Origin of the sequence: Ensifer sp. ENS03 (assembly GCF_014852035.1) — a bacterium.
Taxonomy (GTDB): Bacteria; Pseudomonadota; Alphaproteobacteria; order Rhizobiales; family Rhizobiaceae; genus Ensifer; species Ensifer adhaerens.
The window spans coordinates 113,978-170,325 of sequence record NZ_JACVAV010000006.1 but is presented as its reverse complement, the minus strand read 5'-3'; the positions used below and the strand labels follow the sequence as shown (position 1 = coordinate 170,325).

57 protein-coding genes (2 of these 57 running past the window's edge) are annotated in these 56,348 nt (G+C 60.2%); 27 read left to right on the top strand and 30 right to left on the bottom strand.

The features are described from left to right. Both IB263_RS21195 and IB263_RS21190 read left to right on the top strand, forming a co-directional pair. Positions 1–390, top strand: partial view of an NAD(P)-dependent oxidoreductase gene (locus tag IB263_RS21195; RefSeq protein WP_192438971.1) — the final stretch only. 507 nt of this gene lie to the left of the window's left edge; 390 of the gene's 897 nt are visible here — the last part of the coding sequence; the start codon falls outside the window, past its left edge; its stop codon occupies positions 388–390. Positions 391–432: 42 nt separating this feature from the next. Then, on the top strand, positions 433–1,215 hold the full coding sequence (locus tag IB263_RS21190) for a FadR/GntR family transcriptional regulator (protein WP_060584407.1): 783 nt from the start codon (positions 433–435) through the stop codon (positions 1,213–1,215). 120 nt (positions 1,216–1,335) lie between these two features. Here IB263_RS21190 and IB263_RS21185 read toward each other — a convergent pair whose 3' ends face one another. Continuing rightward, positions 1,336–2,250, bottom strand: a complete 915-nt coding sequence (locus IB263_RS21185; protein ID WP_034798776.1) for a LysR family transcriptional regulator — start codon at positions 2,248–2,250, stop codon at positions 1,336–1,338. A gap of 128 nt (positions 2,251–2,378) precedes the next feature. On the opposite strand from IB263_RS21185, the gene IB263_RS21180 reads away from it, so the two are divergent. Genes IB263_RS21180 through IB263_RS21170 form a run of 3 tightly spaced genes read left to right on the top strand, consistent with a single transcriptional unit; the run spans position 2,379 to position 6,052 of the window. Then, complete coding sequence (locus IB263_RS21180) at positions 2,379–3,677, top strand: MFS transporter (protein ID WP_192438970.1); 1,299 nt, start codon at positions 2,379–2,381, stop codon at positions 3,675–3,677. Between the two features lie 21 nt (positions 3,678–3,698). Then, the gene (locus IB263_RS21175) at positions 3,699–4,787 is read left to right on the top strand and encodes a tartrate dehydrogenase (protein ID WP_110819355.1); all 1,089 of its coding nucleotides are present in this window, start codon (positions 3,699–3,701) and stop codon (positions 4,785–4,787) included. Then, positions 4,784–6,052, top strand: a complete 1,269-nt coding sequence (locus tag IB263_RS21170) for a glycerate kinase (RefSeq protein ID WP_113135586.1) — start codon at positions 4,784–4,786, stop codon at positions 6,050–6,052. Before IB263_RS21175 ends, IB263_RS21170 begins: the two co-directional genes overlap by 4 nt. Positions 6,053–6,362: 310 nt before the next feature. Here the strand turns inward: IB263_RS21170 and IB263_RS21165 are convergent, their stop codons facing one another. The 6 genes from IB263_RS21165 to IB263_RS21140 form a co-directional block, all read right to left on the bottom strand. Next, positions 6,363–7,436, bottom strand: coding sequence for an ABC transporter ATP-binding protein (locus IB263_RS21165; RefSeq protein WP_034798682.1), 1,074 nt, complete (start codon positions 7,434–7,436; stop codon positions 6,363–6,365). Next, positions 7,433–8,260, bottom strand: a complete 828-nt coding sequence (locus IB263_RS21160; protein WP_192438969.1) for a carbohydrate ABC transporter permease — start codon at positions 8,258–8,260, stop codon at positions 7,433–7,435. The genes IB263_RS21165 and IB263_RS21160 overlap by 4 nt, the downstream gene beginning before the upstream one ends. Continuing rightward, complete coding sequence (locus IB263_RS21155; RefSeq protein WP_060584395.1) at positions 8,257–9,159, bottom strand: carbohydrate ABC transporter permease; 903 nt, start codon at positions 9,157–9,159, stop codon at positions 8,257–8,259. Before IB263_RS21155 ends, IB263_RS21160 begins: the two co-directional genes overlap by 4 nt. 202 nt (positions 9,160–9,361) lie before the next feature. Beyond that, positions 9,362–10,594 (bottom strand): sugar ABC transporter substrate-binding protein, encoded by a 1,233-nt coding sequence (locus tag IB263_RS21150; protein ID WP_192438968.1) that lies wholly within the window; start codon positions 10,592–10,594, stop codon positions 9,362–9,364. A 59-nt stretch (positions 10,595–10,653) separates the two neighbouring features. Next, on the bottom strand, positions 10,654–11,556 hold the full coding sequence (locus tag IB263_RS21145; protein ID WP_034798673.1) for a sugar phosphate isomerase/epimerase: 903 nt from the start codon (positions 11,554–11,556) through the stop codon (positions 10,654–10,656). A gap of 10 nt (positions 11,557–11,566) precedes the next feature. Further along, positions 11,567–12,601, bottom strand: a complete 1,035-nt coding sequence (locus IB263_RS21140; RefSeq protein WP_082566432.1) for a Gfo/Idh/MocA family protein — start codon at positions 12,599–12,601, stop codon at positions 11,567–11,569. Between the two features lie 137 nt (positions 12,602–12,738). Between IB263_RS21140 and IB263_RS21135 the strand changes: the two genes are divergently transcribed. Further along, positions 12,739–13,755 carry a LacI family DNA-binding transcriptional regulator gene (locus IB263_RS21135; RefSeq protein ID WP_060516773.1) on the top strand — a complete coding sequence of 339 codons (1,017 nt, stop codon included), beginning with the start codon at positions 12,739–12,741 and terminating at the stop codon, positions 13,753–13,755. Here the strand turns inward: IB263_RS21135 and IB263_RS21130 are convergent. The 6 genes from IB263_RS21130 to IB263_RS21105 all read right to left on the bottom strand — a co-directional run bounded on the left by IB263_RS21130 (position 13,692) and on the right by IB263_RS21105 (position 20,662). Next, on the bottom strand, positions 13,692–14,852 hold the full coding sequence (locus IB263_RS21130) for a glycoside hydrolase family 105 protein (protein WP_051659455.1): 1,161 nt from the start codon (positions 14,850–14,852) through the stop codon (positions 13,692–13,694). The genes IB263_RS21135 and IB263_RS21130 overlap by 64 nt on opposite strands. Before the next feature lie 8 nt (positions 14,853–14,860). After that, positions 14,861–16,414, bottom strand: coding sequence for a glycoside hydrolase family 28 protein (locus tag IB263_RS21125; RefSeq protein WP_034798666.1), 1,554 nt, complete (start codon positions 16,412–16,414; stop codon positions 14,861–14,863). 75 nt (positions 16,415–16,489) lie between these two features. Continuing rightward, entirely contained in the window at positions 16,490–17,755 is a 1,266-nt protein-coding gene (locus tag IB263_RS21120) for an ABC transporter substrate-binding protein (protein WP_060644521.1), read from the bottom strand. A gap of 39 nt (positions 17,756–17,794) precedes the next feature. Further along, on the bottom strand, positions 17,795–18,889 hold the full coding sequence (locus IB263_RS21115; protein WP_192438967.1) for an ABC transporter ATP-binding protein: 1,095 nt from the start codon (positions 18,887–18,889) through the stop codon (positions 17,795–17,797). A gap of 2 nt (positions 18,890–18,891) precedes the next feature. Then, the gene (locus tag IB263_RS21110; RefSeq protein ID WP_060516781.1) at positions 18,892–19,776 is read right to left on the bottom strand and encodes a carbohydrate ABC transporter permease; all 885 of its coding nucleotides are present in this window, start codon (positions 19,774–19,776) and stop codon (positions 18,892–18,894) included. A gap of 4 nt (positions 19,777–19,780) precedes the next feature. Continuing rightward, a complete protein-coding gene (locus IB263_RS21105; protein WP_192438966.1) occupies positions 19,781–20,662 on the bottom strand; it encodes a carbohydrate ABC transporter permease in 882 nt (293 codons plus the stop codon). Positions 20,663–20,875: 213 nt separating this feature from the next. Between IB263_RS21105 and IB263_RS21100 the strand changes: the two genes are divergently transcribed. Further along, positions 20,876–21,796 (top strand): AraC family transcriptional regulator, encoded by a 921-nt coding sequence (locus IB263_RS21100; protein WP_034798654.1) that lies wholly within the window; start codon positions 20,876–20,878, stop codon positions 21,794–21,796. A 123-nt stretch (positions 21,797–21,919) separates the two neighbouring features. Here the strand turns inward: IB263_RS21100 and IB263_RS21095 are convergent, their stop codons facing one another. The 4 genes from IB263_RS21095 to kduI form a co-directional block, all read right to left on the bottom strand. Then, positions 21,920–23,056 (bottom strand): mandelate racemase/muconate lactonizing enzyme family protein, encoded by a 1,137-nt coding sequence (locus IB263_RS21095; protein WP_192438965.1) that lies wholly within the window; start codon positions 23,054–23,056, stop codon positions 21,920–21,922. A 20-nt stretch (positions 23,057–23,076) separates the two neighbouring features. Continuing rightward, entirely contained in the window at positions 23,077–23,988 is a 912-nt protein-coding gene (gene kdgD, locus IB263_RS21090) for a 5-dehydro-4-deoxyglucarate dehydratase (protein WP_034804438.1), read from the bottom strand. A gap of 92 nt (positions 23,989–24,080) precedes the next feature. Continuing rightward, positions 24,081–24,824: a 2-dehydro-3-deoxy-D-gluconate 5-dehydrogenase KduD gene (gene kduD, locus IB263_RS21085; protein WP_192439014.1), complete on the bottom strand. Its 744-nt coding sequence runs from the start codon at positions 24,822–24,824 to the stop codon at positions 24,081–24,083. Continuing rightward, complete coding sequence (gene kduI / locus IB263_RS21080; RefSeq protein WP_192438964.1) at positions 24,821–25,645, bottom strand: 5-dehydro-4-deoxy-D-glucuronate isomerase; 825 nt, start codon at positions 25,643–25,645, stop codon at positions 24,821–24,823. Before kduI ends, kduD begins: the two co-directional genes overlap by 4 nt. 85 nt (positions 25,646–25,730) lie before the next feature. On the opposite strand from kduI, the gene IB263_RS21075 reads away from it, so the two are divergent. From IB263_RS21075 to IB263_RS21035, 9 genes are all read left to right on the top strand, one after another. Then, positions 25,731–26,525, top strand: coding sequence for an NAD(P)-dependent oxidoreductase (locus tag IB263_RS21075; RefSeq protein WP_192439013.1), 795 nt, complete (start codon positions 25,731–25,733; stop codon positions 26,523–26,525). A 2-nt stretch (positions 26,526–26,527) separates the two neighbouring features. Next, positions 26,528–28,045 (top strand): aldehyde dehydrogenase (NADP(+)), encoded by a 1,518-nt coding sequence (locus tag IB263_RS21070; RefSeq protein ID WP_113187860.1) that lies wholly within the window; start codon positions 26,528–26,530, stop codon positions 28,043–28,045. 83 nt (positions 28,046–28,128) lie between these two features. Further along, entirely contained in the window at positions 28,129–28,866 is a 738-nt protein-coding gene (locus tag IB263_RS21065) for a FadR/GntR family transcriptional regulator (RefSeq protein WP_060516792.1), read from the top strand. 80 nt (positions 28,867–28,946) lie between these two features. Continuing rightward, the gene (locus IB263_RS21060; protein WP_034801882.1) at positions 28,947–29,687 is read left to right on the top strand and encodes a FadR/GntR family transcriptional regulator; all 741 of its coding nucleotides are present in this window, start codon (positions 28,947–28,949) and stop codon (positions 29,685–29,687) included. A gap of 74 nt (positions 29,688–29,761) precedes the next feature. Next, positions 29,762–30,091 (top strand): cupin domain-containing protein, encoded by a 330-nt coding sequence (locus tag IB263_RS21055; protein WP_192438963.1) that lies wholly within the window; start codon positions 29,762–29,764, stop codon positions 30,089–30,091. Between the two features lie 95 nt (positions 30,092–30,186). After that, complete coding sequence (locus tag IB263_RS21050) at positions 30,187–31,209, top strand: ABC transporter permease (RefSeq protein WP_043619645.1); 1,023 nt, start codon at positions 30,187–30,189, stop codon at positions 31,207–31,209. Further along, positions 31,209–32,096: an ABC transporter permease gene (locus tag IB263_RS21045; protein WP_034801886.1), complete on the top strand. Its 888-nt coding sequence runs from the start codon at positions 31,209–31,211 to the stop codon at positions 32,094–32,096. Before IB263_RS21050 ends, IB263_RS21045 begins: the two co-directional genes overlap by 1 nt. Before the next feature lie 4 nt (positions 32,097–32,100). Beyond that, complete coding sequence (locus IB263_RS21040) at positions 32,101–32,937, top strand: ABC transporter ATP-binding protein (RefSeq protein ID WP_034801888.1); 837 nt, start codon at positions 32,101–32,103, stop codon at positions 32,935–32,937. Next, positions 32,937–33,698 carry an ABC transporter ATP-binding protein gene (locus tag IB263_RS21035; protein ID WP_034801890.1) on the top strand — a complete coding sequence of 254 codons (762 nt, stop codon included), beginning with the start codon at positions 32,937–32,939 and terminating at the stop codon, positions 33,696–33,698. Before IB263_RS21040 ends, IB263_RS21035 begins: the two co-directional genes overlap by 1 nt. 454 nt (positions 33,699–34,152) lie before the next feature. On the opposite strand, the gene IB263_RS21030 is transcribed toward IB263_RS21035, so the two are convergent. The 3 genes from IB263_RS21030 to IB263_RS21020 form a co-directional block, all read right to left on the bottom strand. Next, positions 34,153–35,751, bottom strand: a complete 1,599-nt coding sequence (locus IB263_RS21030) for an ABC transporter substrate-binding protein (protein WP_060610049.1) — start codon at positions 35,749–35,751, stop codon at positions 34,153–34,155. Between the two features lie 90 nt (positions 35,752–35,841). Next, positions 35,842–36,471: an SGNH/GDSL hydrolase family protein gene (locus tag IB263_RS21025; protein ID WP_034801894.1), complete on the bottom strand. Its 630-nt coding sequence runs from the start codon at positions 36,469–36,471 to the stop codon at positions 35,842–35,844. A gap of 17 nt (positions 36,472–36,488) precedes the next feature. After that, positions 36,489–37,637, bottom strand: coding sequence for a mandelate racemase family protein (locus IB263_RS21020; protein WP_060516797.1), 1,149 nt, complete (start codon positions 37,635–37,637; stop codon positions 36,489–36,491). Between the two features lie 653 nt (positions 37,638–38,290). On the opposite strand from IB263_RS21020, the gene IB263_RS21015 reads away from it, so the two are divergent. Beyond that, positions 38,291–38,515 (top strand): hypothetical protein, encoded by a 225-nt coding sequence (locus IB263_RS21015; RefSeq protein ID WP_192438962.1) that lies wholly within the window; start codon positions 38,291–38,293, stop codon positions 38,513–38,515. A gap of 100 nt (positions 38,516–38,615) precedes the next feature. On the opposite strand, the gene IB263_RS21010 is transcribed toward IB263_RS21015, so the two are convergent. After that, on the bottom strand, positions 38,616–39,119 hold the full coding sequence (locus tag IB263_RS21010) for an SRPBCC family protein (RefSeq protein WP_192438961.1): 504 nt from the start codon (positions 39,117–39,119) through the stop codon (positions 38,616–38,618). Then, the gene (locus tag IB263_RS21005; RefSeq protein ID WP_113136423.1) at positions 39,112–39,459 is read right to left on the bottom strand and encodes a helix-turn-helix transcriptional regulator; all 348 of its coding nucleotides are present in this window, start codon (positions 39,457–39,459) and stop codon (positions 39,112–39,114) included. Before IB263_RS21005 ends, IB263_RS21010 begins: the two co-directional genes overlap by 8 nt. A gap of 138 nt (positions 39,460–39,597) precedes the next feature. Between IB263_RS21005 and IB263_RS21000 the strand changes: the two genes are divergently transcribed. Then, the gene (locus tag IB263_RS21000; protein ID WP_060516805.1) at positions 39,598–40,383 is read left to right on the top strand and encodes a L,D-transpeptidase; all 786 of its coding nucleotides are present in this window, start codon (positions 39,598–39,600) and stop codon (positions 40,381–40,383) included. A gap of 37 nt (positions 40,384–40,420) precedes the next feature. Continuing rightward, positions 40,421–40,609 (top strand): hypothetical protein, encoded by a 189-nt coding sequence (locus tag IB263_RS33965; protein ID WP_210338294.1) that lies wholly within the window; start codon positions 40,421–40,423, stop codon positions 40,607–40,609. 72 nt (positions 40,610–40,681) lie between these two features. Here the strand turns inward: IB263_RS33965 and IB263_RS20995 are convergent, their stop codons facing one another. Together IB263_RS20995 and IB263_RS20990 are read right to left on the bottom strand one after the other, a co-directional pair. After that, a complete protein-coding gene (locus tag IB263_RS20995) occupies positions 40,682–41,167 on the bottom strand; it encodes a BA14K family protein (RefSeq protein WP_060585980.1) in 486 nt (161 codons plus the stop codon). A gap of 360 nt (positions 41,168–41,527) precedes the next feature. Beyond that, on the bottom strand, positions 41,528–42,439 hold the full coding sequence (locus IB263_RS20990) for a LysR substrate-binding domain-containing protein (RefSeq protein WP_060585982.1): 912 nt from the start codon (positions 42,437–42,439) through the stop codon (positions 41,528–41,530). A 122-nt stretch (positions 42,440–42,561) separates the two neighbouring features. On the opposite strand from IB263_RS20990, the gene IB263_RS20985 reads away from it, so the two are divergent. Both IB263_RS20985 and IB263_RS20980 read left to right on the top strand, forming a co-directional pair. Beyond that, positions 42,562–43,815, top strand: coding sequence for an SRPBCC family protein (locus IB263_RS20985; protein ID WP_060516815.1), 1,254 nt, complete (start codon positions 42,562–42,564; stop codon positions 43,813–43,815). Next, on the top strand, positions 43,805–44,890 hold the full coding sequence (locus IB263_RS20980; protein WP_090428935.1) for a hybrid-cluster NAD(P)-dependent oxidoreductase: 1,086 nt from the start codon (positions 43,805–43,807) through the stop codon (positions 44,888–44,890). Before IB263_RS20985 ends, IB263_RS20980 begins: the two co-directional genes overlap by 11 nt. Positions 44,891–44,935: 45 nt before the next feature. On the opposite strand, the gene gfa is transcribed toward IB263_RS20980, so the two are convergent. From gfa to IB263_RS20950, 6 genes are all read right to left on the bottom strand, one after another. Next, positions 44,936–45,508, bottom strand: coding sequence for an S-(hydroxymethyl)glutathione synthase (gene gfa / locus IB263_RS20975; RefSeq protein WP_060609992.1), 573 nt, complete (start codon positions 45,506–45,508; stop codon positions 44,936–44,938). A 118-nt stretch (positions 45,509–45,626) separates the two neighbouring features. Beyond that, positions 45,627–46,754 (bottom strand): S-(hydroxymethyl)glutathione dehydrogenase/class III alcohol dehydrogenase, encoded by a 1,128-nt coding sequence (locus IB263_RS20970; protein ID WP_192438960.1) that lies wholly within the window; start codon positions 46,752–46,754, stop codon positions 45,627–45,629. A gap of 92 nt (positions 46,755–46,846) precedes the next feature. Beyond that, positions 46,847–47,788: an electron transfer flavoprotein subunit alpha/FixB family protein gene (locus IB263_RS20965; RefSeq protein ID WP_192438959.1), complete on the bottom strand. Its 942-nt coding sequence runs from the start codon at positions 47,786–47,788 to the stop codon at positions 46,847–46,849. A gap of 22 nt (positions 47,789–47,810) precedes the next feature. Then, on the bottom strand, positions 47,811–48,560 hold the full coding sequence (locus IB263_RS20960) for an electron transfer flavoprotein subunit beta/FixA family protein (RefSeq protein ID WP_192340531.1): 750 nt from the start codon (positions 48,558–48,560) through the stop codon (positions 47,811–47,813). Between the two features lie 45 nt (positions 48,561–48,605). Continuing rightward, entirely contained in the window at positions 48,606–49,211 is a 606-nt protein-coding gene (locus IB263_RS20955; RefSeq protein ID WP_060607854.1) for a dimethylsulfonioproprionate lyase family protein, read from the bottom strand. Between the two features lie 2 nt (positions 49,212–49,213). Continuing rightward, entirely contained in the window at positions 49,214–51,250 is a 2,037-nt protein-coding gene (locus IB263_RS20950; RefSeq protein ID WP_113136337.1) for an NADH:flavin oxidoreductase, read from the bottom strand. 147 nt (positions 51,251–51,397) lie between these two features. On the opposite strand from IB263_RS20950, the gene IB263_RS20945 reads away from it, so the two are divergent. The 6 genes from IB263_RS20945 to IB263_RS20920 all read left to right on the top strand — a co-directional run. Next, positions 51,398–52,027: a TetR/AcrR family transcriptional regulator gene (locus tag IB263_RS20945; RefSeq protein ID WP_034799984.1), complete on the top strand. Its 630-nt coding sequence runs from the start codon at positions 51,398–51,400 to the stop codon at positions 52,025–52,027. Positions 52,028–52,034: 7 nt separating this feature from the next. Next, entirely contained in the window at positions 52,035–52,835 is an 801-nt protein-coding gene (locus tag IB263_RS20940; RefSeq protein WP_060519182.1) for a pyrroline-5-carboxylate reductase, read from the top strand. A 65-nt stretch (positions 52,836–52,900) separates the two neighbouring features. Continuing rightward, positions 52,901–53,902 carry an ABC transporter substrate-binding protein gene (locus tag IB263_RS20935; RefSeq protein ID WP_060519180.1) on the top strand — a complete coding sequence of 334 codons (1,002 nt, stop codon included), beginning with the start codon at positions 52,901–52,903 and terminating at the stop codon, positions 53,900–53,902. A gap of 103 nt (positions 53,903–54,005) precedes the next feature. After that, positions 54,006–54,893, top strand: coding sequence for a proline/glycine betaine ABC transporter permease (locus IB263_RS20930; RefSeq protein WP_060519178.1), 888 nt, complete (start codon positions 54,006–54,008; stop codon positions 54,891–54,893). Then, positions 54,886–55,965, top strand: a complete 1,080-nt coding sequence (locus IB263_RS20925; protein ID WP_192340539.1) for a glycine betaine/L-proline ABC transporter ATP-binding protein — start codon at positions 54,886–54,888, stop codon at positions 55,963–55,965. Before IB263_RS20930 ends, IB263_RS20925 begins: the two co-directional genes overlap by 8 nt. Positions 55,966–56,088: 123 nt before the next feature. Further along, positions 56,089–56,348: the start of an FAD-dependent oxidoreductase gene (locus IB263_RS20920; RefSeq protein ID WP_192438958.1), read on the top strand. 1,726 nt of this gene lie beyond the right edge of the window; only the first 260 of its 1,986 coding nucleotides appear in the window; the start codon lies at positions 56,089–56,091; its stop codon lies beyond the right edge, outside the window.

Below are 56,348 nucleotides of genomic sequence, written 5' to 3'. Positions count from 1 at the left end.
GCCTTTGCGCTCAGAAGCGGAGCCGACATCTATGCATTGCGCATTGGAAATGTGATCGAGCCCAACGAATACCACCTTTTCCCAGGCTGGTTTACCGATCCTGGATTTCGAAAGCGCATCGCCTGGAGCTACATCGACGCGCGGGACCTCGGCCAGATCACCCTCAGGGCCATCGACACGGATGGTCTCGGGTTCCAGATCTTCAATGCAGCGAACGACGAGACGTCTTCAGACCTTCCGACGCAAGAGCTGATCGACCGGTTCTATCGGGGCGTACCGGTCAAAGGACAGCTTGGCGAATACGAGACACTTCTGTCGAACCGGAAGGCGCGCGCGATACTCGGTTTTCAGCCGCAACACAGCTGGCGGACCTATGTTGGCGGCAGGTGACGCAATGCGTGGCTAGAGGGTTCGAGATACGAGAAAAGATGAATGGCTGAACAGCGACCAGAAAAACTCTCCGCAGGCTCGGGTACCGCGGAGGCGGCGCGTGCGACCCGGCGGCTCGACGCGCCGCGCATGTCAGGGCCGAGCGTTCATATGTCGCTCGCCGAAGATATCGGGCTCAGGATCGTGCGTGGCGACTATCCTCCGGGAACGATCCTGCCGAACGAGGCCCAGTGGACGGAAATCTTCAATGTAAGCCGAACCGCTGTCAGGGAGGCGATCAAGATATTGATGGCCAAGGGGCTACTCGCATCGCGTCCAAAAATCGGCAGTTGGGTGGAGCCGAAGGAGCGTTGGAACCTGCTCGACCGCGACGTCCTGAGTTGGTACGCACACTCGCCGGATCGGATCCAGTTCCTCAAGACCGTACAGGAATTTCGTCACATCATCGAACCGGAAGCCACCGCCCTTGCAGCGATCCGCCGCAGCGAAGAACAGATGGCCGAAATCACCGAGGCACTGAGAGACATGGGGCAAGCGACAACGCTGCAGGCTCGCACCCAAGCTGACACGCGCTTCCACCTCGCGATCCTGCGCGCTTCCGGAAATGACCTCCTCATTCCGCTCGGGACGTTGATCGAATCCGCACTCAACCACCTTTTCCTGCTGGTAACCCGGAACGACAGCACCCTCGTCCATGCCCTTAGGCTCCATGAGAACATCGAGAAAAGCATTCGGCTTCAACGCCCGAACGCGGCCCGTAACGCCGTAAGGCGACTTTTAGCGAACACCGATGCACTCATTGCGCATTCAGAGCGCAACATGTGAGCTCAGGGCGCGCCGCACGTCGTCGTGAACAAGCTACCCATGCGGTGGACCGGCTAAGGCCCCCCGCGCAGCGTCAGGCCGAGGATCGCGATCGTGACAGCCTTTTACGGCTCGTGGCGTTCACGCAAATTCCGCGTATCGCGCGACATTGTGCTGCAACAACGCGAGCATCGTGTCGCGCAACGGATCTCGCACCGCTTTCATCCAGGCGGCTGAGAGGGGTAGTCGATGCATCGGCGATCCCGATGGATGAGCGAGCGGGATGTAGCTGACACCTGACACAGCAAGTTTCGAGGTCCAGCGTGGAACGATGGCGGACCCGATTCCGGCGGCAACCAGATTGATTATCGTCTGCTTTTCATCGGCTATTTGTGCGACGCGGGGACGCATGTCAAAGTCCGCGAACAATCCCATTGTGAGGTCATGACTGTGCGGTCGCGAGCGGCGTTCTGGCACGATCAATGGCTCTTCCGCCAGATCCTGGACGGTAATTTCAGACCGTCCAGCAAGAGCACTCCCCATTGGTACCGCAACAACTGCCGTTTCATGAAACAGCAACTGCACATTCAGAGTGCGGCTGATCCCATCGCGAGGACGGATCAAAACAAGGTCGAGGCGCCCGGCCAGCAGTTTCGGAATAAGCCGGACAGACTTGTCTTCAATGATCTGGGTGATGACATCAGGCGCCGCCTCCCGAAAATCCTGCAAGAGCAACGGTAAGAGACCGGCGGCAGCACTATCGATCGCGCCGATGCGCAGTATGGCGGACGGCCTGTGTCGGGCTGCACGAAATTTTTCGGCGACTTCGTCAAGCCGCCCCAGGAGCGGCCGCACTTCTTGCAAAAGCGACACGCCGTCATCGGTCAGGCTCACGCTTCGGGTTGTTCTACTCAACAACTGCGTTCGCAATGATTCTTCCAGTAACCGGATGTGCCGGCCGAGCGAAGCAGGCAGCATGCCCGTCTTCTGGGCAGCTCTTCCAAAGTGCAGTTCTTCGGCGACCGCGACAAAACACCTGAGCTGTTCGAGTTCCATCCCCACGCCCTCCATTATATCAATAAATTATATAATTGCATGAACCTTCATGCGCAGGAAGGGAGAAACTAACCTTCTCGACAAGCGCGAGAGGACGCGCCGGGTTCGAACATAGGGAGGAGCTTGTTTTGACGAGCGACCGGGAGACGCGCGTATTGCGCAAAATCACATGGCGCATCGTGCCATTCATCATGGTTCTCTACCTGATCGCGTTCATCGATCGCGTGAACATCGGCTTCGCGTCTTTGACGATGAACCAGGACCTTGGATTTTCATCGACCGTCTTCGGCGTGGGCGCGGGCATCTTTTTTCTCGGCTACTTTCTTTTCGAGGTGCCGTCGAACCTCATTCTCCACAAAGTCGGCGCCCGCATCTGGATTGCCCGGGTGATGATTACTTGGGGCCTGGTATCGGGTGCGATGGCGCTGGTCCAAGGCACGACGAGCTTCTACACCCTGCGCTTCTTGCTGGGCGTGGCCGAAGCTGGGTTCTTCCCAGGCATCATTCTTTATCTGAGCTATTGGTTTCCTGCGCGTCGCCGAGCGGCGGTCACCGCGATGTTTATGGCAGCTGCTCCGCTTGCAACAGCCATCGGGTCGCCGATTTCTGGCGCCCTTCTCGAGATGCACGGCATCTGGGGCCTGGCCGGCTGGCAGTGGATGTTCATCATCGAAGCTGTTCCGGCGGTAATCTTCGGTGTGGTCGTATTGTTTTTCCTGACGGACCGACCGGAAAAGGCAAAGTGGCTTACCGACGACGAGCGTGCTTGGCTTGTGAAGACCATGGAGCAGGAACAGGCCGGCAAGGTGAAGGCAAGCCACGGCATCTGGGCAGGGCTCGCTGATGTAAGGGTCCTTGCACTTTCGCTCATCTACTTTGGCACGTCAGCAGGTCTCTACACGCTCGGAATCTGGGCACCACAGATCATCAAGAGCTTTGGCCTTTCGTCTTTCCACGTTGGTTTGATCAATTCCATTCCAGCTGTCTTTGCTGTGATCGGCATGATTGGCTGGGCACGCCATTCCGACAGGACCGGCGAACGCACTTGGCACGTTGTCGGTGCCTGTCTGCTGGCTGCCGCGGGCCTTGTCTTTGCAACCGGTGCGACGACTGTGTTTGCCGTGATGATCGCCCTGACGCTTGTGAACATCGGGATCAGCGCCTCCAAGCCGCCGCTGTGGAGCATGCCGACGATGTTCCTCTCAGGCCCGGCCGCAGCCGCTGGTATCGCCACCATCAATTCATTGGGCAACCTCGGCGGCTTCGTCGGCCCCTCGATGATCGGCTGGATCAAGGACACGACAGGGAGTTTTGCCGGTGGTCTCTACTTCGTCGCGGCACTGCTCGTGATTTCGGCAGTGGTCACTCTGATCCTTGCTCGCGGGGCCTCCCGCGAGGCCACTCGGACGGCTTCCATTCAACATTGAAATCCAGATTGGAGAACAACAATGCGCGAATACAAAATTGCAGCGATACCGGCCGACGGAATTGGCCCGGAAGTGATCGCAGCGGGTCTTCAGGTCCTTGAGGCGCTGGAGAAGCGTAGCGGCGACTTCAAGATCCACTCCGAAACCTTTGACTGGGGCTCGGATTACTACAAAAAACATGGCGTCATGATGCCGGCCGATGGTTTGGAGACACTCAAGAAGTTCGACGCAATCTATTTTGGTGCGGTTGGTGCGCCGGATGTCCCCGATCACATCACGCTCTGGGGCCTGCGTCTTCCAATCTGCCAGGGCTTTGACCAGTACGCCAACGTCCGACCGACCAAGATACTCCCAGGAATTACTCCGCCGCTGCGCAACTGCGGGCCAGGCGACCTGGACTGGGTCATCGTTCGAGAAAACTCCGAAGGCGAATACTCGGGCCACGGCGGTCGCGCCCACAAGGGGCTGCCGGAGGAAGTTGGCACCGAGGTTGCCATCTTCACTCGCGTCGGCGTTACCCGCATTATGCGCTACGCCTTCAAACTCGCCCAGTCGCGGCCGCGCAAGCTCTTGACCGTCGTCACCAAGTCGAACGCGCAGCGGCATGGCATGGTCATGTGGGACGAGATCGCAGCCGAAGTTTCGAAGGAATTCCCGGATGTGACCTGGGACAAGATGCTAGTCGACGCGATGACGGTGCGCATGACGCTGAGGCCGGAAAGTCTCGACACCATTGTAGCGACCAACCTGCATGCCGACATCCTGTCGGATCTCGCCGGCGCCCTTGCTGGTTCCCTCGGCGTCGCACCGACTGCCAATATCGACCCGGAGCGTCGCTTCCCATCAATGTTCGAGCCGATTCACGGCTCAGCTTTCGACATCACCGGCAAGGGCGTCGCCAACCCCATCGCCACCTTCTGGACGGCCGCCCAGATGCTCGAACATCTCGGAGAAAAAGACGCTGCGACAAGACTGATGACGGCTGTCGAACGGGTCACCGAGGCAGGCATCCTCACCCCTGATGTCGGCGGCACCGCCACCACACAGCAGGTGACCGATGCCGTTTGCGAGGCGATCGCCGGCTCAAACATCCTCGTTGCTGCCGAATGACCTTTAGCGATACATCCGCCCGCGATGCGCTGCGTCAAATGTTCGACGCAGCGGTCACCAGCGCGGATCCGGTTAGAGTGGTGTCAAACCACCTGCCCGATCCGCCCAAGGGCCGCTGCATCGTGATCGGAGCCGGAAAGGCTTCGGCTGCGATGGCGGCGGCACTCGACGCCGCATGGAGCGACGTTGAACTTTCCGGACTAGTCGTGACGAGGTATGGCCATGCAGTTCCTGCCGGGCGCATCGAAATCGTCGAAGCGGCCCATCCGGTCCCCGACGCGATGAGCGTTGAGGCGGCGACACGTATCCTTGAGAAGGTCCGCGACCTTGGGCCGGACGATCTGGTCATTGCCCTGATTTCAGGCGGCGGTTCCGCTTTGCTGGTTGCTCCAGCCGGCAACATGACGTTGGCCGACAAGAAGGAGGTCAACCGGATGCTGCTTGCCAGCGGTGCGACGATCTCGGAGATGAACACCGTTCGAAAGCAGCTTTCAAACATAAAAGGCGGACGGCTCGCGCAGGCAGCATATCCTGCAAGGGTCGTCACGCTCGTGATCTCCGACGTGCCGGGCGACAACTCTTCCGAAATTGCCTCGGGACCCACTGTCTCCAACGAGACGGGCGTTGTCGAGGCTCGCGAAATCGTCGCGCGCTACAAACTCGCTCTTCCACCGGAAGCGATCGCCGTTCTCGACGGTGGCGGCTCCGCGGCGGTGAGCGCCCCGATTAACGCAGAAACGCGGCTGATAGCCTCACCGTCCACAGCCCTGCATGCGGCGGCACAAGTTGCGCAATCTCACGGGATCCGCCCCTTGATCCTTGGCGATGCGCTTGAGGGAGAAGCAAGAGAAGTCGGTACAGTCTTTGCCGGCATCGCGCTCTCCGCGCGCGACAAGGGCTTACCGGTTGCGGGACCAGCCGTGCTCCTGTCGGGCGGAGAAACGTCCGTGTCCTTGCCGAAAGGCTCTACCGGACGTGGCGGCCGCAACACCGAATTCCTGCTGAGCCTTGCGATTGGCTTGAGTGGTGCAAGTTCGATCTGGGCAATTGCCGGAGACACAGACGGTATCGACGGTGTCGAGGACGCTGCGGGTGCTTTCGTCACTCCTGACACCCTTACCCGTCTGCAGCAAGTCGGCATTGCTCCGCGCACCGCGCTTTCACAACATGACAGCTACACCGCATTCAAGGCGATTGGCGACCTTGTCGTCACCGGGCCAACACTCACAAACGTCAATGACATACGCGCAATCCTGATCGGATAGAAATCATGCTCCCACGCAGCAACCGCAAGGCCAAGATCGTTGCGACGGTCGGGCCGGCTTCAAATTCGCCCGAAACGCTCAAATCGTTGTTCCTCACCGGCGTCGGACGGACCTTCAAACTGTCATCGTCAGCGGATTCCCGTTCGCGACTGAAGGCAGCACGAATAATCTCCGTGTCGCTCAGATCGGGAAAGCATGATCCTCGAAGCGGGTCGAGCCACCGCTGAGAACCGACGAGTTGGCCGGGAACGCGCAGCCGAGGCGTCGGCAGGCTCCTTTTTTGGCGGTGCGCGCCTGGATAGTTTGGGCTTCAATCGGCAAGGCGGCGCTGGGTATCGGCATCGAAAAGATGCATGCTGCCGGGAGCAAAGCTCAGTCCGACCCGGTCGCCTGCTCTTGCGACCGATCGGCCATTGAAGACCACCGACAGCTCGGGCGTGGTCGCCATTGTCAGAAAGCACGTCGCACCGGTCGATTCGATCATTGCCACTGGTGCTGAGAGAATGCCCTCATCGGCTGCCGCAAGTTCGATATGCTCCGGACGCAAGCCGACGCTCAAGGCCTGTCCTGGCTGCACCGTCCGGTTAAGGGCGATCGTTTGTTTGGTACCGACATCGAGGATGATCGAGCGTCCGTCCGGACCGCCGACCGCGGGCAGGAAATTCATGGCAGGAGATCCAATGAAGCCGGCCACGAACTTGTTAGCCGGCCGGTCATAAAGCTCAAGCGGACTGCCCTGTTGTTCGATGACGCCGTCACGCATGATGACGACATGGTCCGCCATTGTCATCGCTTCCACCTGATCGTGCGTGACATAGACCGACGTGGCGCCCAGCCGATCGTGCAGCGCGCGGATTTCTTTGCGCATATGAACGCGAAGTGCGGCATCAAGATTGGAGAGCGGCTCGTCGAACAGGAACGCCTTTGGGTGCCGGATAATCGCCCGGCTCATCGCTACGCGTTGCCGCTGACCCCCGGAAAGCTCGCGCGGGTAGCGCGCCAGGAGATGCGTGAGCCCGGTGACGGCGGCAACTTCATGTGCCGCCTTCTTGCGTTCGGCCTTGGCAACGCCCCTGATGCGTAGGCTATAAGTCAGGTTTTCCTCAACCGTCATGTGCGGATAGAGCGCGTAGGACTGGAACACCATCGCCACATCGCGCTTGCGCGGCGGCACTGCATTCATCACCTCGCCAGCGATCTTGAGCGTACCGGACGATATGCTCTCCAGGCCCGCCAGAGACCGCAACAACGTCGACTTCCCGCAACCTGACGGACCGACGAGAGCTGTAAAGCTGCCTTTGCGGATCGAAAGCTCGATGTCCTTCAGCGCATGGTAGGCACCATAATACTTGTTGACGTTCCTTAGTTCGATCTGGGCATTCATTTGAGCGCTCCCGAGGTAAGACCAGAGACGATGCGGCGTTGCAGGAGGACGAAAATGGCGAGGATCGGCGTCACGTAGATCGCCGCGTAGGCCATGATATTGTTCCATTCATTGGTGTTTGGCCCCATGAAGGAGTTCAACCCCACGCTTGCCGGTTGCAGCTCGACGGCCTGGATCATCGATTTCGAATAGACGAACTCGCCAAAGGCCTGCATGAAAATCAGGATCGCACTGACGAGGATGCCGTTGCGTGCGAGCGGCAGGACGATATTGAAGAATGCGCCGACCCTGGAGTTGCCGTCGACAAGGGCTGCTTCCTCCAGTTCCTGTGGCACGCTCATGAAGGTCGCGCGCACCAGGACGACGAAGAACGGCATGCTCTTGGCCGCAATCGCCAGGATGACGGCAAGCCGCGGATAGTTGAGCAACCCAACTTGCGAAAAGCCCACGAAAATCGGCGTCACCATCAGCGACGCCGGAAGGACCTGCAACATGAGGATGAGGAAGAGCCCGATATCGATCCAGATGTTGCGATAGCGCGCCAGCACGTAGGCGCAGCCAACACCAAACACGGTGATGACGCTGACCGCTCCGCAGGCGATGACCAAGGAGTTCCAGATGTACCGGCCCATGTTCCGGCTCTGCCACACGTTGCCGAAGATTTGCCACTGGGGATCGCTCGGCCAGAAGGTCGGCGGAGTGGCAAACATCTCCGACCCCGATTTGATCGTGGTGATGTACATCCAGTAGAGTGGGAACAGATAAAGGCCGGCGAGAATGATCGCGATTGCGAGAAGCAGGCGATCCCGGGATACGTTGCTCATCCGCGCACCTCATGCCGTGTCGAACGCACGTAGACGACAGAAGCGATCATCACAAAGACGATCATGATCACCGAGATCGTCGCGCCCTTGGCGAAATCGTACTGCCGGAAAGACAGATCCCAGGCCCAGTATTGCGTGACGTTGGAGGCATTGTTCGGCCCTCCGGAGGTGATCGAGGCGAAAAGATCGAACTGCTGCAGCGTGAAAATGAGCCCGAGCGCGATGATGGCCCCTATGGACGAGCGCATCATCGGCAGCGTGATCGTCCAGAAGCGTTGCCAGACATTGGCACCATCCAATTCGGACGCCTCATAAAGGTCCCGCGGAATGGCCGACAGACCGACGGACATCAGGATCATGTTGAAGGAGGTACCGAGCCAGATATTCGCGATGATGACGGCCCAGAGCGAGTAACCAGGATCCGAGCGCCAGAAGATATTGCTGTCGATGAGGCCCGTTTCCCTCAGTATGAAGTTGAGCACGCCAAAATCACCCGACAGGATCCAATTCCAGATCGCGCCAACCACGAGGCCAGGCATCACCCAGGAAACCAGAAACAGACCCCGCACCCACGAGGCGCCTGGAAAATTTGTCCAAAAGAACAGCGCCAGTCCAAAGCCGACGAGGAACTGACCGGCGATCGAGGCGACGACGAAAGTCGCGGTATTGGCCAGGATCGGCCAGGTTTCCGGCTGGGCGAAGAGATCGCGGTAGTTCTTGAGACCGACGAACGGGCGCCAGAAGCTGCCGAGGCTGAACATGTCCACCTCCTGGAAGCTCATGGCGATGTTGTAGAGCAGTGGCAGGCCGGACAGGGTTAGCAGGAAGGCGAGCGGCAGGCTCACGAGGCCGATATCGAAGCCGCGGCCGTCGATGATGCTGGATAGAAGGCGTTTCATGAGCTCCTCCGCCGCCAAGGCCTCAGCGCATTTGGGCTGACGCAGCTTGGCCTGCAAACTAGACAACCAGAACCACGCCGGCACAGCCGGCATGGTTTTTGCGGGTTTCCGTCCCAGCGCCTCAATGCAATCGAGCGCTTGCGGAAGGCGGCCCGGCTCTCCGGTTCAGGCGGGATGCCTCTAGGCCGCCTTGGCCAAGACTTTAGCCCAGGACTGCCTTTATCTTTTCAGCAGCCTCGTCGAGTGCTTCCTTCGAGCTCATCTGTCCCGTCAACGCTGCCTGGATTGCATCCTGGATTGCCTTTGAGATCTTCGGCCATTCCGGGTGCGGGCCGCGCGGCTTTGCGTATTTCAACTGCTCATTGAAGACCTTAAGTGCCGCGTCCTTGAGCGGCACGCCAGTCTCCGGAATAGCGATGTCGGAACGGGCGGGAAGCTGGCCGAAGTCCTTGAACATGCGATCGTCCTGCGAGACGAAGTACTCGAGCACCTTGAACGCTTCGGCAGGGTGTTGCGTGTTTGAGAATATCGCCCAGTTGAAATCGCCCATGGCCGATGAACGCTCCGCACCGAGCTCAGGCACGGGCAACAGAGCGACACCCCAATCGAACTTCGCCTCCTTGACCATCCGGTCGAGCTCCCACGGACCGGAGATGACCATGGCGGCGTTGCCGGAGTTGAAGGTACCGGTCGAATCCCACTGTCCGCGGGTGAGCGTGTCCGGCGACGCCAGCTTCTCCGTAATGATGGTCTTCCAGATGTCGAGCGCCTTGACGGCGCCATCCGAATTGATGTGCTCGTAGCCACCACCGGCCATTTGGGCCCAGGGGAGAAACTGGAAGGTCCCCTCCTCGTTCGCCTTAGCTGAAAACGCGATCCCATAAACGTTGGCCGCAGGGTCCGTCAGCTTGCGAGCCGCATCGACGAGTTCGTCCCAGGTTTGCGGCGGCTTGGAAGGATCGAGGCCCTTCGTCTTGAACATGTCCTTGTTGTAGTAGAGCGCAATCGTGTTCGTGGCCTTGGGAAGACCGTAATTCTTGCCATCCCACATGGTGGAGGCGAGCGGGCCAGGGAAATAGGTTGACGTCTTGACCACCGTCGACTTGGCGATCATATCGGTGAGATCGAGGAACGCGCCGCGCGACGAAAAAAGCGCATGCTCAGGATTGTCGATAGCGATGATGTCGGGTGCCTGCCCGGTCGAATAGGCGCGCATCGCCTCGCTGACGACGTCGTCAAACTGTATCTGGCGGTACTCGACCTTGATGCCAGTGTTCAGCTTGTTGAAGTCCGAAATCAAGTTCGGTGCGGGTTGAATATCGCGATCGAGCGACCAGACGCTGATCGTGACATCCTCCGCCTTGGCGGTGAGGCCGAATAGAGAGACACCTGCAAGGGCGAGCGCGCCCAGGATTGCGGATCCGCGGATAGCCATTTTCTCCTCCTTTGATTATCCCCGAGCCGGCATCCTCCATGCCGGCCAACATGCACGTCTCAGACCGGATCGATGACGAAGTCGCCGCCCCGGCACGTTTTGAGGTAATTCAGGCCGTGAACCTGGCCGGTCATCTCCAGATCGTCGCGATAGACCGGGTCATGCCAGCCTTCGATATCGATCGAGCCGGACCAACCAGCCAACCGAAGTTCGGAGATCACGTCGGTCCAGTTCGTGTCGCCAAAGCCGGGCGTACGCATGAAGACGAATTTCTCTTTGCCGAAGATCCCGTGTTCACGGATGACGTCCCAGCGGATGGTCGCGTCCTTGCCGTGCACGTGGAAGATCTTGCTTGCCCATTTGCGGATCTGCGGCAGCGGATCGATCAGATAGACCATTTGATGGCATGGCTCCCATTCGAGCCCGATGTGGTCGTCTGGCGTCTCGTTGAAGATCAGTTCCCAGGCATCCGGATTATGCGCGATGTTCCAATCGCCGGTATGCCAGTTGCCGTCCATGGCACAGTTCTCGAATGCAATCCTTACGCCCTTGTCGGCGGCACGTTTCGACAGCTCGGACCAGATTTTCCTGTAACGCGGCAGGCTGTCGGTCAAAGGCTTGCCGCGAAGGCGGCCGGTGAACCCGGCAACGCAGGTCGCGCCGAAGTGGTGGGCATTGTCGATGCAGTCTCGCCAGCCCTGCAAGGTCTCTTCGTCGATCGCGGTCGTCTCCAACGGATTGCCGAACATGCCGATCGTGGAGATGGTGATGTCACGATCGCCGACCGCCGCCACGCAACGCTTGCCGAGGTCGGCGAGGTCCTGGCCATTCGTCGTTTGCCAGAAGAAGGGCTCGAAACTCTCGAAGCCCATGCCCGCGATCTGGGCGATACGCCTGTCGGCACCGCCCTTCGTGGCAGAGATCATCGTGCCAATACGGATGGATTTGCTTGGGTTGATCAAAATAGGCTCCCTAGGCTGCAATGGTGACGCGTTTGCCATCCCGCGCGCTGTCGATCGCGCCGAAGACCATGGCAAGGCTCTTGATGTTGTCGCTGCCGTCGGTTTCCGGCACAGCTCCCGCGTCGATCGCGCGGATGAAATTCTCGATCACGCTGGCATGCCCGTTCGTATCGGCGAGATCTTCGGTATCGGGCACCGCAACCGGTTCAACGGTGCGCATGAAGCCCTCCTGACCCGTAACGACTTTGGCGTCAAAGCGATCGCCGCCATCCCAAAGCAAGGTGCCCTTCGAACCGGTGATGCGCCACGCGCTCTCCCAACTGGTGTTGGCACCCTCAGCGCACCAGGAACCGCGATAGGTGAAGGCGACATTGTCGGAGAACTCGAAGATCGCATTGGCGGCCGCGCCATGGCGATACCAGGAGCCCTTGGGATTGTATTCGTGGCAATAGACCGCGAGCGGGTCCTTGCCCGACATGAAGCGCGCTGCATCGAAGGTGTGGATGGCCATGTCGAGCAGCAAGACATTGTCCATCTGCTCGCGAAATCCTCCGAAATGCGGGCCGAGGAAGAAGTCGCAATGCAACGCCGTCAGCTCACCGAGAACGAGCGACTCGATGAGGCGGCGTATGCGCCGAACACCGCTGATGAAGCGACGGTTTTGAACGATCGCATGGATCCGCGAGGCCGCTGCAGCAAGTCGACGCAATTCGCGTGCCTCGCCGAGCGAGGCGGCCATGGGCTTCTCACTCAAAACGTGGCAACCATGCGCAAGTCCGGCGGCCACCACCGCACGACGTGCGGCCGGAACGACGATGTCGAACAAAAGATCTGCACGGCTCTCGCGAAGCACGGTCGGCAGGTCCGTTCCGATAACGATGCCGCCAAGGTTAAATTCGGTAGCGAGCGCCTCAGCAGTCGCCTGGTCGAGATCGACGAGGCCAACAATCTCGACTTTCACGCGAAGAAGTTCGCTCTCCGTCAGCGCCCTCAGCCAGCCTTTGGCCATAGCTCCGCACCCGCACAAAACGGCCCTGTATCGCACGTGATTTCCTCCAAGAAACGGAAGCAGCAACTCCTCAATTGGCTTCCGTAAACGTTTACGATACTATGCGGCAAAGGGTTTTTATGTCAAGAGGTGTGAAAATGACCAGTCGCGGGTCTGGGGAGGAACGCGGAAAAATGAAGGGGATTCGCGAGCTTGCAGAACACCTCGATATCTCGATCGGGACAGTATCCCGGGCGCTGAACGGTAAGCCCGACGTCAACGAAGAGACCAGAAAAAGGGTGCTCGAAGCAGCCGAGTCCCTTGGTTATGTCGCCAACCAATCGGGCCGTGCGCTCCGCAAGGGCGCGACCGGCGTCATCGGCTTCATGATGCAGACCGGCTCCGAAATCACCGGCCAGGGGGACACATTCTTCATGAGCGTCTTCGACGGTGTCCAGACCGTCTTTGCTCGTCACAAGCTCGACCTCGTCGCCCTGCTCTGCTCCTCTGAGGAGGATCCGAACGACTACTTGAAGCGCGTTGTCGCGCGCGGTTTTGCCGACGGCATCATCCTTTCGGCAACAAGGCGACACGATGCCCGCTTCGAGCTGTTGTCCAAACGCAAGATCCCGTTCATCACGCTCGGACGTAGCCTGACAGATGTCGGTCAACCCTGGCTTGATCTGGATTTCGAGGGCATGGCTGAGGCATCGATCGATCGGCTGGTTGCGCACGGCCACAAGCAAATAGCGATCACGCGGCCGCATGACGACATGAACCTGGGCTATGTGTTTGAAGATCAGTGCCGCGCGACCCTGGCCCGACATGGGCTTCACCTCGACGAGCGTCATGTGTTCCGCTCAACCCCGAACGAAGCGGGAGGGTATCAAATCGCCCGGGAACTGAGTGCGCTTGAGACCCGTCCGACGGCGATTGTGCTCATCAACGAAGCAATCACTGTCGGCCTTTATCGCGGACTGGTGGAAGCCAGCATAAAGCCCGGACGGGACATGGCGATCATCGGTCGTCAAAGTCCGCATTCGCAATTCCTGTCGCCCCGATTGACGGCTTTCAGCCTGTCCCTACGCGATCTTGGCATAGCACTTGCCGAATCCCTGCTTGGTACGATGCCGGCCTTTGCCGACATTTACCCGGTGAGATCTGCGCGGTTCCTCTGGCCCATGACGCTCGTCCCGGGTGAGAGCGACTGATCGACACGTTTGCTGACACTTTCGGCGAAGGCCATCATCAGCGGACCGACGCCCTTGGGATCGTCGCTCACCAGCCGTTCTGCGAGGTAGTAGCCGGGCGTACCGTCCCTGTACGTGCCTTCGAAGCCTCCGAGACCTGCAACGCAGACGATCGTCGTCAGCCTGGTTATGCCCTGGGCGTCGGCAATGAGCCGCATAGAGAGCAGAGCGTCGAGTGCGCGGCGGCCGGCCGCGATTGTCTCTGACGCTCGATCAGGTTCGACGAGCCCAAGGCGTGCGGCGCGGATCAGCGCATAGGCAAACATGGCGGAGGCCGAGCTTTCCTCGTAGTTGCCTTCGAGGTTCGGTGCGTCAAGCACCTGCATCCAGAGGCCAGACGATGTCTGCCGCGCCATGAGTTCCCCCAAAAGCTGGCGTGCCCTCAGCCGATGAGGACCGGAGATTTCGTCATCAGGTAGAAGCGCCAGCGCATCCACGAGCGCCATCGCCAGCCAGCCAACAGCGCGTGCCCACACGGCAGGCGATTTGCCTGTCTCCGGATCGGACCACAGTTGTTTTCGGCTGTCGTCGTAACCATGAACATAGAGGCCGGCCGGGGTCGCCGTTAGCGAAAGCGCCGTCGAAAATTGCCGAAGGGCGTCAGTAACAAGCGCCGGCCTATCCGTGGCCAGCGCATATTCGATTTGAAACGGCAGGCCCATATAGAGCCCATCGAGCCAGACCTGGTGTGGGTAGCGCTTCTTGTGCCAGTAGTTGCCCTGGGGGATGCGCGGATGGCTTTCGAGTTGACCAGCCAGATGTTCTGCCGCCGCGAGATAGCGGGCGTCGCCGGTATCCCTGGCCAAGGCAAAGAGCGATCGTCCGGCGAGAATGTGGTCGATATTGTATTCTGTGGGATCGTAGCCGAGGAGTGAGCCATCGGGCCCGATTTGCCGATCGGCCAGCCGGTGAAGATGGTCCATCCAACGTTTCTCGCCCGTCGCCTGAAACAGCAGCTGAAGGCCTCGGTAGAGGCAGCCGTCTTCGTAACACCAGCTCCCGCCCTTGTAGGGACTGTAGCGATGCGCGAACTGGTCGAAATAGTCGGTCGGGTTCATGGGATCTCTCACTCGAAGTGCGTTGATATCGCGGCGGTGCTCAGGAGCGCCGGCTCGTCGCAATCGACGTCCGCTTGTTCCGAGACGATCGTTTCATGCCGCATCGGTCGGATCCCGTCGGCCATGACAGGAGGAGCGGCTGTGGCTTCGTAGTTGAAGGAGACGATCTTGAGTCGACGAATTTTGATGTTGCGGATTGGGGCCTCCGGCAGGCCAAGGAAGGTACCGGCGACATGGGCCAACTTCCGGATCTCGACATCCTCGATCGTGACGCCGTCGATGACAGGCGTGCCCACATCGACTGGAGCCGGCTGGCGGGATTGCACCCAGGCGTCGTGGCCGTCGGCATCGCAATGGTAGTGTGCGTTGGCAGAAAGCGCGGTCTCGACGCCGTCCATAAGAACGCTGCGCATAGCGATATCGGTGATCGCTCCACCACGCCCGCGCCGCGTCTTAAGGCGCAGGCCGCGATCTGTACCGACCATGGCGCAATTCTCGATCGAAACGTCGTGCACGCCACCAGACATTTCCGAACCAATGACGAGCCCCCCGTGGCCACGCTCCATCAAGCAGTGGCTCACCCGCACGCCACGCGTTTCGCTCAGATGGTCATCCTCACCATTTGGGCCGCGTTTGCCGGCCTTCACGGCGATGCAATCATCCCCGACGGAAAAGCGCACGCCGGTGATTGTCACGTCGCGACAACTTTCAGGATTGAAGCCATCGGTATTTGGGCTGTCGAACGGAGCGGAAATGAATAGTCCTGCCGCCGTCAATTGCCTGCAGCCCTGCGGGTGGATCGTCCAGGAGGGCGCATTGCGGATGGCAAAGCCAAGGAGCTGCACATTTGAGCAGGAAACGAGATGAAGGCCGCGCGGGCGGCGTGCACCGTCACGCGTTTCTTTCGGCCAGGTCCACCAGTCGCCCCTATCGCCGGAACCGTCGAGCGTGCCCTGCCCCTCGATTGTCAACTCTTTCACGCCAACGGCATGGAGCGGAGCTGCGAAACAGTCGGCCGGAAGGCCTTCCCAGCTCCCCAACATCCGGCCGGACGCGTCACGGGCGGGCAGGATGGGCCATCCGCGCCGCACCGACGGCGCTCGCAAGACCGCCCCTTGGGAAAGGTGGAAAGTCATGTGGCTCTTGAGTTTGACCGGAAATGCCGTCCAGACCCCAGCCGGCACCCTCAACGTACCGCCCACCGGAACCGCAGCAACGGCCTCTCTCAAAGCAGCCGCATTCCGGCGGGCACCGTCGAAATCCTCGGGAAGAACATCAAGGACAAGACCAAACTCGGCAGCGTCGACGAGCCCCGCGCAGGACGGGGTGTCAAACTCGACCGCTTCAAACCCTTCCGCTTCGAAGCGGTAACGTGTGCGAGGTTGAAGCTCGTGCAGCAGAGGCACAGCAAGGGAGGTCTCTCCCTGCCGCATCTGATTGTCCCCGTCGGACGAGGAAAGGCGCCACTTCGCTGTCGCCGGCAGGTGGTATAGCGCTCCGCGTGCCGGCAGGCAAAGCGCCGCCGTTCGCGCCGACAGCGCGATGATGGATGGTCGGGTCATAATCTCTCTCGTGTAGGCTTCCCGCAGGGCGCAGCGACGCCCGCCGCGACAAGCAACGGCGGGCAGTCTTAGCGATCAGTCAAACTTGGCGAGAACGTCGTTCACCGTATCGATGATTTGTTCTGCCGCCTCCTTGGCATCGAGCTGCCCGTAGGCGTATTCCTCGAGCGTATCGATGAAGGCGGCGCGGATCTCTGGGTGTTCATTGAACGGCGAAACCGTCGGCCCGCCGGCGGCCAGCACGATGGCATTGGCGGCGCGCACCTCGGGCTCGCCCTTTTCACCAAGGCGAGTGGCAGCGGCCTTCGACGCCGGCAGGCCGCGAGAGGTACCGAGTGCATCGATCCCTTCCGGCTCGTTCAACAGGCAGTTGACGATTTGCGCCGCAGCCGCTGGGTCCTTCGAATTCTTCGAGATCGAGAACACCATGGAGGGCTTGCGATAGACGCCGTCCGTTACCGCATCAGCAAGCTTGAGCATCGGCACGGGCGTCAACACCTGACCGTCCTTCAACGGGTCGGCATACTTGGAATAGGTCGAATCCCATTCATAGGAACCGGCGACCTTCCCCTCGGCCCAGGAGGGTTTCTCGAACAAATTGACGTTGCCGTCGGCGGCCTCTTCCTTCTGGGAGCGAATGGCGCCGGTCTCGACCAGCTTACCGAGGAAGGAAATGCCTTCAGCCAGCTCCTCAGGTGTCCAGGCGACACGGTTGGTCTCAGGATCGACGAGATCCTTTCCGGTCTTCTGGACGACGGCCAATGTCGTTAGAAGTTGCGCGGTCTCCTTGACGGCGTTGAAGGTGTAATAGTCCTTGCCAAGCTTCTCCTTAATCGTTGCCGTCGTAGCGAAGAACTCATCCCAGGTTTTCGGGATAGGCACCCCGGCCTTCTCGAAGGTCGTGGCATTGAAGAAGAAGACGCGGCCGGTGGTCGAGACGGAAAGCCCCTGCAAGACGCCGTTCATTGAGCCCGCCGCGAGATCGGCTTCGCTCCAGTTGGAAAGATCGATCGCCTGGAGCGTCCGCAGGTCCGCAAAACCGTCACCATTTTTCGAAAACAGCGGCAGCCACGGCCAATTGACCTGCACGATATCGGCCTCGGTCTTGCCGGCCATTTGGGTCGTTAACTTTTCGAGGTAGCCGTCAAAACCAGTGAACTCGCCTTTGACGGTATGGCCATATTTTTCACCGCAAGCTGCGATCGCCTTCTGGGTGGCAACGTGGCGGCTCTCGCCGCCCCACCACGCCATGCGTAGCTCAGCGGCGTGCGCTGCCGTGGCGAGCGCGAGAGCGCCATATGCAACGCTGGCGAGCGCAGCGATCTTTACTGTCATTCTCATTGGTTTCTCCTCCTTGAAATTGAACGACGCATCGCCTCCTCAAAGCGACACGTTGCGGCCATCGGTCTTGTCGAAAACATGAAGCTGGCTGGGGTCCGGGCGCAGCCGGATCAGATCGGAGCGGCCAAGAGCCTCGAATTCGGCGGCGCCCACTACACTCACCAGCTTTCGACCCTCGAGATCGGCGTGAAGGTAGACTTCATGGCCCATGAACTCGGCATTCGTGAGTTTCGCTGTGAACGCAGGGCCGTCGGTGGCGAGTGAGAGGTGCTGCGGGCGCATGCCGAGCACCGCCTCCGCCGGCCTCGCCGAGAGCCTTGCTTGAAGGTTGGAGCCGAGCGGCAGGCGCTGGGTCCCGATCGAAAGATGCCCGTCGACAAGTTCGGCATCGACAAGGTTCATCTCGGGGCTGCCGATGAAGCCAGCGACAAAAAGGTTCGCCGGGCGATTGTAGAGCTCCTTCGGCGCGGCAACCTGCATGATGTGGCCCGCCTGCATGACGCAGATGCGGTCGCCCATCGTCATCGCCTCGGTCTGGTCGTGTGTCACGTAAATGACCGTTGAGGATAAGCCTTCGGCCTTGAGCTGGCGGTGCAGGTCGGTGATGCGGACACGCATCGAGGCACGCAGCTTGGCGTCGAGGTTGGACAGCGGCTCGTCGAACAGGAAGACGCCGGGCTTCTTGATCAATGCACGCCCGAGCGCCACGCGCTGGGCCTGGCCGCCGGAGAGCTGCTTCGGCAACCGATCGAGCAACGGCTCGATTTCAAGGATCTTGGCTACGTGAGCGATAGCCGCGTCGATCTCCGCCTTCGGCTTGCCGGCAATCTTCAACCCGAAGGCCAGATTGCTGCGCACTTTCATGTGCGGGTACAGTGCATAGTTCTGGAACACCATTGCGATGGAGCGTTTGCCGGGCGGCAGGTCGTTAACCCGCTGGTCGCCGATTACGACCTCGCCTCCCGAAATCTCCTCGAGCCCCGCGACCATGCGCAATGTGGTGGACTTGGCGCAGCCAGAGGGACCGACGAAGACCATGAACTCGCCATCCTCGATATCGAGATTGATCCCGTGCACGGCCTTGAATGCGTTGCCATAGACCTTTTCGAGGTTCTTCAATTGGACCTTAGCCATGTTCAGCCTTTGACTCCCCCAGAGGAGATCCCTTCAATGAAGTACCGTTGCGCAGCGAAGAAGACGACCAAGGCAGGCGTGATCGTCAGCACCGACATTGCGAGAATGCGGTTCCATTCGAAGGCTTCGGTGGTGTCGATGGAAAGTTTGAGCGCGAGGCTCACGGGATATTTGTCGACCGATGACAGGTAAATCAGCGGTCCCAGGAAGTCGTTCATGGTCCACATGAACTGAAACAGGCAGACAGAGATCAGCGCCGGCGCGAGCATCGGCACGACGATGTAGACCAGCGTCTGGAGACTGTTTGCGCCGTCAACACGAGCGGCCTCTTCCATATCCGCCGGAAGCGAGCGCAGGAACTGCACCAGCATGAAGACGAAGAAGGCATCGCCCGCAAAGGCGGAAGGTACCCAGAGCGGCAGGAACGTGTCGAGCCAGCCGAGATCGCGAAAGAGAATATACTGCGGAATACGGGTTACAACATTTGGTAGAAGCAGGATGGCAATGACCGAACCGAAGAGGATCTTCTTCAGCGGAAAGTCGAACCTTGCGAAGGCATAAGCCGCCATCGTGCATGAGATCGCCGTACCGATGACCTTCGGCAGAATGATCAGGAAGGAATTCCAGAAGAACCTTCCGAACGTATAGGGCGTCGACGTCTGCCAGCCCTTTACATAGCCGTCAGCCGTCGGATTTGCCGGCATGAAACCAGCACCAGAAAAGATCTCCGAATTCGTCTTGAAACTCGCGCCTACCAGCCAGATCAGCGGGTAGAGCATGACGAACCCAACGGAAAACAGAAGCACATAGCGAACCGCCGTGGAGATCAGGCGGACCCTTGCCCTGCGTGCAGCCACGCGATCGTTGAGAGATTGAAACTCGGTCATCTCGTCAGCTCCTCTTGTCGCCGGCGTAATAGACCCACTTCTTGGAGGACCAGAAGGCAACAAGGGTCAGCACAGTGATGATGGAGAAGAGCACCCAGGCGATAGACGAGGCGTAGCCCATGTTGAACTTCTTGAAAGCCTCGTCATAAATGTAGAGCGGCAGTAGATAGGTCGCCTTGAGTGGACCGCCCTGGGTGATGATGTAAGGGCCGTTAAACTCCTGGAACGCCTGAACCATCTGCATGATCAAGTTGAAGAAAATAACCGGCGTTAGCAGCGGTAGGGTGATCCAGAAGAAGGTGCGCACTTTGCCGGCGCCGTCGATGGCGGCCGCTTCATAAAGTGACTTGTCGATCGATTGAAGAGCGGCAAGAAAGATCACCATGGCCGAGCCGAACTGCCAGCAGCGCAGCAGCGTGATGGTGAAAAGCGCATTCACGGGATCGCCGAACCAATCGACGGGCGCGATACCAAGGGTCGAAAGCGCCATGTTCGCAAGGCCCTGCGAAGCGAAGACATAACGCCACAAAACGGCAATCGCGATCGACCCCCCAAGGATTGAAGGCACATAGAACGCCGTTCGAAAAATACCGATGAATTTCAACCTGTGGTTTAGAATTGCAGCGATGAAGAGCGCAAAGGCGAGCTTCAAAGGCACGGTAATGAACACGTAAAGCAGCGTTACGTTCAGCGACTTGATGAAAGTCCGGTCGCGGGTAAACAGCCGCTCGTAGTTGGCGACACCTGTCCAGCGCGGCTCGCTCATCAAGTCGTAGCTCGTGAAGCTGAGATAGAATGAGCCGATGAACGGAATGGCCGTGAAGATCAAGAGGCCGATAATGTAGGGCGCCAGATAGCCAAGCCCTAAAAGACGATGCCCTTTCATGCCGGCCCTCCCGGACGGCACTGTAGAGCGGCCATTTTAGATACGGTTTCGTACAAATTGCGCTCCCGGAACGGCGCAGACAGGCGCAGGCTGTAGCCTCCTTCCCGTCCGCTGACCGATCTCCTCCCAGTTCGATGCGGTGCGTGCATGCATTTCTGCGATGACACTCACGTATTTTTGTCACAGAATGAATTCACAAAGGCGAGGAAAAAGATGGACGAAATTGAAGGTGGAATTCTCTCAGCTATTCCACCGGCGGCGCTGACGCTTAATCTGACCCGCGCTGCTATCCGGATGGAGCATTCGCAGACTTGGCGCATCGACAAGTCGAACCCGGTCGACGACCTCGTCATCTGCCTTGAAGGGCGCGGCCACTATCTGGTCGACGGCGAGCCACGCGTGATGGAGCCGGGTGATGCCATGCTGATTTCGCGCGGCCAGCGCTTCATCGGATGGAGCGAGGGACCGGAGACGTATCTTGGCCTCGCCCAGCATTTCACTCTTGATATTTACGGCCGCCACAACCTGGTCGAGCAGATGGATTTGGTGCCGAAGTTGAGACTGGCGCGGTGGGGGTTGCTTGAGCCGTTGGCGCGCCACTATCGTCAAAGCGCGCCGCCCTCTTCCGTGACGCTTGGCCAGCACCACCTGTTCATGGTTCTGTTGATCGCTTTCATCGAGGATGCGTTCATCGGGTGGCGAGACCATGCCACCTACCAGCCCGAGGGGGCAGACGCGATCGATCTCGCTGTCATGAAGGCCGCAACGATGATCTCCGCCAATCCGCTCGACCCGGATATTGCGACGAAAGCGGTTGAGGCATCACCCTACAATCGCGATTATTTCCTGCGGGAATTCCAAAAGCGCGTGGCGCGCACGCCGCGCAAGTACCAGGAACTGAAACGCATGGAGCGGGCGATGCACTTTCTCGAAGCAGGGCTTTCGGTTTCCTCTGCGGCCGCGGAAGTCGGCTATCCCGACCCCTACTACTTCTCACGCATGTTCAAGCGAACTCTGGGTCTCAGTCCACGCGATCACATGAAAAGGGTTCGCCAAAGCCGAGATGGCGGCCTCATGCACCTCGACGAGCGCGAACAGGCCCTGGTACTCGCCGACGGGCTTGCGGGCGACTAGCTCGAAGTGTGTTGGCGCTAAGCCGGACAGACAAGCACCCATGTGTCTCGCCGCGATGATGTGGGAGAACATACCCGGCAATTTCGGACATGGCCCTGGTCGGCACGCGTGTCAACAACACTCTCATGTCTCGGGCATCTTGAACCTGGCGAGCGCGTCACGGTCGATCTCGATGCCAAGGCCGGGCGCATCGGGGATGGCAACGACACCGTCGACCGCCTCGATCGGCGCCTTCAGCACCGCCTGCCGGAACGGATTTTCCGTCCGGTCGAACTCCAGGATCGGCTCGATCGGGTTGACCCGCACCGGATCCGGCGTCATCGCCGCCATGAACTGCAGCGCGGCAGCGATATGCACGCCCGTGCCCCAGACATGCGGCACGATGCGAACGCCGTGCAGCGTCGCAAGGCTCGTGATCTTCGCCATCTCGGAAAAACCGCCGCAGCCGCAGAGATCCGGCTGCAGGATGTCGACGGCACGGCTTTCGATCGCCGGCCACATGCCATAGCGGCCATGCCAGGTCTCGCCGCCGGCAACCGGGATCGGCTGGCCGGCGCTGACCGCCCGATAGGCGGAAAGCTGTTCCGGCACGACCGGCTCCTCGAACCAGTCGATGTCGTAGTCGGCCGCCGCCTTGCCAAGCCGGATCGCCTCGGTGACGGTGTAGCCGTGGTTGGCGTCGATCATCAGCCGCATCTCGTCGCCGATCGCCTCGCGCACGGCACGAATGACACGCAGGTCTTCGTCGATGCCGAAGCCGATCTTGATCTTGCAGGCATGGAAGCCTTGCGCCCGGCGCTCGGCCATCTCCAGCGCATTGTCGGAGACCCGGTCGACGCCATCGCGCTTGAAGCTGCCGGTCGCATAGGCGCGCACGCTCTCGCGCCAGCGCCCGCCAAGCAGCATGGAAACGGAGGCACGATAGTGTTTGCCCTTGATATCCCAGAGCGCGATATCGATGCCGGAAAGGGCGGTGACCGCAAGCCCGCGCTGCCCCTGATCGCGCAGCGCGTTGTAGAGGATCGCCCAGAGCTTTTCCGTCTGGCGCGGGTCCTGGCCGATCAGCCAGGGCGTGTACGCCGCAACCACCGCCGCATTCGGCCGCGCCGGGCCGAGGCACTCGCCCCAGCCGATCGTGCCGTCGTCGCACTCGATCTCGACCAGCACATGGGCGCGACGGTCAAAACGCATGGAGGCGCTTTCGAACGGCACGGCCAGCCGATGTTCGAGAAGGTGGGTGCGGACGGCGACGACCTTCATGGGCTATCCTCGCAAAACGCTCATTTCTGACGCTTGTTCGCACCGATGAGCGCGTCGAGCATGGCGACTTCCTCCTCGGTCAAGTCTTTCAGCGGCGCACGCACCGGACCGGCATCAAAACCCTGCAGCCGCACGCCGGCCTTGATCGCCGACACCGCATAGCCCTTGGCGCGGTTGCGGATGGCCATGAACGGATAGAAGAACTCGTTGAGGATGCGCTCGCAGGTGGCGCGCTCGCCGGCGCGAAGGGCGGCATAGAACTCATTGGCAAGGCCCGGCACGAAATTGAAGACGGCCGAGGAATAGGTGGTGAAGCCGGCACCGAGATAGGCCTCGGCAAACAGTTCCGCCGTCGGCATGCCGCCGAGATACATCAGCCGGTCGCCCATCTTGGCGGTGACCTGGCGCACCAGCCCGATGTCGCCGGTGCCATCCTTGAAGCCGATCAGGTTCGGGCATTCGTCGCACAGCCGGGCAAGCGTGTCGGCCTGCAGCACCGCGTTGTCGCGATTATAGACCATGACGCCGATGCCGACCGACTGGCAGATCTTCTTCACATGGGCATAAAGCCCTTCCTGCGGCGCATCGATCAGATAGTGCGGCAGAAGCAGGATGCCGTCGGCACCGACGCGCTCGACCGAACGGGCGATGTCGACCGCCATCTCCGTGCCATAGCCGCAGCCCGATACGATCGCCGTGTCGCCGGAAACGTCCTTGGCCGCCCTGACGATGCCGGGGATCTCGTCCGGCTTCAGCGAAAAGAACTCGCCGGTGCCACCGGCCGCAAACAGAACCGGGGCCTTGTAGCCGGCCAGCCACTCGACATGCGCCCGATAGCTGTCCGGCGCAAACCGACCCTCCGCATCGAAATGCGTCACCGGGAACGAAAGCAGGCCCGATCCAAGCGCGGCCTTGATCTGCTCAGGGTTCATAACGTTGATTTCCTCTATGGTTGATAGCCCCAGATAATCGGGATATCACACCAATGTCAATAGTCATCATACAACTCATCATACAAGTTATTTTAGCGCGCCAGCCAACCGCCATCGACATTCAACACCGCACCATGGATGTAGTTCGCAGCCGCCGAAGACAGAAACACGGTCGCACCCGCAATGTCTTCGGAGCGCCCCCAGCGGCCCGCCGGAATCCGCTCGAGTATTGCCTTGCTACGTTCAGGATCCGCCCTTAGAGCCTCGGTGTTGTTGGTCTCGATATAGCCGGGCGCAACCGCATTGACGTTGATGCCTTTTGACGCCCATTCGTTGGCGAGAAGCTTCGTGACGCCCACAACGCCATGCTTGGCGGCGGTGTAGGACGGTACGCGAATTCCGCCCTGGAAGGAAAGCAGCGACGCGATGTTGACCACCTTGCCGGACATGCCCTTCGCAAGCAGCTCCTTGGCAAAAGCCTGGGTCGTGAAGAACAGTGCCTTGAGGTTAACATCCATGACTGCATCCCAATCAGCTTCGGAAAAATCAACCGCGTCAGCGCGACGGATGATTCCGGCGTTGTTGACGAGAATGTCGAATTCCGCACCGGCAAATACTCCGGTTGCCGCCATCGGATTGGCGAAATCAAGCGCCAGTGCAGTCGCCCTTCCCCCGACCTTGTCGATGAGCGCAAGGGTCTCGTCGGGCGCCCTGCGCGCGGCGCAGACAACCTCAGCGCCCGCCTGAGCCAGGCCAACTGCGATCGCTTGGCCAAGACCAGTATTCGCCCCTGTGACGAGAGCCTTATGTCCTTCAAGAGAAAAGAGATTTTTCATCGCAGATCCGCCGGTTGAATGAAATCCATATCCGTGTAATCGACGTTGTCGCCGGCCATCGCCCAGATGAAGGTATAAGAGCCGATGCCCGCGCCCGAGTGGATCGACCATGGCGGCGAGATCGCGCCTTCCTCGTTGGCGATAAACAGATGCCTCGTCTGCTGTGGCTCACCCATCAGATGGAGCACGCGAGATTTTTCGTCCATACCGAAATAGAGATAGGCCTCCATGCGGCGATCATGCACGTGGGAGGGGATCGTGTTCCAAACGGAGCCGTCTTCGAGCGTTGTGTAGCCGAGCACGAGCTGGCAGCTTTCCATCACGAGCGGGTGGATGAACTGATTGATGGTCCGCTTGTTGGAGGTTTCCATCGCGCCAAGCTTGACCTCGTTGCTTTCACCGAGTGTCACAAGCCGCGCCGGCAGGCTGCGGTGCGCCGGGCAGGAGACGATGTAGAAACGTCCGCGTCCGGCAAACGTCACCGCACCAGAACCGGCCCCGAGATAGAGCACATCGCCGCGGTTGAGCGCGTATATCTCATCACCGGCTGTCACCGTACCGGCCTCACCGATGTTCACGACACCCATTTCGCGCCGGTCAAGGAAGGACGGCGTCTTCGTTTCCTCGACCCGATCGAGCGTCAGCGCAGCACCGTTAGGAACGGCACCTCCCATAACGAAGCGATCGTAGTGCGTGTAGACCAGCCGGATCTCACCGGGCCGGAACATATCCTGCGCCAGGAAATGCTTACGCAGGCCTTCTGTATCGAGCGCTCGCGCATAGTCCGGATTAACGGCCTGCCTTGTTTCGACGGTCAGCATTCGGTCCTCCTTTGAGGTATTGCGAACAAGAGATAATACATGTAAGTCCGTATTGTATGATAACGTGTTCAAGGTCAAGACCCGAATGAAACGCCTCCTGATCACGGGCGCGGCTGGCGCGCTTGGCCGCGCCTTGCGACCGCGACTGGCGTTGCTTGCCGAAACAATCCGTCTTGGCGACATCGCACCGGCTGATGTCACCGGCCCCAACGAGGAATGGATGCACTGCGATCTCGCCGAACCATGGGCCGTCGACGCGATGGTGGCGGGCTGCGACGGTATCGTGCATCTGGGCGGGATCTCCGTCGAACGCCCGTTCGACCAGGTTGTCACCGGCAACATCGTCGGCCTCTACAATCTCTACGAGGCCGCCCGCGCCCATGGCTTGCCCCGCATCATCTTTGCAAGTTCAAACCACACGATCGGCTACTATCCGCAGACTGATCGACTTGGGCCCGATGCACCGTTTCGCCCCGACGGGCTCTATGGTGTGTCCAAATGCTTCGGTGAATCGCTCGCCCGCCTGTACTTCGACAAGTTCGGACAGGAGACAGCACTGGTGCGCATCGGCTCCTGTACAACTGAGCCGATGGACCATCGGATGCTGTCGACCTGGTTTTCTCATGGCGATTTCGCATCGCTGATCGAAGCCGCTTTCCGCTCCCCAGTGCTTGGTTGCCCGGTCATTTGGGGCGTTTCAGCAAACGACAGCTGCTGGTGGGACAATTCGCATCTGACTTGGCTCGGCTGGAGGGCGAAAGACAACGCCGAGGCCTGGCGCGAGAAAATCGAAACGAACGTGGCTAAACCAACCCTCGACAAATCAATGGCGCGCTTTCAAGGCGGTGCCTTTACCGACAATCCTATCTTCAAGGAGTGACAATGACCTTCACCCCTCACGGCAAACACCTGGTTGCGGGCGAGTGGATCGCGACCGAGCAGACATTCAGCAGCGAACCGGCCCATGGCGCCGCGTTTGACTTTTCCGTCGGCACGCCGGATCTGGTCGACAGGGCCGCAAAATCGGCCGAGGATGCCTTCTGGTCTTATGGCCATTCAAGCCGGAAAGAGCGCGCGGCATTTCTAGAAACGATTGCCGATGAGATAGAAAGCCGCGGGGCGGCCATTACCGAGATCGGCAGTGCAGAAAGCGGTCTGCCGCCCGCCCGGCTAGAAGGAGAACGTGGACGCACCACCGGCCAGCTCCGACTTTTTGCAGCCCATCTCGGAAAGGGCGACTATCTCGACAGACGCCACGATGAAGCGCTGCCGGACAGAAAGCCCCTCCCGCGCCCCGACATCCGACTGCTTCAGCGACCTGTCGGTCCGGTTGCGGTGTTCGGGGCCTCCAATTTTCCGCTGGCTTTCTCGACAATGGGCGGCGATACCGCGTCGGCTCTTGCCGCCGGGTGCCCGGTCATCGTGAAGGGCCATTCAGCCCATCCTGGGACGAGCGAAGTGGTTGCCGAGGCTGCCCACGCAGCGATCAGGAAGCAAGGGCTTCACCCCGGCGTATTCTCACTCATCCAGGGCGGTCGCCGGGACGTCGGCACTGGCCTCGTTACACATCCCCTCATCAAGGCCGTCGGCTTTACCGGCTCGCTTGCGGGTGGCCGCGCGCTTTTCGACCTATGTGCGAAGCGCCCGGAACCAATCCCCTTCTTCGGCGAACTGGGTTCGGTCAACCCGATGTTCATCCTGCCCGAAGCCGGCAAGGTCCGCTGCGAGGAAATCGCCAAGGGTTGGGCAAGCTCGTTGACGATGGGCGCCGGACAATTCTGCACCAATCCAGGCATTGCCGTGATCGCAGCAGGCGAGGCGCCAGCGTTTGCGGAAAGCGTGCGTGCGGCGCTTTCGCAGATCGGCGCACAAGTGATGTTGACGGATGGAATTGCCAAAGCGTATCGCGATGGGCGCAATCGCATTGCCTCAGGCCGCGGCGTTCGCGACGTCTTCACATCCAGCTGCGATCGGCGCAACGTCACACCCAATCTCTTCCTCGTCTCTGCACGGGACTGGCTCGCCAACCATACGCTTTCAGAAGAAGTCTTCGGCCCGCTCGGCCTCATCGTCACGGCCGAAAGCATTGAAGAACTGGTCGTCGTCGCCAGGAGTTTCGATGGCCAGCTGACTGCAACTCTTCATCTCAACGACGGAGACACCGATCTTGCACGCCAACTTATGCCGATCCTGGAGCGCAAGGCCGGCCGTCTTCTCGTGAACGGATTTCCCACGGGCGTGGAAGTCTGCGACGCCATGGTTCATGGCGGGCCCTATCCGGCCTCTACGAATTTCGGCGCGACCTCGGTCGGAACTATGGCGATCCGCAGGTTTCTGAGGCCCGTATCCTATCAGAATGTACCTGACGGGCTTTTGCCTGCTGATTTGCTATCGGATTGAGGAGCGATTGCCTCGTCCGCCATCTTTGGCGTATCCAGAGATAAAGCGGCAGGTGCCGCCACATCCTGGAACCGGGCAACCACATGACGATAGCGACTGCTTCCGATACGAACGCCCCGCAGCCCAGGACCCTGGTGGCAAAGGTTACCGACGTTCTGCGCTCCCATATCGCCGAGGGCCGCTACCGGCCCGGCGACCGCCTGCCATCAGAGGCGCAACTGACCAAGGAATTTAACGTCAGCCGCACTGTCGTAAGAGAAGCGATTGCAGCACTGCGTTCCGACGGATTGGTCGAGGCACGACATGGCGTCGGCGTTTTCGTGCTGGAGCCTGCCCCGGCCGCAAGAAATTCGTTTCACAACGTCGATCTCGCCCGCGTCTCATCATTGATCGAGATGCTGGAAATCAGAACGGCAGTCGAAGGCGATGCGGCCGGGTTGGCCGCGCTTCGCCGCTCCCCGGGACAGGAAGGCAAAATTATCGAAGCGTTCGAAGCATTTCGCATCCGCGCCGAAAGTGGTGAGCCGACCGCCGAAACCGATTTTGCTTTTCATCTCGCCATTGCCGAAGCGACGAACAATCCAAGGTTTGCCGAGTTTCTCCATGTGCTCGGGCCGGCTGTCATCCCGCGCCGTGCGGTCGCCCGCGAGGGAGAGGAAGCCGCCCTTCCCTCCGTCGAGATGCGCCGGCTTCTCGATGAACACGAGGCGATACTCGACGCGGTCCAAAGCGGGGATGAGGAACAGGCTCGCGCGGCCATGCGCGATCACCTGAAGAACAGCCAGACACGATATCGCTCCATGCTGCGAACCTTGCGCTAGCACTGGTTGAGAGAGCCGCACTTGCATTCGAACAGATTACGACTAACATGCCAGACAGGTTTGAGCATGTTGGGACGTAAATGGAAGCCGTAAACACTATGGAGCGTGGCACGTCGCTTGCGGCAAAAATCAGCGCCGCGCTGCGTCGCGATCTGGCGGAAGGCGTGTTTCGCCCCGGCGACCGGCTTCCGAGCGAAAGCGCTCTGACGCGCGAGTATTCCGTCAGCCGCACAGTCGTAAGGGAAGCGATTGCCATCCTTCGCGCCGACGGGCTGGTCGAAGCGCGCAAGGGCGCCGGCATATTTGCCCTTGAGACAAAGCCGGAAAAGGAGCAGCCTTTCAAGGATTTGAAGACCGAGCGGATTTCGTCGGTCATAGAGCTTCTTGAACTTCGGACGGTTTTCGAGGTGGAATCGGCAGGGCTGGCGGCCGCGCGCCGTTCACCCGCCCAGATCGAAACCATCCTTGAGGCCCATCATCGTGTTGGCGAGTGCCTGGCAACTGGCAATCCTACGCGCGATGCGGATTTCGAGCTTCACCTGGCGATTGCGGAAGCCACGCAAAACCGGCGTTTCCCGGAGTTTCTCCAACTGATCCGTACTGGCATCATTCCGCGCGGCGAGTTGCAGGGATCTGCGCCGGGGTCGCGCCCGAAGGACTACAACCTCCATCTTCAGGAAGAGCATGGCCAGATCGTTGAGGCAATCATCGAAGGCAATGCTGAAGCGGCGCGCGAGCGCATGCGCGCCCACTTGCGGGGAAGCCTTGATCGGTACAACGCGCTCTTGCGTTCCCGCACCATGAGCCCCGACGCAATTTAATAGACGCGCAGAGTTGTCATACAGGCAAAAGGACATGTATGGTGATGTTGTCATACATCATCTATGAGGTCCGCATGTCTCTTCCTACTTTCCCCACGATTTCGACCGATACCGGCGTCACCCGCCAGGTGCTTTCAGATTCGCCTGAGCTCATGGTCGTCTCCTTTCGCTTCGAAAACGGTGCAAAAGGCAAGCTCCACCGCCACCCGCACGTGCAATCGACCTATGTGGCGCGCGGCAAATTCCGCTTCTTTCGCAATGGCCAGACCTATGAATTGAGGACTGGCGACAGCCTCGTAATCCCCGGAAACACGGAACATGGCTGCGAATGCCTGGAGGCAGGAGAGCTCATCGACTGCTTCACGCCCCGCAGAGATGACTTCCTCTCCGTCAGCTCTGCTTGACACTCGACATAACCTGTGACAGGTTTAGCGAAAGTTGTCATACAGGATTGGAGCCTGTAACGCCTCACCGCAGGCGACTGACAAATGGAGGAACCATGTCAATTCGTCGCCTACGCTTCCACGGCGTGGCCGGGCAGGTCGGGACCATTGCGGTCACGTTGCTCGGCCTTCTGCTCCTGACGTTCTTCATCGGCCGCCTTATGCCTGCCGATCCGGTCCGCGCGATCGTCGGGGAGGACGCAACCCGCGAGACCTACGAACAGGTCTATCGTTCGCTCGGGCTTGATCGACCTCTTTGGGAACAATTCGCCTACTATCTTGGAGACGTTTTCACCGGCAACTTCGGAACCTCCATCCGCACGGGCCAGCCGGTCATTCAGGATATCCTGCACGTGATGCCGGCAACGATCGAGCTTGCGACCTTCGCAATCCTCATCGGAGCCGGCCTCGGCGTTCCGCTCGGAGTGCTTGCTGCCGTCAACAAGGACCGCTGGCCCGACCATGTCGTGCGCGTCTTCAGCCTGTTCGGGCACTCCATGCCGATCTTCTGGACCGGCATGATCGCGCTTATCGTCTTTTATGCTTATCTCGGCCTCGTCGGCGGCAGCGGACGCATGGACCAGTTCTATATTGGCCTTGTCGAGGAGCGGACCGGATTCCTGCTGATCGATAGCCTGATCGCCGGCGAAATGGATGTGTTTTGGTCGGCCGTCAACCACATCATCCTGCCGGCGTCGCTGCTTGGCTACTCCTCGTCCGCCTATATCACGCGCATGACCCGCAGCTTCATGCTGGATCAGCTCGGTCAGGAATATGTCACGACGGCGCGCGTCAAAGGCCTTTCTCGCAGCCAGACGATCTGGCAGCACGCCTTCATCAACATTCGGGTGCAACTGGTCACCATCATTGCGCTTGCCTATGGCTCGCTGCTCGAAGGCGCCGTGCTGATCGAGACGGTCTTCGCGTGGCCGGGCTTTGGCCAATATCTCACCAATAACCTCATTACCGGCGACATGAACGCCGTCATGACCTGCGTCCTGATCGTCGGGATCATCTTTATCGCCCTCAATCTTCTGTCCGACGTTCTCTATCGCATCTTCGACCCGAGGACACGCTGATGACCACCCAAGCCGAAACTGCGTTCCGCTTGCCGGCTCCGCTTTACGCACTCAAGAACATCGTGCGCTTCCTGTTGAAGAGCCCAACCTCGACCTTCGGTCTTGCGGTCCTGGTGCTGCTCGTCCTTGTCGCAACCTTCGCGCCGCTGATTGCCACCCATGACCCCTATGCCCAGAACCTCGCAAACACGCTGCAGGCGCCTGGAAATGGACATCTGTTCGGCACCGACGAGCTTGGTCGTGACATCTTCAGCCGCCTGGTCTGGGGCTCGCGTATCACGCTTACGATTATCTTCCTCGTCTCGATTGTCGTTGGCCCAATCGGGCTCGTCATCGGCACGACTGCCGGCTATCTCGGCGGGAAGGTCGATACCGTGATGATGCGTATCACGGACATCTTTCTCTCCTTCCCGAGCCTCATTCTTTCGCTCGCCTTCGTTGCAGCGCTGGGTCCAAGCCTGAACAACGCCATTATCGCGATTGCGCTGACCTCTTGGCCACCGATCGCACGCCTCGCGCGCGCAGAGGCAATGACCTTTCGCAAGGCGGACTACATCTCGGCAGCCAGGCTCCAGGGCGCATCGGCCACACGCATCATCGTCAAGTCGATCATGCCCATGTGCCTGCCCTCGGTGCTCATTCGCCTGACACTGAACATGGCGACCGTTATCCTGACGGCTGCCGGTCTCGGTTTTCTGGGGCTCGGCGCCCAACCTCCGCTGCCGGAATGGGGCGCGATGATTGCGACAGGCCGCAAGTACATGCTGGACAGCTGGTGGCTCGTCACCTTCCCGGGTGTCGCCATTCTTTCGGTCAGTCTCGCTTTCAACCTTCTCGGCGACGGGCTGCGCGATGCGCTCGATCCGAAGCAGATGAACCGGAGGTAGACCGATGAGCCAAGACATTCTTCAGGTCGAAAACCTCCGCATCCGCTATGGCGGCGCAGCGACCGATGCCGTGCGCGGCGTGTCCTTCACCCTCGGCCGCGAACGCCTTGGCATCGTTGGCGAGTCCGGTTCCGGCAAATCGACGGTCGGACGGGCCTTGCTGCGACTTCTGCCGGGCGCCACGATTACCGCCGACACGCTGCGCTTTGCCGAGCTTGATCTGACAGCCCTTTCGGAAAAGGAACTGCTCAAGGTTCGCGGCCGGCGCATGTCCATGATCCTTCAGGATCCGAAATTTTCTTTGAACCCTATTCGCCGGGTCGGTGACCAGGTGGCGGAAACCTATCTGCGGCATTTCAATTGCACCAAGGCGGAGGCGCGTGAAAAGGCGCTCGCCATGCTGTCGGCAGTCAAGATCCGCGACCCGGAGCGCGTTTATGACCAGTATCCGCACGAGATATCCGGCGGCATGGGGCAGCGCGTGATGATTGCCATGATGCTGCTTGCCGATCCCGAGCTCGTCATCGCCGACGAACCGACCTCCGCACTCGACGTCACGGTGCGACTTCAGGTGTTGAACATTCTCGATGGGCTGGTGCGGGATCGCGGCATCGGGCTCATCATGATCAGTCACGATTTGAACCTTGTACGCAATTTCTGCGATCGCGTACTCATCATGTATGCCGGCCGTATCGTTGAAACGCTGGCCGCCCGCGATCTCGACAAGGCCCAACATCCCTACACCCGTGGCCTGCTGGCAGCTCAGCCGCGGATCGGCGGCCCACGCGCACCGCTCCGCGTGCTCGATCGCCGTCCCGAATGGCTGGAGGAGAAAGCCTGATGTCCGTCTCTATCGAAGTTCGCGATGTCTCTATCACCTTCGGTAGCGGTCCCACCGCGGTCAAGGTGTTGCCAACCGTCACCTTCTCCGTGGCGCCGGGCGAATGCTTCGGCCTCGTCGGCGAAAGCGGATCAGGCAAGTCCACGGTCCTGCGTTGCATCTCTATGCTGACCGACATCTGGACCGGCGACGTACTGATCGGCGGCAGGTCGGTGCGTGACATGCCGCTGATTGAGCGTTGCCGCACGCTGCAGATGGTCTTCCAGGATCCCTACGGTTCGCTGCATCCACGCCAATCGGTTCGCACGGTGCTGAACGAGCCTCTCGTCATCCACAAGCTCGGCGACCGGGAGGAGCGCATACGCAAGGCAATCACGGATGTGGGGCTGCCGGTCTCCTTTCTCGATCGCTTCCCCCACCAGCTCTCGGGCGGCCAGCGCCAGCGTGTTGCGATCGCGCGGGCGCTGATCCTCGAACCTTCCCTGCTGCTCCTAGACGAGCCGACGTCGGCGCTCGATGTTTCGGTGCAGGCGGAAATCCTCAACCTGCTTCAGCGTCTGCGTGAGGAGCGCGGCTTCACCTACATCATGGTGACGCACGATCTGGCCGTCGTGGACCATATGTGCGACCGTTTCGCGGTCATGTTGCGCGGAGAAATCACCGAAGTGCTGCCGCGCGAGGCGATCCCCGGCAACCAGGCAACCCACGCTTACGCGCGTGAGCTGATCGGCGCCTCGCTGGAGTACGAAGGCTCGCACTGAGCAAGCCGCATCTCCTCCCAAAAGAAGACTCCTCCTCCCCAACTCGCCCGGTCCTGTGCCGGGCTTTTCCTTGCCTGATGGCCCCGGTTGAGGACTATCGGGTGTCTGAGCTTGCCAATGATCCCGGGAGCACGCCTGCGACCTTTTCGGCGCGTGCAGCTCGGGCTCATGAACCTGGCCGCGGCACGCTTGCCAATCGCTGCCCCTCCCCAGACGTACCGGTGATGAAGGTCTTCGCGAGGCGAGCGCGATGAGTGGGTAACCACGCAAACCGGCAAAGATGAGGAATACTTCGGCTTCAAGCGAGAGAACCGAGCGATGGCAGCCACGGGGACGTTGCCGATGTCGTTCGGCAACGCGTTGGCGCCCGGCCCACGGCACTTTTCAATGCAAAAAGAAGGCGCATGGTCAAATGCGCCTTCTTTCCTTCATTTCATTAAATTCCCGGAGCCGGTCACCGCTCCTTGGTGACACCTTCGAAGCGCGAGAGCCAGGGGCTGACGATCATCCCTTTCACATCGCTGCGGTACGCGGCCGTGTCGACCACTTCCGAGAAGGGTTGGATCGACATGACGACCTCGTCCATGTACTGCTGCACGCCCTCGTAGAGCTTGGCCTGCTTGGCCTGGTCGCGCTCAACCAGGGCCTCTTCGATCATCTTGTTCAGCTTCTCGTCATAGAAGCTGGTGCGCCAGCTCTGATAGTTGGTGAGCTTGGCATCGTCCGAATTGTCGGGATTGTAGGCGATAGAGCGTAAATTGTTGTCGGGGTGCGGCTGCTGGCCACCGCCGCCGCGGCCGAGAAGCAGTTCAAAGTTCCGTTCACGCATCGCGCCGTAGATCTGGTCGCCCGAACCGCTGATGAGCTCCGCCTGGATGCCAGCCTGGGCAAGCGTGTTCTGGATGGCCGTCGCAGCCTTCATGAAAGGATCTTCAGACAGCACACGCAACGTCGTCTTAAAGCCGTCCGGGTAGCCTGCCTCGGCAAGCAGCGCCTTTGCCTTGGCCACATCCAGTTTGTAGCCTTCGTCCGGCAGCGCGCCGAGGACGCCTGTCGACAAGGGCCGCTGATGCAGCTTGCCGTAGTAGGGCATGACAGCCTTGTCGAGACCCTCGTAATCGATCAGGTAGCGCAGTGCTTCACGCACTTTCTTGTTGGCGAAGCGCTCATCCTTCATCGAGACGCTGAGGTAGTAAAAACCCGAGCCTGGTGTCGATGCGATGGCGATCGCCTCATCGGCCTCGAGCGACTTCAGGTCCGGCGCCTGCAAGGAATAGGCAACGTCAATGTCGCCTTTTTCCAGAAGCAGCCGCTGCGACTGCGATTCCGGCAGATGGCGCATCAGCACCCGCTTCATTGCGGCCTTTTCACCCCAGTAGTCGTCGTTGCGCGTGAGGATGATGTACTCGTTCGATTTCCACTGCGTGAGCGTGAAGGGGCCGGAACCGGCGGAGTTCAGGGTCAGCCAGGCGGCGCCAAGATCGCCGTCCTTCTCGTTTTCGAGAACCGTCTTGCTGTCGAAGATGGAGCCAGGTCCGTTCTGCGCAAGGATCATCAGCAGCAGGTTCGGGTCGTCGGGTTTCGGAAGATTGATAACGAAGGTGTGGTCGTCTTCGGCGACGAAGGCTTTGTCGGCTTCTTCGAGCGTGAAGCCCCTTGTTTTCAGGAAAGAAGACTGCGCGAGATTACGCGCAAGCAGGCGCTTCAGGCTCCAGGCAACATCCTGAGCCGTGACGGGATTGCCCGACGCAAATTTCGCATCGCTACGCAGGTGAAAACGAATTGAATTGCGATCGGCGGAGACCTCCCAGCGCTCGGCAAGGCGTGGCTGGACACTGCGGTCCTTCGGCGAAAGGATGACCAGCGTATCGTAAATGTTGTTGAGGACCTGTACGGTCTCGCGGCCAGTGATGGCAGCGGGATCGAGCGTCAGGATGTTGCTCATTGTCGTTGCGACGACGAGTTGATCTTCCGGAGTTTCGGCGAACACGCCGTGTGGCGTTGAAGCGATGAGAAGCGCGCCGAACGCGACCGTTGCTAGAAAGCGTTTCATGTTTCCTCCTATTGCGGCCGCCCATGCGGGAGTTCGGCCTTCCGGTTACAAGTTCTGCCCCACCTGTTCCTCCACAGGCACCAGGACAGATCAGCCAAGAATTTCGGCAACGGGTGCTGCGAGCGCCCGGCCAATCGCCGCCGTGGCAGCGGCTTCCAGATGGACCCCATCGACCCGCGAGGCGTGTGCGACAGAGCCGGCATCAAAGAAGGCGTGTCCAAGTTCATCTGCGAGCTTGCGGTAGAGCGGAGAAAGCCGCTCTGATTCAGCAATGCTGCGTCCCGCCGCTGGCACCCCGCCCGGACCGGCGCAACAGGGTGGAGGGGCGACGATCAGCATTTTTGGCCTCGCACCACTTGGCTTGTAGGGAAAAGTGTCGATGATTTGCGCCAACCGGCGCACGCCGGAGACCGCTCCCTCCGCCCGCCCGCCATGCACGGGCTTGATGTCATTTGTACCGAGCATCACGATGATGAGGTCGAGCGGCATGTGGCTTGCGAGCGCCACTTGCAGCGCCTTGGCCCCATTGCGGCACGCCGGTCCACCATGGTCGTCATAGCAGGTTGTGCGGCCACCAAGTCCTTCGGGAATGACCTTTGCCGCACCGTTGAGTTCACGCGAGAGCACCTCGGGCCAGCGGCCTTCAGGCGGATGGCGTAGCCCGGTCTGCGGATCCGCTCCCCACGTCAGGCTGTCTCCAAAAGCGAGAATGGTTTTCATGAAAGATACCCCGCTTCTCACCGCACGCGGTTGTTCTCGATGAACTCGAAGTTGATATCCTCGCCGAGCCCCGGCCGAGCTGGGACATGGACATAGCCCTCGCGATCCATTGGATCGGACAATGACTTTAGGTAGTCGTGCCCGTCGTCGTATTCGAGGAACGGGTGAAGCAGCCCGCGCTCGTACCAGCGGCAATTCTTCGTCGCCGCGACGACATGCAAGTTCATCGCCGTATTGCCGTGTACCTCGCACTCCATCCCGAAGGCCTCGGCAAGATGCATCGTTTTTAATGCCGGCGTGATGCCGCCCACGTCATTCACCCCGGTCCGCAAGATGTCGCAGGCGCCCGCCTTGATCCATTCGGCACGGTGCCAATGCTTGCCGCCAGCGCTTTCCGGACCAACGACGGGGATATCGAGATTGTCGGCCAGCCACTTGTAGGAAGACAGCGACTGCTCATCCATCGGCTCTTCGATCCAATCGAAGCCGAGTTTTTCCAGTCCCCGCCCCAACTCGAGCGCATCCGTGCGCGAGTACCAATGAAAGGCGTCGATCATCAGGCGGATATTCGGTCCGACGGCTTCGCGCACGGCCGCACAGGCCTTGATGTCCATTTTCACATCCGGCGCCCAGCTGACAGGTGGCATCCAGGTGTGCAACTTGATGCCCTTATAGCCGCGCTTGACGAGAGCTTCGGCAAAGCGACCATAGTCTTCAGGTGTTGCGAGCCCCCCTTCCAGTTCGTCGCCGCACATGATGGAACCGTAGGCCAACACCTTATCGCGATAGCCGCCCACCAACTTGTATACAGGTTGCTTCAAACTCCGCCCGGCGAGGTCCCAAAGGGCGCAGTCGACCACCGCGAGCGTGCGATCCGTCAACTGCGCGGCCGATCCGCGTTGCCAATGGGCAAGATCCTGCCAAAGCCGCTCGCGATCTCGGTGGTCCTGGCCAATCAGGACTTTCTTGACGAATTTGTCGATGACATGCGACCGCACGATTTCCGGCGCCGTGAAGGAATGCCCCTCATGGCCGTCCTCCGTGCGAACAGTCAGCATAGCTTGCTCTACCTGGTGCGGCGGGCCTGGATGCGCGTGACCGGCGCTGTCCGAATGGCGGCGCGTGGTCGTGCGGAAAACCCGCACTTCGACGTCAGTGATGATCATTGGTCCTCCGGCATGTGAAAGGCGCGGCTTGGCCACACCAACTTGTCTAGCGCTAGATTAGACAGATATCAGTCAACCTGTCAAACCTGTATGACATGTTTTTAGAATATACCTGATAAGAACCCGGACGCCTTGTGATTTCGCATAGATCGGGACGCAAGCCATGATGCGAGCGGAGCGACAACTTCGTGCTCAGCAGGGCGAGCGACCGGCCAACGTGTGAGATCAACATTGACGTGCCGAACGAGGGGAACATGCGCAACAGCAACGGAAACGACCGTCCACTCGCGGGCCGGGTAGGTTTCCAGTCAGCCCCCGAGGATCCAGACGTGAAATTGCCCTCGATTGGAAATCGCGCTGGCTTGTAGCAACGCTCGGCAGACCCGTCCTGATCCGGGTTTCTTCACGGTTACGCACCGCTGAGCAGGGCTTCTGGTAGAAATCGAAGGCTGTGTCACCGGCAGCGCCACAGTGGGGGACCCCATTCCTTCACGACACGCTTTGGAAGCACAAATGCGGCGGCGAGACTGCCCTATCCTTTTTGACTGCGGCCGCTACCAACGAAGGGCTATCGAAAGCACTCCCCGTCCGCACGATGTAGCTCTGATCCTTCGCATACCTTCGCCATCACCTCAGCGGACAGCCTTGCAAAGATGACCTTGAACGAAGCAGATCCTCGCCGAAAATACGCTGTCCGCTATCCGGACGGACTGACATCACGAGAAGCAATCGCCCTGCTCGAGCAGGCATGCGCCGACGTCGCCCCGAACCTAACACTGAGCGAAATGAGTGACGGAACCACGGTCGAGGGCGAGCCCTGGCACGTTCTGTCGGTCTGCTTGGCGCTGCCGCTGTTCGAGTTGACTGAGATACTCTAGCCGCCCTCGCCAGCTATGCGCCTTTGCCCCAGCCCCCCAACGGCCGTGAAGTCCGCGTCAAAGGACCAGACGTCTACCGGGGAGCGTTTCCCGATCTGTGCTACTCGCCGGTGCTGGAAAGCAATTCGTCGAGCTGATCCAACTGCTCGGGCAATGCGGCCGCCCCGCTCTGCAGTGCTTCCTCAAGCGCTTCCTTGGACGGATAGACTTCGTGGAAAGTCAGCGACGTTCTGCCGCCCTCGTCCTTAAAGGTCACGGTCGTGATTGCGCCCTCTTCGCCCTCATCGTTGGTCCAGACTATGCGCTCGTTCGGCACCACCTCAAGATACTTGCCATAAAAGGCCATGGTGTCCGAACCGCCGGCGCCGAATTCCAGCCGATACCTGCCGCCCGTACGCACGTCCATCTGGCACGATACGAGCGAAACGCCAGGTGCCGATTTTGGCACCCACCAGCGCTGGAACAGCTCGGGCTGGCTCCACGCCTGGTAGACCATGCTCGGCGGCGCATTGAATGTCCGCGTTACGACGAGTTCGCGGTCCCCTTTGCGCTCGACTGACGTGCGGTTCTGCGCACCAGCGGCTTTGTTGACTTGCTCATTCATCGCTTACCTCCCGTTTCAGTTCGCTGATGATCTCGTCCAGTGCTGCGAAGCGGGCCTCGAAGAGTTTGCGATGCGCCTCGATCCACTCGGCCTCCGCCTCAAGGCCACGTTTCCCAAGCTTGCAGGTTCTCACCCGTCCGACCTTCTGCGTGACGACGAGCCCCGCCCGTTCGAGAACCTGGACGTGCTTCTTCATGCCGGTCAGTGTCATCTGGAACTTGTCCGCCAGACTGGTGATCGACGCGTCCCCTTGCCCAAGTAGATCGATGATCCCGCGACGGGTCGCATCGGACAGCGCCGCGAACGAGAGATCGAGAGGGGCATTATAATACTGAACCATGTAGTTCAGTATTTAACTTGCTTCCGAAGGAAACGCAAGCGGCGCGGCGGGGGACGCTTTCACTTCTTTTTAACCACGAATCGTGAAACTGCGCCGATCCGGAGGCATGATGCCGACGTTCGTCTAGGGTAAAAGTGCATGCGTAACCCGCAAGATCAGAAGCTCACTTCCGGCGCGACCAATTCGGAACCCGGCTACCTCGTCACCCGCCGTGCCCTGCTTTCGAACCTCGGCGTCATGACCCTGCTTGGTGCCTCCGGCTGCTCGCAGTCCCTGGAACTCCCATCGCTCGAGCCGTCCAGTCGGATGTCGACTGCGGGCGTTGACTATATGTCGACCGGGGCAATCCCACCGATCAGTGTCGACAGCAACATCACCGACAACAGCACGATGTATGCCTCGCTGACCGACAATGGCTTCGTCATCCCGGCAATCCCATTCCAGAAAGTCAAACCGGAATTCCGTCGTCAGATCGTTCGCGACCCTACCGGCGAGGCGCCGGGCACGATCGTGGTGAGGCTTAGCGAGCGGCATCTATATTGGGTGCAGGAAGGTGGCGAAGCGGTCCGCTACGGTGTCGGCATCGGCAAGGCCGGCTTCGAGTGGAGCGGGCGGGCAGAGATCCAGTATACGAAGGTGTGGCCGATCTGGACGCCGCCCAAAGAGATGATTGCGCGCAAGCCGGAGCTGGTGAAATGGACGGGCGGCCAGCCGGGTGGCCTCGACAACCCGCTCGGAGCCCGGGCACACTATATCTTCAAAGACGGCCAAGACACCGGCTATCGCGTGCATGGCTCACCGGAGTGGTGGACCATCGGCACACAGGCATCTTCCGGTTGCGTACGCATGATCAACCAGGACGTTGTCGATCTCTACAACCGGGTCAAGGCGTCGCCGACCAAAGTCCCGATTGTCGTCGCATAAGAGGGCGCTTCGAGCCCATTTCTAACGGTCACGCGGGATGCCAAACACCCGGGCCGATGCGGATGCGGATAAAGCCGCCGCCACCGCGGGCGAAATCGAGCGGCAAGGTGAAAGCCAGCAATTGACGGCCCGAGCAGCCGTGGAGACGGGGCAAGAAGTAGAGCCCCTCCTAGCAGGCGGCATGATCCCCCAAATTCTGGGCCGCCACTTCAAGAAACGCGGCTGAAGCAGCGACCACCACGGTGTCGGAGAGCATCGAAGCGACCCGACGCATTCTCGCAACCGGGCGCCTCGCTGGTCAGTAGTACGGCGACACACATTCCTGGCGCGGCCCATAATAGGGTTGGAAGGAGTTGTCGTAGGCACGGTATGAACGATAGCGGTCATAGCACCATTCGACATGCGACGACGGCGCGTTGGAATAGACCCGCCGAGGCGGTGAGGCGATCGCGCCACCGATGATCACTCCTGTCCCGAATGCGGCCAGGGGATACCACCATCCATCACTGTGACGACGGTACCCGTCGCGGCGGTACCGGTAACCCTCATAGCCATTGTAGTAGCCGTAGCGTGGAGCCGCATTGTAACGGTTGCCGCCGTAACGGTAGACGTCGTAGCCGCGCTTGTGCGGCGGTCCGCCGTAATGACCTGGCTTATGATGGATCAAATCGACCGGCTGGGAAGTCGTCTGCCCAGCGGAAACAGAGAACATCGGCGCCGCCTGCGCCGACACCGCCGATAGCGCCGTACCGGCGGCCAAGAGTACTGCACCTATTTTCTTCATAATTTCCCACCTACAGCGTCAAAGTGATCGGTATTCGACCCCTAACGGGCCAAACGGGCTCGGCACCATGCAGGTGCCACCGATCATCAACAGATCGAATCCCTTCGACGAACTTAGTCAACGCGAGAGGTTCTGCCATAGGACCTCAGTCCGATGGCAGCCGGCAAAGGTCTTATGTGCTCGGCAAGCGCAGCGGTTCGCACCAAAAGAAGAAGGCGCATGTTTTATTCCGGAGCGGCCTCGGCCCGCCGTCGAGGAGCATTTAGCGATCAGCAGACGGCCGTCGCTCAGTGTCTAAAAAAGAAGAGTGGCGGGAAGCGCTAAATTGGTCCCCCGCGACCGCAAGTTACGGACGATTTCTCATTCAGCGATTGCAGAGACCTCGCGCAGCCACTCGATGAACAGCCGCCCGCTTTCCTTTTTCGGTCTTCTCGCCGGCACCACGACAAAATATGCCGCCCTGGTGCGAATGGAGGCTTCGGTAAGGCGGACCAAACGAGTTTGCCGAATAAGGTCGGAGACAAGGCGATTCCAACCGAGCGCAATGCCTTGCCCGTTCATCGCCGCATAAATGGCTTCCGTATAGAAGCTGCATCGCAGGCCGCGGGCGCGTTTCGGCGCCTTTACGGAAAATGCTGCAAGCCATTCATCCCAGCCCGTCCATGTCGGGTCATCAATATCGCTCGTAATCAGCGGATGATTGATGAGGTCTCCCGGCGTGCGGATCGGATCCGCCGTGGCCAGATAATCTGCACTGCAAATCGGGAAAACCTCGTCCTCGAACAAGAACTCCGCCTGGCCGTCCGGCCAGGTGCCGGTCCCGTAGCGGATCGCCAGGTCCACATCGCTAGCCTCGATGCTCGTTCGGGCATCTTGTGTGATGATGCGAAGCTTGATTTCGGGATAGGCTCGAGAAAAGGCAGCGATCCTTGGCAGCAGCCAGAAATGTGAAAAGGAGATGGTCGCTGCAATTGCCAGCTCGTCATCTGCTCCCTCCGACCGAAGATCCGCAACGGTGTCGGCAATAAGATTGAACGCGTCGCCGGCCGCTGCGGAAAGCAGCCGGCCTTTATCAGTCAGTTCGATCTTGCGATGAAGCCGCCGAAACAAGGGGAACCCAAAGTCCTCTTCGAGCAAATGGATCTGTCTGCTTATAGCCGCCTGCGTCACGCCGAGTTCCGTCGCGGCCCGTGTGAAGCTCGACAATCGAGCCGCTGCCTCAAAGGCCGTCAGCGCGGTGAGCGGCGGTAGTTTCTTCCTCAGGTTGACCATCTTGGATCCATTACATTTGGTAATGTGAAACGCGCATATTTGTGCCGTTGAGCGACTGCCGCGCCTGAGCGATCCTCTTTGTGGAGCCCGTCGAGCTTCCGATCGGAACATAAGGTGGAATTATGCTGCAGACATTTGCTTCTCCCATATCATCGCTGCTTGATGCAAGAGCGGAGGGCCATTCGCTTCCCGCCGGTCTCTACACGCGAGAGGATGTCTTCGAGGCGGATCTGGAGGTCTTTTTCCGCCGGCACTGGATCTGCATTGGGCTTGAATGCGATGTACCGGAGCCGGGCGATGCAACCGTCGTCGATATTGGCAAGACCAGCCTCATCCTCCTGCGCGACGATGACGGCGGGATCCGCGTCATGCACAATGTCTGCCGCCACCGAGGCGCCCGACTGCTCGATCCAGGCAAGACGATCGTTTCGAAGCTTGTCTGTCCCTACCACACCTGGACCTATGAGCTTTCCGGTGAACTGAGCTATGCGCCCCATATGGGCAAGAGCTTCGACAAGGAATGCCGCAGCCTCAAGCCCGTGATCTTCAAGTCGGTTGGCGGCCTTGTTTATGTCTGCCTTTCGAACGATCCGCCCGAAGATATTGAGCGTCTCGTCGGGGTCATGGCAGAACGACTTGCTCCCTACGATATCGCCAACGCCAAGGTCGCGTATGAATCCGATGTCATCGAACAAGGCAACTGGAAGCTCACGATCGAGAACAACCGTGAATGCTACCACTGTTCCGCCAACCATCCCGAGCTCTGCGTCTCCTTCGTCGACCTCGATTTCGGCTTCGATCCGGACGCTTTGAGCCCGGAAGATCGCGCCCAGGCGGAGGAGCATTTTTCGCTCTATGAGGAGCGCACCAGGCGGTGGGAGGCAGATGGCTACCCCTCCGCGGCGGTCGAGCAACTGGTGGACTGCACCACCAACTTTCGGACGCAACGGCTGATCATTTCGGGGGCGGGCGAATCCCAGACGCCCGACGCGACCGCTGCATCGGCAAAGCTGCTCGGCACGATGTCGCGCAAGGATCTCGGCGACATGCATCTCTGGGGTCACAACAGCTGGAACCACTTCATGGGCGACCACGCCGTCGTTTCGGTTGTCATCCCGCTCTCGGCCGACAAGACGCTCGTGCGGACGAAATGGCTTGTGCACAAGGATGCCGTCGAGGGGGTCGACTACGAACTCGAAAAACTCACCAACGTCTGGATCGCCACAACCGAGCAGGACGCCGAACTGGTCGCCCGCTCCCATGCCGGCGTCGAAGATCCCGCTTACGTGCCGGGTCCCTACTCGCCCTTCTCCGAAACAAACCTCGACAAATTCGCGTCGTGGTACATCGACCGGATGCGCGCCCATGGATACTAAGAGCAACTTTTCTCCCGCCGGGCGTCTCGAGCCGAGCGATATCTGGAGCCGCGACGCGGACGAGGACCTGGTCTGCATCGATGTCCATCAGGAAACACACGACGTGAAGACCTTTACCTTTGCGTCCACCGAAGGCAAACGTTTTGCCTTCGAAGCCGGTCAGTATTTCCTGTTCGACCTCGATATCGAGGGCGAGCCGGAAAGCCGCTGCTACAGCATCTCGTCCTCGCCGAAGCGCAGCAATGCGTTCTCGGTGACCGTCAAGCGCGTCGCCGACGGCAAGATCTCGAACTGGCTTCACGATCGGCTCACGGTCAACGCCAAGGTCAAGGCGAACGGTCCTCTCGGCCAGTTCATTCGCCCGAACGGTCGGAAGTACCTTTTTCTGTCGGGAGGGTCGGGGATCACACCGGTCATGGCGATGGTTCGCGAATTGGCCGATACATGCGAGCCTGTCGACGTCGTCTTCATGCACGCGGCGCGAACCCCGAAGGACCTCATCTTCCGCGACGAACTCGCGTCACTCGCCAACCGGATGAAGGGCCTGCGCTTGCAGTTTCTGCCGGAAGTCGTTACCGGCGAAACCAACTGGCATGGCCTGACGGGACGCATATCGGCTGCTTACTTGCAGCTTGCTGTTCCCGATATCGCCGAACGCATTGTCATGTGCTGCGGCCCTGCGCCGTTCATGGCGGCAGCGCGCACGATCGCTGCCGAACTCGGCGTTCCGCAATCCAACTACATCGAGGAGAGCTTCGATGCGGCCGTGATCGACACCCCGGATATTCCTATCGTCGATCAGCCGGCGACCCGAACGTTCCAGGTCGAGTTCTCCAAACAGGGCCGCAAGATCGAAATCGGGGGCGAGCAGACCGTGCTCTCCTGCGCAAAGAAAGCGGGCGTAAAACTCGCCTCATCGTGTTCGAACGGCGTCTGCGGCACGTGCAAGTCCAAGCTCGTATCGGGTTCGGTCGAGATGAACCACAATGGCGGAATAAGGCAACGAGAGATCGATGCTGGGCTTTTCCTTCCTTGCTGTTCGAAGCCGCTCAGTGATCTCGTCGTCGATCGCTAGGCTTGGCCTAGCGATCGACATAGCGGACAGTCAGGGGTCTGACTATTAGGCAGGAAGCGCGCCGCTCTTCTTGGCCGCCCAGGTGGCGAGAACGTCCATCAGGACTGGGTTGAGACAGTCATAGGGTTCGAGGCCCAGTTCGCGCAGCCGCGCGCGCATGCTGTCCATTCCGGCCGGGTCATAGCCGCTCTCGATGATCGACGAGACGAAGGCGGCAAAACCCGGTTTTGCCCAGCCTGCCTCCTGGAAGCGCTCAGGATGAACGAAGGAAAGCCCCTTGAACGCGTGGTCACGCTCGACCGGGCCGTACATGTGTACGCCGCAATCCTTGCACGCATGGCGCTGGATCAGCGCCGCCGGGTCCACGACCGCAAGCTTGTTGCCGTTTTCCAGCACCTCGACGTTGGCCGTCGGTGCGACGGCAACGACCGAAAACACCGCACCTTCGGGTTTCCAGCACTTTGTGCAGCCGCAAGCATGGTTGTGGGCGATATCACCCTTGACGCGCACTTTCACGGGATTGCTCGCGCAGTTGCAGACCAGCGTGCCGCCGGAAAAGGCAGCGTCCGTCGCCTTGAACCCGCTGTCGAGGGATGGATGGATCGCAATGCTTGGCATGGGCTTCTCCTCCTTCTGGCCGGCGCACAATGCCCGGCTGCTTGTTGGCGCCGCCGGCTAGATCACGCTGCGGCGCAAAAAGTGCATTTGCAGTCTGGAAACGGTCCTCAACCCGCGCTCAGTATAACACCACGCTGCGGATGCTCTCGCCCGAATGCATCAGTTCGAAACCCTTGTTGATGTCTTCGAGCGGCATCGTATGGGTGATCATCGGGTCGATCTCGATCTTGCCTTCCATGTACCAGTCGACGATCTTCGGCACGTCGGTGCGGCCGCGCGCGCCGCCAAAGGCGGTGCCCATCCAGCTGCGGCCGGTGACGAGCTGGAACGGCCGGGTGGAGATCTCCTGGCCGGCGCCGGCAACGCCGATGACGACCGACTTGCCCCAGCCGCGATGCGAGGCCTCGAGCGCCTGGCGCATCACCTTGGTGTTACCGGTGCAGTCGAAGGTGTAGTCGGCGCCGCCGATCTGGTCGGCGCCGCGCTTGGTCATGTTGACGAGGTAAGGCACGATGTCGTCGCCGACCTCCTTCGGGTTGACGAAGTGGGTCATGCCGAAGCGCTCGCCCCAGGCCTTCTTGTCGTTGTTGAGGTCGACACCGATGATCATGTCGGCGCCGGCAAGACGCAGGCCCTGAATGACGTTGAGGCCGATGCCGCCGAGACCGAAGACGATCGCAGTCGCACCCATTTCCACCTGTGCCGTGTTGATGACGGCGCCGATGCCGGTCGTCACGCCGCAGCCGATGTAGCAGATCTTGTCGAACGGCGCGTCCGGATTGACCTTGGCAACCGCGATCTCCGGCAGCACCGTGTAGTTGGCGAAGGTCGAGCAGCCCATGTAGTGGTGGATCGTGTCCTTGCCGATCGAGAAGCGCGAGGTGCCGTCAGGCATCAGGCCTTGCCCTTGTGTCGAGCGGATCGCGGTGCACAGGTTGGTCTTGCGCGACAGACACGACGGGCAGGAGCGGCACTCGGGCGTGTAGAGCGGGATGACATGATCGCCCTTCTTCACCGAGGTCACGCCCGGGCCGACGTCGACGACGATGCCGGCGCCTTCATGGCCGAGGATCGCCGGAAACAGGCCTTCCGGATCGGCGCCGGACAGGGTGAAATCGTCGGTGTGGCAGATGCCTGTGGCCTTGACTTCGATCAGCACTTCGCCGGCCCGCGGGCCTTCGAGCTGAACCGTCATGACCTCGAGCGGCTTGCCTGCCTGAACGGCAACGGCGGCGCGTACATCCACTGTGGTATCCTTTTCGTTGATGCTTCAATCGCGTGGAAGGGCCAACCGAACCACGGTCAGCCCACCTGGGTTCGGTCGCTTAAAAAACGGACCTACGAAGCCTTCTGCAACTCCGGCAGAGCGTCGAAGAGATCGGCAACCAGTCCGTAGTCGGCGACCTGGAAGATCGGCGCCTCTTCGTCCTTGTTGATGGCGACGATGACCTTCGAGTCCTTCATGCCGGCGAGGTGCTGGATGGCACCGGAGATGCCGCAGGCGATGTAGAGATCGGGTGCGACCACCTTGCCGGTCTGGCCGACCTGCCAGTCGTTCGGAGCGTAACCGGCATCGACCGCAGCGCGCGAAGCGCCGACGGCAGCGCCGAGCTTGTCGGCCACCGGCAGGATCACTTGCCTGAACTTTTCGGAAGAACCAAGTGCACGACCGCCCGAGATGATGATCTTGGCAGACGTCAGCTCCGGGCGGTCGGACGACGACAGGGCGTCGGCGACGAAGGAGGAAACGCCCGGGTTGGCGGCAGCCGAGACGCTCTCGATCGCGGCCGAGCCGCCTTCAGGGGCGGAAGCGAAGGAAGCGGTGCGCACGGTGATGACGCGCTTGGCTTCGGTCGTCTGTACGGTCTGGATGGCGTTGCCGGCATAGATCGGACGTTTGAAGGTGTCGGACGAGACAACTTCGATGATTTCCGAAACCTGGGAAACGTCGAGCAGGGCTGCAACGCGCGGCATGACGTTCTTGCCGACCGAGGTCGCGGCGCTCACGATGGTGTCGTAGCTGCCGGCGAGCGAGACGATCAGGGCAGCGAGCGGCTCTGCCAGGTTGTTGGCAAGCGAGGCGTCGTCGGCAACGAGCACCTTGGCAACGCCCGCAAGCTTGGCGGCCTGCTCGGCTGCAACCTTGGCGCCGGCGCCGGCGACCAGCACATGCACATCGGCTCCAGTGCCACTGGCGATTTTCGAGGCCGCGCTCAGCGCCTTGGCGGTCTGGTCGGAAAGGTGGTTGCTGTCGTGGTCAGCCAGAAGAAGAATGGCCATGATAAAATCTCCCTTCCTTAAATCAGAGGACGCCGGCTTCGACTTTAAGCTTTTCGACGAGCTCGGCGACCGACTTGACCTTGATGCCGGCCTTGCGGCCCGACGGCTCCTCGGTCTTCAGCACCTTGAGGCGGGCGGCGGTGTCGACGCCGAAGTCGGCCGGGGTGTGTCTGTCGAGCGGCTTCTTCTTCGCCTTCATGATGTTCGGCAGCGAGGCGTAGCGCGGCTCGTTCAAACGCAGGTCGGTGGTGACGACGGCCGGCAGCTTGATGTCGATGGTCTGCAGACCGCCGTCGACTTCGCGGGTCACGGTTGCCTTGCCATCGCCGATCTCGACCTTGGAGGCAAAGGTCCCTTGCGCCCAGCCGAGCAGCGCGGACAGCATCTGGCCGGTCTGGTTCGAATCGTCGTCGATTGCCTGCTTGCCGACGATGATCAGGCCCGGCTGTTCAGCCTCGGCCACGCCCTTGACGATCTTGGCGACAGCGAGCGGCTCGACCTGGTCTTCGGTCTCAACCAGGATGGCGCGGTCGGCACCCATGGCAAGCGCCGTGCGCAGCGTCTCTTCGGCCTTGGCCGGACCAACGGAAACGACGACGACTTCCTCAGCCTTGCCGGCTTCCTTCAGCCTGAGCGCCTCTTCGACCGAGATTTCGTCGAACGGGTTCATCGACATCTTCACGTTCGCAAGTTCGACGCCCGAACCGTCTGCCTTCACCCGGATCTTGACGTTGTAGTCAACGACCCGTTTCACCGTCACAAGTATTTTCATGGCAAACCTTTCTCCCGCGCTCGGTCTCGGCCGAACGCCCTTTCGTCAGTGCCTCGGTCGATCAGGCAACAATGCCCAGAATGCAAACAGCGGTTTTTCACCCGACCGCATGGCGTGTCTGACGCCAGGCGGATTGTAGAAGGAACCTCCGATCCCGGGTGAGAACCATTCGGAATCGCCATGCTGAAACTCGCCTTCCGACAGGACGAGGTACGTCTCTTCCGGGGCGTGGTCGTGGTCGGGATAACGCACATACGGCGCCATCAGCGTCGCGCCGAGCCAGAGGTCCCTCCGGTCCTCCAGGCCGCCCGGTCCGGCGATCATCGCATTGGCGTGGCTCACCAAGAAATTTTCGCTGGCCGTATGGTCGTAGACCGAGCGCCACTTCCATTCGAGCATCGGTTCAAGGTCCGAGAAGCGTCTGATTAGCGTATCCAGGGACGATCGGCCGGTTTCTGCAGCCAGCACACTGTCGAGATGTTGGCTGCAGACCGGGAGGCGCTTGCCGATGTCCAGACGTTGCGGTTGCGGCGCTTCAAGCTGGGCAAAAATCTGCATGAGTGACTGGCGCGCCCTCAGATCCTGTGAAAACTGGTTGAACGCGACAAAGGCCGCGTCCAAAAACGCTTGCAAGGCGTCAAACCGCGCCATTCTCAGATGTCCTTGGCAAGACGCAGCGCATCGTAGATGGCCGCATGTGTATTGCGGGCCGCAACGGCATCGCCGATCCGGAAGAGTTGATAGGCGCCCTCCGGGTTGCGTTCGACGGACTGCGGCGTGCCGGCAATAAGCTCGTCGTAGGAGACTTCGCCAAGGTTCCGCGAGCCAGGCTTCAATTCGAAATAGAGGTCGTCCAGCGGGATGGTTCCGTGGTTGACGACGATCTGGTCGAAGGTCTGCTGCTTGGCAACGCCGCCATAGTCACTGCCAACATGGGCGATGATCTGGTTGCCACTCTTTTCAACCGACTCCAGCCGGTACGTGACTGTGAAGGTGACGTCGAGTTTCTGCAGCGAGCGCATGTAAGGAACGAGGTTCATCGCCATGACTTCGGGCGCGAAGGAGCGGTCCGGTGTCATGATTTCCACCTTGGCACCGGCCTTGGCGAGGAACTCGGCAGCCTGGAGGCCCGCATGGTCGCCGGCGTCGTCGAAGATGAGCACGTTGGTTCCAGGCTTCACATCACCGGAGATGATGTCCCAGGAGGAAACGACGAGTTCGTTGCCCTTCGACAGCACCTCTGTGTGCGGCAATCCACCGGTAGCGATAATGACGACATCGGGCTTTTCGATGAGTACCGTCTCAGCCTCGGCCCAGGTATTGAACCGGAAGGTGACGCCGAGCTTTTCGCACTGGCTCATGCGCCAGTCGATAATGCCGATCATTTCCCGCCGGCGCTCGCTCTGGGCCGTCAGGCGGATTTGACCGCCCGGATTGTTCGCGGCCTCCAAAACAACGACCTCATGACCCCGTTCCGCCGAGACGCGAGCAGCCTCAAGGCCGGCCGGACCGGCACCGACGATGACGACCTTCTTGCGAACGGCAGCCTTCGGGATCCGATGCGGCATCGTTTCTTCGCGACCGGTCGCCGCATTGTGAATGCAGAAAGCCATGCCACCTTGATAGATGCGGTCGAGACAGTAGTTGGCGCCGACGCAGGGGCGAATATCATCCTCGCGCTTTTCCATGATCTTCCGCACGATATGCGGGTCGGTCATGTGGGCGCGGGTCATACCGATCATGTCGACCTTGCCGGCAGCGATTGCATGACGGGCCGTCGCCACGTCCTGGATCTTGGCGGCATGGAAGGTTGGAAATTTGGTTGCCGCGCGCACATCGCCGGCAAAATCCAGATGTGGTGCGCTCGCCATCCCCTGAATCGGGATGACATCTGTGAGGCCCGGATCCGTATCGATATGACCGCGGATGACATTCAGATAATCGATGAGGCCGCTTTCCTTGAGACGACGGGAAATCTCCAGGCCTTCGGCCTTTCCTGTCCCGCCGGGAAGACATTCGTCTGCCGTATAGCGAACGCCAAGGATAAAGTCGTTACCGACCCTTTCGCGCATGGCCCTGAAGACGTCGAAACAAAAGCGCAGGCGGTTATCGAGCGAACCTCCATAAGGACCGTCGAGTTCGTTGGTGAGCGGCGAGGTGAACTGGTCAATAAGATGCCCGTAGGCTTCCAGCTCGACACCATCCATACCGCCCGCCTTCATCCGTTCGGCGGCGTCCGCAAAGTCCTTGATAATGCGCTCGATGTCCCAGTCTTCGAGCTTCTTGGGAAAGGCTCGGTGCGCTGCCTCGCGATGATGTGAGGGTGCAACGACCGGGAGCCAATCGCCCTTGTCCCAGCGGGTACGCCTGCCGAGGTGCGTGAGCTGGATCATGATCGCAGCCCCCTCTTCATGCACGGCGTCGGTCATTTGCCGGATCCAAGGCACGATCTCGTCCTTGTATGCGAGCAGGTTGTTGAAGACCGGAGGGCTGTCCTTGGACACTGCCGCCGAGCCGGCGGTCATCGTCAGCGCCACCCCGCCCTTGGCCCGCTCAACGGTATAGGCGCGGTAGCGGTCCTTCGGCATGCCGTCTTCGGGATAGGCAGGCTCGTGAGACGTAACAATGATGCGGTTGCGCAGGGTCAAATGCTTCAACTGAAACGGCTGAAGCAGGGGATCGTTCGACATGCGACGGGCTCCGGTTTATGGGAATTTATCGCAACGGTAGGCGGAAATGTACATAGGTGTCAATAATCAAAAACACCGTGGTTCAGATATTCGACACATATGTACATTTTGCTTGAAACGGCCGTTTGGATTTGTTAGGAGGCAATCATGGAACAGGCGATGACTGACACAGGCTGGCGCGGTTCTCAGGAGGGATGGCTCGAGGCCGCCTATGACTCCCTGCTCGAGTCGGGCGTGGACTCGGTGAAGATCCTGCCGTTGGCCAAACGGCTCAATCTTTCCCGGACCAGCTTCTATTGGTTCTTCAAGGACCGGGAGGAACTGCTGAGTGCCCTCGTCGCGCGCTGGAGGGAGAAGAATACCGGCAATCTGGTCAAACAGTCCGAAGCCTATGCGGAGTCCTTGGCCGAGGCGATGCTGAACGTTTTCGACTGCTGGGTGAACAAGGAACTGTTCGACTCCCAGTTCGAGTTCGCCGTTCGCAGCTGGGCGCTGCAATCGCCCGAGATACAGGCCGAAGTCCATGAGGCCGATCAGGCGAGAATGGAGGCGCTGGGCCGCATGTTCATGCGGTTCGGATATGACGCGGGACCGGCGGACGTTCGCGCACGAACGACCTACCTGGTCCAGATTGGATACATCTCGATGCAGTCCAAGGAAGATCTTGCGCTCCGCATGAAGCGCATTCCGGAATACATCGCGATTTACACCGGACAAACACCACAGCAGAGGGAGCTCGATCGCTTCTTCGCCCGGCATGGCTACAAACCAGAGTGAGAGAAGCATGGAAACGGGCGGGCCTTTGAGGGTTGGCGTAATTGGTGGTGCGGGATGGCTGGGCGGAGCAATCGCCGACGCCATTCTCGACGCCGGCATCGTCGAGCCTCAGAACCTGTCGCTCTCCTATCGCAGCGAGCGCCCCGACCGTTTCAACCGCTCCTTCTGGACATCGGACAATCAGGCACTTGCCGACCGCTCGGACGTCATCGTTCTCTCCGTCCGTCCGGCCGACTGGCTCAGCCTGAACGTTGTTGCCGAGGGCAAGCTTGTCATCTCCGTCATGGCGGGCATCCGCCTCAGCGCCCTTGTTGAGCATCATCGGACGGACCGCGTGGTCCGTACCCTGCCAAATGCGGCGGCCGAAGTCCGCAAGTCCTATACGCCGTGGGTCGCAGCCGCCGGGCTGCAGAACGACGATCGAGACATCATAAGGGCGATCTTCGATGCTTGCGGTTCTCAGGATGAAGTGCATTCAGAAGCGGAAATCGACTATCTGACCGGCCTCACCGGATCCGGGCCTGCCTTTCCGGCGCTGCTCGCCGAAGCGATGATGGCAGACGCCGTCTCGCAAGGACTGGCTCCCGAGATCGCCAAGCGTGCAGTCAATACCCTTATCACGGGTGCCGGTCGGCTGCTTGAGCAGCGTGACGACTGTCCGACCGACATTGTCCAGACCTTCCTCGACTATCGCGGCACCACCGCGGCCGCGATCGAGGAGATGCGCGCGGCCGGATTCGATACCGCCGTCTCACGCGGATTGAGGGCTGCGTTCAGGAAATCGGTTCGCATGGGAGAAGCCTCCTAGCGTCGTTGAGACGGGGTCCGCGGCGCCCCGCCTCAGAAGAAAAGCCGCCAAAAGAGGGAACGATAATGAAAAGCTTGCTAGCATCGACATGCCTGTTCCTTGGGACCGTCGCCGGTTCGTCGCTCGCCAGCGCGGCAGACTGCGGCAGCGTCACCATCGCCAGCATGAACTGGCAAAGTGCCGAGGTCATTTCCAATCTCGACAAGATCATCCTCAATGAAGGTTACGGCTGCAGCGCCGAAATCACCATCGGCGATACCGTACCGACGATCACCTCCATGGCGGAAAAAGGCGAGCCGGATATCGCGCCCGAGGCCTGGATCGATCTGCTTCCCGACGTGGTCAAGAAGGGAACCGAAGAAGGCCGTATCGTAAAGGTCGGGTCTCCGCTGCCCGATGGCGGCGTTCAGGGCTGGTGGATCCCGAAGTATTTCGCCGATGCCCATCCAGACATCAAGAGTATTCCCGATCTCCTGAAGCATCCCGACCTCATCAAGGATCCTGAAGACCCGAGCAAGGGCGCGATCTTCAATGGTCCACAGGGTTGGGGTGGAACGGTCGTGACCGCACAGCTCTACAAGGCCTTCGAAGCAGAGAAGGCCGGCTGGACGCTGGTCGACACCGGCTCGGCAGCAGGCCTCGACGGCTCGATTGCCAAGGCCTATGAGCGCAAGGAAGGCTGGGTCGGCTATTACTGGGCACCGACCGCCCTGCTTGGCAAATACGAGATGGTGCAGCTTGAGGCAGGCGTCCCCTATGACGCAGCCGAGTGGAAGCGTTGCATTACGGTTGCCGAATGCACTGACCCGAAGCCGAGCGCCTGGCCGGTCGATACGATCGTGACACTTGTCGCCAAGCCCTTTTCCGAAAAAGCTGGCCCCGAGGTCATGGAGTACCTCAACAAGCGCTCCTGGAGCAACGAGACAATCGCCAAGTTGATGGCCTGGATGACCGACAACCAGGCGAGCGGCGAGGAAGGTGCAAAGCACTTCCTCGAAGAAAACCCGGATATCTGGAAGAAGTGGGTCTCCCCAGAGGCCGCCGCCAAGATCGAGGCTGCGCTGTAGTCAGCACGGCCGAAAACCCGGTGCGGTGTGCCTTCAGCATATCGCACCGTTCTCGCCGACATAACAACAAGAACGCATCGGCTCTTTCGAGAAGGGGAACCGAATGGACTGGTTTTATCAATTTCCCAGCATGGACGACAACGCGCTTCGAAACCTCAAGAAAGTCATCGACGAAACGTTTCGCGGCTTTACCCGAAACTACGGTGATCTGATCGAGGGCTTCTTCGCGCCGCTCCAGCATTTTCTAATCGCTTCTGAACGGTTCATGACCAAGACGCCCTGGCCGATCATCACGCTCCTCATCCTCGCCATCGCCTGGTCAGCGACCAGAAGCATTCGCATCGCCGCCGGCTGTCTCGTGACGCTGTTGCTCATCGGCTACTTCGACATGTGGGACGATACGATGCGGACGATCTCGATGATCTTCGTCTGCACGATCCTGTCGATCGCGATCGGCCTGCCGATCGGCATTCTCATGTCGCGCTCCGACAGGGTCCAGCGGGTCGTCAACCCGGTGCTCGACGTCATGCAGACCATGCCAAGCTTCGTCTACCTGATCCCCGTCGTCATGCTGCTCGGCATTGGCAAGGTGCCGGGCCTGATCGCCGTCGTCATCTACGCGATCCCGCCGATGATCCGGCTCACCAATCTCGGCATTCGCCTGGTCGACAAGGACGTACTGGAGGCGGCCGATGCCTTCGGCGCCGACAACCGGCAGAAGCTCTTCAAGGTGCAGCTCCCGCTTGCGCTTCCGACCATCATGGCAGGGATCAACCAGACGATCATGATGGCGCTTGCCATGGTCGTCATCGCCTCGATGATCGGTGTTCAGGGTCTTGGCCAACCCGTACTGAAGGCGATCGCCAACCAGTACTTCACGCTCGGTATCTTCAATGGTCTTGCGATCGTCGGCATCGCCATCATGTTCGACCGGGTCAGCCAGGCCTATGGCGAACGATTGCAGAAGCACCGGGAGGTGGTCCATGGCTGAGCACGCTTTCGGCGGCATCGCAATCCGCCATCTCTATAAGATCTTCGGACCGAATGCCCGGGCTCATGTCGAGGCGGTTAGGAACGGCCTCACCAAGACCGAACTGAACGAGCGTCACGGGCACGTGCTCGGCCTTCGCGACATCAACATCGAGATGCCGTCGGGCTCGATCCAGGTGATCATGGGGCTTTCCGGCTCGGGCAAGTCGACGCTCATCCGGCATATCAACCGGCTGATCGATCCGACGGCCGGCGAAGTTCTCGTCGACGGCGTCGATGTGGTGAAGATGCCAGAGGCGGAACTGCGCGAGTTCCGCCGCCACCAGACCGCCATGGTGTTCCAGAAGTTCGCGCTGCTTCCGCATCGAAGCGTGCTCGACAACACGATCTTCGGCCTTGAAATCCAGGGCGTAGCGCGCGCACAAAGCATCGATACTGCCATGCGCTGGCTGGAACGGGTTGGACTTAAGGGCTTCGAGCACAAGTATCCCAATCAGCTCTCCGGCGGCATGCAGCAGCGCGTCGGGCTCGCCCGCGCGCTTGCCAACGACGCACCGGTGCTTTTGATGGATGAGGCCTATTCAGCCCTCGATCCTCTCATCCGCACGGACATGCAGACGGTGCTTCTGGACCTGCAGAAGGAGATTAAAAAGACGATCGTCTTCATCACCCACGACCTCGACGAAGCGCTGAGGCTCGGTGACCAGATTGCCATTTTGCGCGACGGCGAGGTCATCCAGCAGGGCACGAGCCAGGATATCGTGCTGAGGCCTGCCGACGACTATGTCGCCAATTTCGTCAAGGAGGTGAACCGGGGCCGCGTTGTCCATGTGGAGGCGATCATGGCACCGCTTGGCGCAACTGCAGCCGACAGTGGGCAACGGATTGCCGCCGATCTCACAATCGAAGAAGCGGTCCGTACGCTCGCCTCTGCACCCGAAGGTGATATCACCGTCGTCGATCCGTCCGGAATGCCTCTCGGCACTGTCACCTTCCGCCAGCTCGCGGGCGCCATGGTCAATGCGCACGAGACGAACGATCGCGCAATGGCAATCGCGGCCAACGCGGCGTAAGCGCGGATCGGCCGGCGAATGCCATTCCTCCGGGCGGCCGGTCCTCCGCCCGGAAAAGCGCCAAGGGTGGCTCCTCCCTCATTCCATTCCAGTCCCGATCCCCTCCCCGCCAGGAGTTGCGCCATGTCCAAGAAATTTCCTCGGCTGTTTTCCCCTCTCAAACTGCGGTCCCACACGCTGAAGAACAGGATCGTGTTCGGCGCGCACTCGGCGAACATGGCGGTCGAGGGTCTGCCGACCGAACGACATACCGCCTATTACCGGGAACGAGCGATCGGCGGCGCCGCGATGATCGTCGTCGAACCCATGCCCGTCCATGCCGCAGCCGTTTTAACTCGCGGCAATTTTCGCCACTCCGATGACAGTGTCATCCCCCATTTCAA

Coding starts and splice junctions, on each gene's coding strand:
- IB263_RS21100 (WP_034798654.1), top strand. CDS start 20,876: ATGGACGAAATTGAAGGTGGAATTCTCTCAGCTATTCCACCGGCGGCG.
- IB263_RS21065 (WP_060516792.1), top strand. CDS start 28,129: ATGACGATAGCGACTGCTTCCGATACGAACGCCCCGCAGCCCAGGACC.
- kdgD (WP_034804438.1), bottom strand. CDS start 23,988: ATGAACCCTGAGCAGATCAAGGCCGCGCTTGGATCGGGCCTGCTTTCG.
- IB263_RS21035 (WP_034801890.1), top strand. CDS start 32,937: ATGTCCGTCTCTATCGAAGTTCGCGATGTCTCTATCACCTTCGGTAGC.
- IB263_RS20985 (WP_060516815.1), top strand. CDS start 42,562: ATGCTGCAGACATTTGCTTCTCCCATATCATCGCTGCTTGATGCAAGA.
- IB263_RS20925 (WP_192340539.1), top strand. CDS start 54,886: ATGGCTGAGCACGCTTTCGGCGGCATCGCAATCCGCCATCTCTATAAG.
- IB263_RS21110 (WP_060516781.1), bottom strand. CDS start 19,776: ATGACCGAGTTTCAATCTCTCAACGATCGCGTGGCTGCACGCAGGGCA.
- IB263_RS20935 (WP_060519180.1), top strand. CDS start 52,901: ATGAAAAGCTTGCTAGCATCGACATGCCTGTTCCTTGGGACCGTCGCC.
- IB263_RS21125 (WP_034798666.1), bottom strand. CDS start 16,414: ATGACCCGACCATCCATCATCGCGCTGTCGGCGCGAACGGCGGCGCTT.
- gfa (WP_060609992.1), bottom strand. CDS start 45,508: ATGCCAAGCATTGCGATCCATCCATCCCTCGACAGCGGGTTCAAGGCG.
- IB263_RS20965 (WP_192438959.1), bottom strand. CDS start 47,788: ATGGCCATTCTTCTTCTGGCTGACCACGACAGCAACCACCTTTCCGAC.
- IB263_RS21060 (WP_034801882.1), top strand. CDS start 28,947: ATGGAAGCCGTAAACACTATGGAGCGTGGCACGTCGCTTGCGGCAAAA.
- IB263_RS21105 (WP_192438966.1), bottom strand. CDS start 20,662: ATGAAAGGGCATCGTCTTTTAGGGCTTGGCTATCTGGCGCCCTACATT.
- IB263_RS21050 (WP_043619645.1), top strand. CDS start 30,187: ATGTCAATTCGTCGCCTACGCTTCCACGGCGTGGCCGGGCAGGTCGGG.
- IB263_RS21170 (WP_113135586.1), top strand. CDS start 4,784: ATGACCTTTAGCGATACATCCGCCCGCGATGCGCTGCGTCAAATGTTC.
- IB263_RS20980 (WP_090428935.1), top strand. CDS start 43,805: ATGGATACTAAGAGCAACTTTTCTCCCGCCGGGCGTCTCGAGCCGAGC.
- IB263_RS20960 (WP_192340531.1), bottom strand. CDS start 48,560: ATGAAAATACTTGTGACGGTGAAACGGGTCGTTGACTACAACGTCAAG.
- IB263_RS20955 (WP_060607854.1), bottom strand. CDS start 49,211: ATGGCGCGGTTTGACGCCTTGCAAGCGTTTTTGGACGCGGCCTTTGTC.
- IB263_RS21010 (WP_192438961.1), bottom strand. CDS start 39,119: ATGAATGAGCAAGTCAACAAAGCCGCTGGTGCGCAGAACCGCACGTCA.
- IB263_RS21030 (WP_060610049.1), bottom strand. CDS start 35,751: ATGAAACGCTTTCTAGCAACGGTCGCGTTCGGCGCGCTTCTCATCGCT.
- IB263_RS21120 (WP_060644521.1), bottom strand. CDS start 17,755: ATGAGAATGACAGTAAAGATCGCTGCGCTCGCCAGCGTTGCATATGGC.
- IB263_RS20990 (WP_060585982.1), bottom strand. CDS start 42,439: ATGGTCAACCTGAGGAAGAAACTACCGCCGCTCACCGCGCTGACGGCC.
- IB263_RS21165 (WP_034798682.1), bottom strand. CDS start 7,436: ATGAATGCCCAGATCGAACTAAGGAACGTCAACAAGTATTATGGTGCC.
- kduI (WP_192438964.1), bottom strand. CDS start 25,645: ATGCTGACCGTCGAAACAAGGCAGGCCGTTAATCCGGACTATGCGCGA.
- IB263_RS21055 (WP_192438963.1), top strand. CDS start 29,762: ATGTCTCTTCCTACTTTCCCCACGATTTCGACCGATACCGGCGTCACC.
- IB263_RS21025 (WP_034801894.1), bottom strand. CDS start 36,471: ATGAAAACCATTCTCGCTTTTGGAGACAGCCTGACGTGGGGAGCGGAT.
- IB263_RS21175 (WP_110819355.1), top strand. CDS start 3,699: ATGCGCGAATACAAAATTGCAGCGATACCGGCCGACGGAATTGGCCCG.
- IB263_RS21135 (WP_060516773.1), top strand. CDS start 12,739: ATGAAGGGGATTCGCGAGCTTGCAGAACACCTCGATATCTCGATCGGG.
- IB263_RS20995 (WP_060585980.1), bottom strand. CDS start 41,167: ATGAAGAAAATAGGTGCAGTACTCTTGGCCGCCGGTACGGCGCTATCG.
- IB263_RS20945 (WP_034799984.1), top strand. CDS start 51,398: ATGGAACAGGCGATGACTGACACAGGCTGGCGCGGTTCTCAGGAGGGA.
- IB263_RS21150 (WP_192438968.1), bottom strand. CDS start 10,594: ATGGCTATCCGCGGATCCGCAATCCTGGGCGCGCTCGCCCTTGCAGGT.
- IB263_RS21095 (WP_192438965.1), bottom strand. CDS start 23,056: ATGAAGGTCGTCGCCGTCCGCACCCACCTTCTCGAACATCGGCTGGCC.
- IB263_RS21185 (WP_034798776.1), bottom strand. CDS start 2,250: ATGGAACTCGAACAGCTCAGGTGTTTTGTCGCGGTCGCCGAAGAACTG.
- IB263_RS21040 (WP_034801888.1), top strand. CDS start 32,101: ATGAGCCAAGACATTCTTCAGGTCGAAAACCTCCGCATCCGCTATGGC.
- IB263_RS21190 (WP_060584407.1), top strand. CDS start 433: ATGGCTGAACAGCGACCAGAAAAACTCTCCGCAGGCTCGGGTACCGCG.
- IB263_RS21155 (WP_060584395.1), bottom strand. CDS start 9,159: ATGAAACGCCTTCTATCCAGCATCATCGACGGCCGCGGCTTCGATATC.
- IB263_RS20940 (WP_060519182.1), top strand. CDS start 52,035: ATGGAAACGGGCGGGCCTTTGAGGGTTGGCGTAATTGGTGGTGCGGGA.
- IB263_RS33965 (WP_210338294.1), top strand. CDS start 40,421: ATGCCAAACACCCGGGCCGATGCGGATGCGGATAAAGCCGCCGCCACC.
- kduD (WP_192439014.1), bottom strand. CDS start 24,824: ATGAAAAATCTCTTTTCTCTTGAAGGACATAAGGCTCTCGTCACAGGG.
- IB263_RS21075 (WP_192439013.1), top strand. CDS start 25,731: ATGAAACGCCTCCTGATCACGGGCGCGGCTGGCGCGCTTGGCCGCGCC.
- IB263_RS21000 (WP_060516805.1), top strand. CDS start 39,598: ATGCGTAACCCGCAAGATCAGAAGCTCACTTCCGGCGCGACCAATTCG.
- IB263_RS20950 (WP_113136337.1), bottom strand. CDS start 51,250: ATGTCGAACGATCCCCTGCTTCAGCCGTTTCAGTTGAAGCATTTGACC.
- IB263_RS20930 (WP_060519178.1), top strand. CDS start 54,006: ATGGACTGGTTTTATCAATTTCCCAGCATGGACGACAACGCGCTTCGA.
- IB263_RS21045 (WP_034801886.1), top strand. CDS start 31,209: ATGACCACCCAAGCCGAAACTGCGTTCCGCTTGCCGGCTCCGCTTTAC.
- IB263_RS21020 (WP_060516797.1), bottom strand. CDS start 37,637: ATGATCATCACTGACGTCGAAGTGCGGGTTTTCCGCACGACCACGCGC.
- IB263_RS21115 (WP_192438967.1), bottom strand. CDS start 18,889: ATGGCTAAGGTCCAATTGAAGAACCTCGAAAAGGTCTATGGCAACGCA.
- IB263_RS21130 (WP_051659455.1), bottom strand. CDS start 14,852: ATGAACCCGACCGACTATTTCGACCAGTTCGCGCATCGCTACAGTCCC.
- IB263_RS21015 (WP_192438962.1), top strand. CDS start 38,291: ATGACCTTGAACGAAGCAGATCCTCGCCGAAAATACGCTGTCCGCTAT.
- IB263_RS21070 (WP_113187860.1), top strand. CDS start 26,528: ATGACCTTCACCCCTCACGGCAAACACCTGGTTGCGGGCGAGTGGATC.
- IB263_RS21160 (WP_192438969.1), bottom strand. CDS start 8,260: ATGAGCAACGTATCCCGGGATCGCCTGCTTCTCGCAATCGCGATCATT.
- IB263_RS21005 (WP_113136423.1), bottom strand. CDS start 39,459: ATGGTTCAGTATTATAATGCCCCTCTCGATCTCTCGTTCGCGGCGCTG.